This is a genomic window from Acetobacter pasteurianus subsp. pasteurianus LMG 1262 = NBRC 106471 (genome assembly GCF_000285275.1).
In the GTDB taxonomy this organism is placed as follows: Bacteria; Pseudomonadota; Alphaproteobacteria; order Acetobacterales; family Acetobacteraceae; genus Acetobacter; species Acetobacter pasteurianus.
In genome coordinates this window covers 1-57,343 of the sequence record NZ_CADO01000009.1, presented here as the reverse complement: position 1 = coordinate 57,343, position 57,343 = coordinate 1, and the positions used below count along the sequence as shown (strand labels likewise).

Annotated in this window: 53 protein-coding genes, 1 tRNA gene and 1 other RNA gene (1 of these 55 cut by a window edge); 38 read left to right on the top strand and 17 right to left on the bottom strand. The window is 53.4% G+C overall.

The features are described 5' to 3' along the window. The 6 genes from APA10_RS03290 to rimI all read left to right on the top strand — a co-directional run. The coding region annotated (locus tag APA10_RS03290; RefSeq protein WP_035367311.1) for a YncE family protein crosses the window boundary (this coding region is incomplete at its 5' end): on the top strand, positions 1-147 show 147 of its 648 nt. The annotated region extends 501 nt beyond the left edge of the window. A gap of 77 nt (positions 148-224) precedes the next feature. Further along, positions 225-1,460: a DUF2075 domain-containing protein gene (locus tag APA10_RS03285; protein WP_003629456.1), complete on the top strand. Its 1,236-nt coding sequence runs from the start codon at positions 225-227 to the stop codon at positions 1,458-1,460. A gap of 226 nt (positions 1,461-1,686) precedes the next feature. Then, complete coding sequence (locus APA10_RS03280; protein WP_003629453.1) at positions 1,687-2,247, top strand: NifU family protein; 561 nt, start codon at positions 1,687-1,689, stop codon at positions 2,245-2,247. A 110-nt stretch (positions 2,248-2,357) separates the two neighbouring features. Further along, a complete protein-coding gene (locus APA10_RS03275; RefSeq protein WP_050923477.1) occupies positions 2,358-2,942 on the top strand; it encodes a malonic semialdehyde reductase in 585 nt (194 codons plus the stop codon). Continuing rightward, positions 2,939-3,631: a tRNA (adenosine(37)-N6)-threonylcarbamoyltransferase complex dimerization subunit type 1 TsaB gene (gene tsaB, locus APA10_RS03270; RefSeq protein WP_003629450.1), complete on the top strand. Its 693-nt coding sequence runs from the start codon at positions 2,939-2,941 to the stop codon at positions 3,629-3,631. Before APA10_RS03275 ends, tsaB begins: the two co-directional genes overlap by 4 nt. 2 nt (positions 3,632-3,633) lie before the next feature. Further along, positions 3,634-4,086 (top strand): ribosomal protein S18-alanine N-acetyltransferase, encoded by a 453-nt coding sequence (rimI, locus tag APA10_RS03265; RefSeq protein ID WP_174714274.1) that lies wholly within the window; start codon positions 3,634-3,636, stop codon positions 4,084-4,086. Positions 4,087-4,134: 48 nt separating this feature from the next. Here the strand turns inward: rimI and purD are convergent, their stop codons facing one another. Continuing rightward, positions 4,135-5,418 (bottom strand): phosphoribosylamine--glycine ligase, encoded by a 1,284-nt coding sequence (gene purD / locus APA10_RS03260; RefSeq protein WP_003629448.1) that lies wholly within the window; start codon positions 5,416-5,418, stop codon positions 4,135-4,137. A 51-nt stretch (positions 5,419-5,469) separates the two neighbouring features. On the opposite strand from purD, the gene xseA reads away from it, so the two are divergent. The 4 genes from xseA (at position 5,470) to APA10_RS03240 (ending at position 8,713) form a co-directional block, all read left to right on the top strand. Further along, positions 5,470-6,924, top strand: a complete 1,455-nt coding sequence (gene xseA, locus APA10_RS03255) for an exodeoxyribonuclease VII large subunit (protein WP_003629447.1) — start codon at positions 5,470-5,472, stop codon at positions 6,922-6,924. Between the two features lie 98 nt (positions 6,925-7,022). After that, the gene (locus APA10_RS03250) at positions 7,023-7,364 is read left to right on the top strand and encodes a hypothetical protein (RefSeq protein WP_003623232.1); all 342 of its coding nucleotides are present in this window, start codon (positions 7,023-7,025) and stop codon (positions 7,362-7,364) included. 55 nt (positions 7,365-7,419) lie between these two features. Then, positions 7,420-7,506 (top strand) — tRNA-Leu (locus APA10_RS03245). A 31-nt stretch (positions 7,507-7,537) separates the two neighbouring features. Beyond that, positions 7,538-8,713: a phosphoserine transaminase gene (locus tag APA10_RS03240; RefSeq protein WP_003629446.1), complete on the top strand. Its 1,176-nt coding sequence runs from the start codon at positions 7,538-7,540 to the stop codon at positions 8,711-8,713. An 83-nt stretch (positions 8,714-8,796) separates the two neighbouring features. Here the strand turns inward: APA10_RS03240 and APA10_RS03235 are convergent, their stop codons facing one another. From APA10_RS03235 to APA10_RS03215, 5 genes are all read right to left on the bottom strand, one after another. Then, complete coding sequence (locus APA10_RS03235) at positions 8,797-10,188, bottom strand: NAD-dependent succinate-semialdehyde dehydrogenase (protein ID WP_035367310.1); 1,392 nt, start codon at positions 10,186-10,188, stop codon at positions 8,797-8,799. A 39-nt stretch (positions 10,189-10,227) separates the two neighbouring features. Further along, the gene (adhP, locus tag APA10_RS03230; protein WP_003624943.1) at positions 10,228-11,256 is read right to left on the bottom strand and encodes an alcohol dehydrogenase AdhP; all 1,029 of its coding nucleotides are present in this window, start codon (positions 11,254-11,256) and stop codon (positions 10,228-10,230) included. A 75-nt stretch (positions 11,257-11,331) separates the two neighbouring features. Then, positions 11,332-12,747 carry an NAD(P)(+) transhydrogenase (Re/Si-specific) subunit beta gene (locus tag APA10_RS03225; RefSeq protein ID WP_003629445.1) on the bottom strand — a complete coding sequence of 472 codons (1,416 nt, stop codon included), beginning with the start codon at positions 12,745-12,747 and terminating at the stop codon, positions 11,332-11,334. Continuing rightward, positions 12,748-13,074, bottom strand: coding sequence for an NAD(P) transhydrogenase subunit alpha (locus tag APA10_RS03220; protein ID WP_003624941.1), 327 nt, complete (start codon positions 13,072-13,074; stop codon positions 12,748-12,750). Continuing rightward, positions 13,071-14,222 carry an NAD(P) transhydrogenase subunit alpha gene (locus APA10_RS03215; RefSeq protein ID WP_035365806.1) on the bottom strand — a complete coding sequence of 384 codons (1,152 nt, stop codon included), beginning with the start codon at positions 14,220-14,222 and terminating at the stop codon, positions 13,071-13,073. The genes APA10_RS03220 and APA10_RS03215 overlap by 4 nt, the downstream gene beginning before the upstream one ends. A 405-nt stretch (positions 14,223-14,627) precedes the next feature. Between APA10_RS03215 and APA10_RS03210 the strand changes: the two genes are divergently transcribed. From APA10_RS03210 to APA10_RS03175, 7 genes are all read left to right on the top strand, one after another. Beyond that, positions 14,628-15,650, top strand: coding sequence for an aspartate-semialdehyde dehydrogenase (locus tag APA10_RS03210; protein WP_003624937.1), 1,023 nt, complete (start codon positions 14,628-14,630; stop codon positions 15,648-15,650). 136 nt (positions 15,651-15,786) lie between these two features. Then, positions 15,787-16,260, top strand: a complete 474-nt coding sequence (gene sdhC, locus APA10_RS03205; protein ID WP_012812271.1) for a succinate dehydrogenase, cytochrome b556 subunit — start codon at positions 15,787-15,789, stop codon at positions 16,258-16,260. Between the two features lies 1 nt (position 16,261). Then, positions 16,262-16,675, top strand: coding sequence for a succinate dehydrogenase, hydrophobic membrane anchor protein (gene sdhD / locus APA10_RS03200; protein ID WP_003629439.1), 414 nt, complete (start codon positions 16,262-16,264; stop codon positions 16,673-16,675). Positions 16,676-16,792: 117 nt separating this feature from the next. After that, positions 16,793-18,604: a succinate dehydrogenase flavoprotein subunit gene (gene sdhA / locus APA10_RS03195; RefSeq protein ID WP_003629438.1), complete on the top strand. Its 1,812-nt coding sequence runs from the start codon at positions 16,793-16,795 to the stop codon at positions 18,602-18,604. Positions 18,605-18,640: 36 nt separating this feature from the next. After that, positions 18,641-19,423, top strand: a complete 783-nt coding sequence (locus tag APA10_RS03190; RefSeq protein WP_003624930.1) for a succinate dehydrogenase iron-sulfur subunit — start codon at positions 18,641-18,643, stop codon at positions 19,421-19,423. A 177-nt stretch (positions 19,424-19,600) separates the two neighbouring features. Continuing rightward, positions 19,601-20,263: a tyrosine-protein phosphatase gene (locus APA10_RS03180; protein WP_003624925.1), complete on the top strand. Its 663-nt coding sequence runs from the start codon at positions 19,601-19,603 to the stop codon at positions 20,261-20,263. 59 nt (positions 20,264-20,322) lie between these two features. After that, the gene (locus tag APA10_RS03175; protein WP_003629436.1) at positions 20,323-21,216 is read left to right on the top strand and encodes a DMT family transporter; all 894 of its coding nucleotides are present in this window, start codon (positions 20,323-20,325) and stop codon (positions 21,214-21,216) included. Positions 21,217-21,279: 63 nt separating this feature from the next. Here APA10_RS03175 and APA10_RS03170 read toward each other — a convergent pair whose 3' ends face one another. Genes APA10_RS03170 through APA10_RS03160 form a run of 3 tightly spaced genes read right to left on the bottom strand, consistent with a single transcriptional unit; the run spans position 21,280 to position 25,509 of the window. Further along, the gene (locus APA10_RS03170; RefSeq protein ID WP_003629435.1) at positions 21,280-22,503 is read right to left on the bottom strand and encodes a phosphoglycerate kinase; all 1,224 of its coding nucleotides are present in this window, start codon (positions 22,501-22,503) and stop codon (positions 21,280-21,282) included. Then, the gene (gene gap, locus APA10_RS03165; protein ID WP_003629434.1) at positions 22,503-23,525 is read right to left on the bottom strand and encodes a type I glyceraldehyde-3-phosphate dehydrogenase; all 1,023 of its coding nucleotides are present in this window, start codon (positions 23,523-23,525) and stop codon (positions 22,503-22,505) included. Before gap ends, APA10_RS03170 begins: the two co-directional genes overlap by 1 nt. Before the next feature lie 52 nt (positions 23,526-23,577). Then, the gene (locus tag APA10_RS03160) at positions 23,578-25,509 is read right to left on the bottom strand and encodes a transketolase-like TK C-terminal-containing protein (protein WP_003629432.1); all 1,932 of its coding nucleotides are present in this window, start codon (positions 25,507-25,509) and stop codon (positions 23,578-23,580) included. A gap of 157 nt (positions 25,510-25,666) precedes the next feature. On the opposite strand from APA10_RS03160, the gene APA10_RS03155 reads away from it, so the two are divergent. Both APA10_RS03155 and hemA read left to right on the top strand, forming a co-directional pair. Beyond that, positions 25,667-26,143, top strand: a complete 477-nt coding sequence (locus APA10_RS03155) for a hypothetical protein (RefSeq protein ID WP_003629431.1) — start codon at positions 25,667-25,669, stop codon at positions 26,141-26,143. A gap of 60 nt (positions 26,144-26,203) precedes the next feature. Beyond that, entirely contained in the window at positions 26,204-27,511 is a 1,308-nt protein-coding gene (gene hemA / locus APA10_RS03150) for a 5-aminolevulinate synthase (RefSeq protein ID WP_050923475.1), read from the top strand. Positions 27,512-27,558: 47 nt separating this feature from the next. On the opposite strand, the gene APA10_RS03145 is transcribed toward hemA, so the two are convergent. Beyond that, positions 27,559-28,437, bottom strand: a complete 879-nt coding sequence (locus APA10_RS03145) for a DsbA family protein (protein ID WP_003629430.1) — start codon at positions 28,435-28,437, stop codon at positions 27,559-27,561. A 47-nt stretch (positions 28,438-28,484) separates the two neighbouring features. Between APA10_RS03145 and APA10_RS03140 the strand changes: the two genes are divergently transcribed. Both APA10_RS03140 and recA read left to right on the top strand, forming a co-directional pair. Then, complete coding sequence (locus APA10_RS03140) at positions 28,485-29,942, top strand: gamma-glutamyltransferase (protein WP_003629429.1); 1,458 nt, start codon at positions 28,485-28,487, stop codon at positions 29,940-29,942. A gap of 261 nt (positions 29,943-30,203) precedes the next feature. Further along, the gene (gene recA, locus APA10_RS03135; protein WP_276325077.1) at positions 30,204-31,229 is read left to right on the top strand and encodes a recombinase RecA; all 1,026 of its coding nucleotides are present in this window, start codon (positions 30,204-30,206) and stop codon (positions 31,227-31,229) included. 6 nt (positions 31,230-31,235) lie between these two features. On the opposite strand, the gene APA10_RS03130 is transcribed toward recA, so the two are convergent. Then, the gene (locus APA10_RS03130; RefSeq protein ID WP_003629427.1) at positions 31,236-31,748 is read right to left on the bottom strand and encodes a GNAT family N-acetyltransferase; all 513 of its coding nucleotides are present in this window, start codon (positions 31,746-31,748) and stop codon (positions 31,236-31,238) included. A gap of 69 nt (positions 31,749-31,817) precedes the next feature. Between APA10_RS03130 and APA10_RS03125 the strand changes: the two genes are divergently transcribed. The 3 genes from APA10_RS03125 to mdoH all read left to right on the top strand — a co-directional run bounded on the left by APA10_RS03125 (position 31,818) and on the right by mdoH (position 35,929). Continuing rightward, positions 31,818-32,183 carry a winged helix-turn-helix domain-containing protein gene (locus APA10_RS03125; protein ID WP_003624903.1) on the top strand — a complete coding sequence of 122 codons (366 nt, stop codon included), beginning with the start codon at positions 31,818-31,820 and terminating at the stop codon, positions 32,181-32,183. A gap of 66 nt (positions 32,184-32,249) precedes the next feature. Beyond that, on the top strand, positions 32,250-33,794 hold the full coding sequence (locus tag APA10_RS03120; protein WP_003629426.1) for a glucan biosynthesis protein: 1,545 nt from the start codon (positions 32,250-32,252) through the stop codon (positions 33,792-33,794). 2 nt (positions 33,795-33,796) lie between these two features. Further along, positions 33,797-35,929, top strand: coding sequence for a glucans biosynthesis glucosyltransferase MdoH (gene mdoH / locus APA10_RS03115; RefSeq protein WP_174714273.1), 2,133 nt, complete (start codon positions 33,797-33,799; stop codon positions 35,927-35,929). Positions 35,930-35,977: 48 nt separating this feature from the next. Here mdoH and nagA read toward each other — a convergent pair whose 3' ends face one another. The 3 genes from nagA to APA10_RS03100 are packed head-to-tail and all read right to left on the bottom strand — an operon-like array spanning position 35,978 to position 38,934. After that, entirely contained in the window at positions 35,978-37,081 is a 1,104-nt protein-coding gene (gene nagA / locus APA10_RS03110; protein ID WP_003629424.1) for an N-acetylglucosamine-6-phosphate deacetylase, read from the bottom strand. Then, complete coding sequence (gluP, locus tag APA10_RS03105; protein WP_003629423.1) at positions 37,078-38,358, bottom strand: glucose/galactose MFS transporter; 1,281 nt, start codon at positions 38,356-38,358, stop codon at positions 37,078-37,080. Before gluP ends, nagA begins: the two co-directional genes overlap by 4 nt. A gap of 33 nt (positions 38,359-38,391) precedes the next feature. Then, a complete protein-coding gene (locus tag APA10_RS03100) occupies positions 38,392-38,934 on the bottom strand; it encodes a hypothetical protein (protein ID WP_080587111.1) in 543 nt (180 codons plus the stop codon). A gap of 29 nt (positions 38,935-38,963) precedes the next feature. Here APA10_RS03100 and ffs point away from each other — a divergent pair. The 6 genes from ffs to folB all read left to right on the top strand — a co-directional run bounded on the left by ffs (position 38,964) and on the right by folB (position 43,407). After that, an RNA gene (gene ffs, locus APA10_RS14410) (signal recognition particle sRNA small type) lies at positions 38,964-39,061 on the top strand. Between the two features lie 71 nt (positions 39,062-39,132). Beyond that, the gene (locus APA10_RS03095) at positions 39,133-41,130 is read left to right on the top strand and encodes a DNA polymerase III subunit gamma/tau (protein ID WP_035365796.1); all 1,998 of its coding nucleotides are present in this window, start codon (positions 39,133-39,135) and stop codon (positions 41,128-41,130) included. A gap of 99 nt (positions 41,131-41,229) precedes the next feature. After that, a complete protein-coding gene (locus tag APA10_RS03090) occupies positions 41,230-41,553 on the top strand; it encodes a YbaB/EbfC family nucleoid-associated protein (protein ID WP_003624890.1) in 324 nt (107 codons plus the stop codon). Positions 41,554-41,584: 31 nt separating this feature from the next. Next, complete coding sequence (gene recR / locus APA10_RS03085; protein ID WP_003624888.1) at positions 41,585-42,181, top strand: recombination mediator RecR; 597 nt, start codon at positions 41,585-41,587, stop codon at positions 42,179-42,181. 20 nt (positions 42,182-42,201) lie between these two features. After that, complete coding sequence (locus tag APA10_RS03080; protein WP_003629420.1) at positions 42,202-43,002, top strand: SDR family oxidoreductase; 801 nt, start codon at positions 42,202-42,204, stop codon at positions 43,000-43,002. 3 nt (positions 43,003-43,005) lie between these two features. Continuing rightward, on the top strand, positions 43,006-43,407 hold the full coding sequence (gene folB / locus APA10_RS03075; protein WP_003624885.1) for a dihydroneopterin aldolase: 402 nt from the start codon (positions 43,006-43,008) through the stop codon (positions 43,405-43,407). 73 nt (positions 43,408-43,480) lie between these two features. On the opposite strand, the gene APA10_RS03070 is transcribed toward folB, so the two are convergent. Further along, the gene (locus APA10_RS03070; RefSeq protein WP_003629419.1) at positions 43,481-43,816 is read right to left on the bottom strand and encodes a TIGR02300 family protein; all 336 of its coding nucleotides are present in this window, start codon (positions 43,814-43,816) and stop codon (positions 43,481-43,483) included. A 192-nt stretch (positions 43,817-44,008) separates the two neighbouring features. Here APA10_RS03070 and aroA point away from each other — a divergent pair, with 192 nt between their 5' ends. The 4 genes from aroA to APA10_RS03045 all read left to right on the top strand — a co-directional run bounded on the left by aroA (position 44,009) and on the right by APA10_RS03045 (position 49,529). Further along, complete coding sequence (gene aroA / locus APA10_RS03065; protein ID WP_003629416.1) at positions 44,009-45,409, top strand: 3-phosphoshikimate 1-carboxyvinyltransferase; 1,401 nt, start codon at positions 44,009-44,011, stop codon at positions 45,407-45,409. Continuing rightward, positions 45,406-46,059: a (d)CMP kinase gene (locus APA10_RS03060; protein ID WP_035365795.1), complete on the top strand. Its 654-nt coding sequence runs from the start codon at positions 45,406-45,408 to the stop codon at positions 46,057-46,059. The genes aroA and APA10_RS03060 overlap by 4 nt, the downstream gene beginning before the upstream one ends. Before the next feature lie 284 nt (positions 46,060-46,343). Then, positions 46,344-48,062 carry a 30S ribosomal protein S1 gene (gene rpsA / locus APA10_RS03055; RefSeq protein WP_003624876.1) on the top strand — a complete coding sequence of 573 codons (1,719 nt, stop codon included), beginning with the start codon at positions 46,344-46,346 and terminating at the stop codon, positions 48,060-48,062. A 114-nt stretch (positions 48,063-48,176) separates the two neighbouring features. After that, positions 48,177-49,529: an L-dopachrome tautomerase-related protein gene (locus tag APA10_RS03045; RefSeq protein ID WP_174714275.1), complete on the top strand. Its 1,353-nt coding sequence runs from the start codon at positions 48,177-48,179 to the stop codon at positions 49,527-49,529. Positions 49,530-49,547: 18 nt separating this feature from the next. On the opposite strand, the gene rdgB is transcribed toward APA10_RS03045, so the two are convergent. Together rdgB and rph are read right to left on the bottom strand one after the other, a co-directional pair. After that, positions 49,548-50,147, bottom strand: coding sequence for an RdgB/HAM1 family non-canonical purine NTP pyrophosphatase (gene rdgB, locus APA10_RS03040; protein WP_003629410.1), 600 nt, complete (start codon positions 50,145-50,147; stop codon positions 49,548-49,550). Beyond that, positions 50,144-50,878, bottom strand: coding sequence for a ribonuclease PH (gene rph / locus APA10_RS03035; protein WP_003624868.1), 735 nt, complete (start codon positions 50,876-50,878; stop codon positions 50,144-50,146). The genes rdgB and rph overlap by 4 nt, the downstream gene beginning before the upstream one ends. A gap of 99 nt (positions 50,879-50,977) precedes the next feature. On the opposite strand from rph, the gene hrcA reads away from it, so the two are divergent. From hrcA to APA10_RS03015, 4 genes are all read left to right on the top strand, one after another. Next, entirely contained in the window at positions 50,978-52,078 is a 1,101-nt protein-coding gene (hrcA, locus tag APA10_RS03030; protein WP_012812285.1) for a heat-inducible transcriptional repressor HrcA, read from the top strand. A gap of 95 nt (positions 52,079-52,173) precedes the next feature. Next, complete coding sequence (locus APA10_RS03025) at positions 52,174-54,936, top strand: penicillin-binding protein 1A (protein ID WP_003629409.1); 2,763 nt, start codon at positions 52,174-52,176, stop codon at positions 54,934-54,936. A gap of 57 nt (positions 54,937-54,993) precedes the next feature. After that, positions 54,994-56,125, top strand: a protein-coding gene (prfB, locus tag APA10_RS03020; RefSeq protein ID WP_124296306.1) for a peptide chain release factor 2 whose coding sequence is annotated in 2 segments (ribosomal slippage) — positions 54,994-55,062 and positions 55,064-56,125 — 1,131 coding nt in all. Because the reading frame shifts where the segments join, the coding sequence is not laid out codon by codon here. A 342-nt stretch (positions 56,126-56,467) separates the two neighbouring features. Then, positions 56,468-57,217, top strand: coding sequence for an energy transducer TonB (locus APA10_RS03015; RefSeq protein WP_080587110.1), 750 nt, complete (start codon positions 56,468-56,470; stop codon positions 57,215-57,217). Positions 57,218-57,343 lie beyond the last annotated feature (126 nt).

Below are 57,343 nucleotides of genomic sequence, written 5' to 3'. Positions count from 1 at the left end.
TCAGGCCGGTTTGATGATGTTGTTTACAAAATCAATACCGATGATGGTTCCATGATTAAAATTCCGGTTGGTGCGGAACCTCATGGCCTTACCGTATGGCCGCAGCCTGGCCGGTATTGCATCGGGCATACTGGTATCCTGCGTTAAGGATTGAAATCTAAGACTGTTTTTGGAAAAGCCTTTCTTGTTTTCAAGAAAGGCTTTTTTTATGGGGTTAGGAAAACATGATGTCTCATTTTCAGAACGAAAATATTGAAAACAATAATGCAAAAAAGAAACTTTCTCCTTTTCAAAAATTATCTTCTGCACAGAAAGCGCTAAAAAAAGATATTCTTGAGTTTTGCAAGGCCCACCAAAAAAATGAACACGCTATTTTTGTTATTGAAGGTGATGCCGGAACAGGAAAAAGTCTTGTTATAAATTCTATATTTAATGATTTGCAGCGCATGGCCAGAAGCAGCCAGGATGAAGATTGTTTTTCTGGAAAGGAAAACTACCTTATTGTGAATCATCCTGAAATGATGAAGCTGTATACAAATATATCAGAAGACTTTCCGTATATCAGGAAAAAGGATTTTGAGCGTCCAACAACATTTATAAACAAAATGAATAAATTAGGAAAAAAGGCAGATGTTGTGCTGATTGATGAAGCACATCTTCTTTTAACACGTCCTGATAAATACAATAGATTTAACCAAAACAATCACCTTGAAGAGATTATAAAGCTTGCTCGTATTGTTATCCTTGTTTTTGATGAAAAACAGGTTTTAAAGTTCAAAAGTTACTGGAATAAAGATACGCTTTCAGAAATTATAAATGGATTCCCAGTAGAAACATTTTATCTGACAGATCAATTTCGCATGCATGCAAACGCAGATGTTTTGGAATGGATAAAAAATTTCTGCTTAAAAAAGGTGACAACCTTCCCAAAAAAGCAGAATTTTGATTTCAGATGTTTTGATGATGCTCAAGAAATGTACGCGTTAATCAAACAGAAAAATAGCCAGTGCGGGTTGTCACGTATCGTTGCGACTTATGATTATCCTTACAGATTGGATGGCAAAGAGCACTTTATTGATGAAGGACGTTTCCACCTGCGGTGGGATCTGTCAAAGCCAGATGAAAAACTGCCTTGGGCAGAACGACCCGATACGATCAATGAAGTTGGATCTGTTTATACCGTGCAGGGGTTTGATCTGAATTATGTAGGACTCATTCTGGGGCCATCTGTTACGTATGATGCACAAGCAGATTGCTTGCGCCTAGACCCCACACGTTATGAAGATGGTGCCGCTTTTGCTGGTAAGGATGGCTTGGCCCAACCAGAGCAGGTGAAGGAGCAGATCATGCTCAACGCCATCAATGTGCTTATGACAAGGGCTGTCAGAGGTCTGTATCTTTATGCCCATGATCCTGCGTTAAGGAAGAAACTGCTGCAGGAGCAATCATTACGCAATTAAGGCCTGCTTTAAATTGGGTTACTTTCTGCTTCGTAATTGCATGGCAGATTTGCCAAAGAGCAAGGCAAACATTCTGCCATGTAAAATTAAGGAAAGTTGATTATTCAAAGCGAATTCCCCTAAGAAGAACCGTTTTTCTTTGAATACAGGACTTGTTTTGTACGCATTCTAATGCCAACTGAAAGGTAACAAGTTCTCTTTCCTCATTACTCAGGCTCAACTGGTCATGTTTATAGAAACTGAAGGCACACCCAATCCTGCTACGCTCAAATTTCTGCCAGGGCAGACAGTTATGGGGGACGCTGGCACCATTGATTTTATTGATGCCGATGCAGTAGCTGGTCGCTCTTCTTTGGCGGAAGCATTGTTTGCCCTTCCCGGTGTTTCTCGCGTGTTTTTGGGGAACGACTTTGTTTCTGTAACAAAAGCAGATTCTGAAGATTGGGAAGAACTACGGCCTCAAATTCTGTCCACTCTGATGGATCATTTTGTGGCTGGGCATCCTGTCGTGGCAGAAGGCGTAGCTGTTACAGAAGATGCCATTGCTCCCGAAGACGAAGAAATTGTAACGCAGATTAAGGAACTGCTGGATACGCGTGTGCGTCCAGCAGTGGCTGGTGATGGCGGGGATATTGTCTTCCGTGGTTATCGGAATGGCATTGTGCGCTTGACCATGCAGGGTGCGTGTTCAGGGTGCCCATCTTCCCGCGCAACGCTTAAGCATGGTGTAGAAAACATGCTGCGTCATTACGTGCCAGAAGTGGTTTCTGTCGAACAGGTAGACTAAGTGCTGCACCTGTCTGCTTTTGTCGCGCACCAAAGCGTGGCATAGAAAGCAGGCAGGTGTTTTTTACGCCTGCCCTTTCAATGATAGACGCAAGACAGGGCAAGATACATATGCTGGATGAAAACGGGCTGGATCTCCTTTTCAGAAAGGCGCGTACGCCCCTCCGCTGGACAACCCGCACAGTCGAAGAAGATGTGCTGCGTCAGTTGTATGATCTCACAAAAATGGGGCCTACATCCGGCAATTGTAGCCCAGCCCGGTTTGTTTTTATTACCGGTTCAGATGGGCGTGAGCGGTTGCGTCCGGCTTTGTCTGAGGGCAACGTCAATAGGGTAATGGGTGCGGCGGTTATTGCCATTGTTGCGCATGATCCGTTGTTTTTTGAGCAGTTGCCGCGTTTGTGTCCGCAAGAAAACCTGCGTTCATGGTTTGCCTCCGATGTTGGGTTGGCAGAGGAAACCGCCTTTCGGAACGGTACGCTGCAAGGGGCCTATATGATTATGGCAGCTCGTGCCCTGGGGCTTGATGCTTTGTCAATTTCCGGGTTTGATCAGGCTTTGGTGGAAGACGCTTTTCTGGCGGAACAGGGTTGGCGTGCAAACTTTCTGCTGTGCCTGGGGTATGGAGATTTTGAAAATCAGCTCCCACGCGCCCCTCGTTTGGCGTTTGAAGAAGCTTGCTGCGTGGTTTCATGATGGTGCAGCGTATTCTGGTTCTGGATGGTAGCCCAGCAGGGGAGTCTGCTTGCGGAATGGCTGCTTGCGTTCTGGCCGAAGGTGATAAGCTTTCTGTGCTGAATGCCGAGATGGTGGCGGGTAAGCAGGCGGCGGAGGGCATTAACCTTCTTGCCGATACGGTTTTACAAAAAACAGGATGGGGCGCAGAAACTGGCATACAGCCAGATCTTGTTGCCGTGGTTGTTGGGCCGGGGTCTTTTACTGGCCTGCGCGCATCTTGCGCTGTGGCTGCTGGTTTTGCACTGGGGGCTGGCTGCCCATTGGTGGGCGTAACACGCGCTGAAGCTCTGGCACCTGCATTGGATGCAGAATTGCAGCGGCATCCAGAATTAAAAGGATGGCTGGTGGTTACACCGGCCCGTCGTGGCCGGGTGTTTGTTGAAGATGCTCAGCATGTTCGCGCAGTCATGATAGCCCATTGGCAGGCACCAGAAGGCAGTTGGCTGGTGGCAGGTGATGCCTGTGAGGCTCTTTCTTTCCCTCATGCTATTCACAGTTCATTACGCACGCCAATCCCAGAGCAAATTGCAGATGCAGCACTTAAACGCCAAATGGGAAAGATTCCTCCGTTAGATCCTGTTCCGCTGTATGTAGATCCGCCAGAAGCTAAATTGCCGGCAGATGGCTTACGGGCCCAACCAGTTTGACCGTGCATGTGCAGGAGGCAAGCATTGCACATGCCCAGCTATTAGCCAGCATGCATGTGCAATGCTTCAATACAGGTGCTCAGTGGGATCAAACAGCCATAACGGCTTTGCTGTCATCTCCGGGTGTGCATGCAGGTATTGTTATGGAGGAAGACCAACCCGCCGGTTTTATCATGTTACGCACTGTGGTGGATGAAGCAGAAATTTTAACGGTCTGCGTATTGCCAGAGTATAGAAAACGCGGTCTGGCCCAACAGTTGCTGGCATGGGGTGCTCAGGTTGCGCAATATAAGGGAGCGCAAACCCTGTTTTTGGAAGTTTCGGTCAACAATCAATCCGCCAGAACCCTGTATGAAAAACAGGGTTTTGAAAAACTCGGTTTACGTAAAAAGTATTATGAAGATGGCTCAGACGCCTTGGTTTTGGGCCGAGCCTGCCAAACAGCAAGCCCTTAACCAAACAGAAACGGGTCTGTATGGCTAAGGGCTGTTATTTAAAGCTGATTAAAGGGCGCGGTTACCAATATCTGTGCGCCATGTAGCACCATCCCATGAAATGGCTTTAACACCTTCGTAAGCGCGTTCCTGCGCCTGTTTTACGGTGTCTCCCAATGCGCAAACAACCAGTATGCGCCCTCCGGCCACAACAAGCTCTCCTGCCGCATTCAGCTTGGTACCAGCTTGAAAGACCTGCACATCAGGTAGTTTGTTGGCATCTTCAACGCCGGAAATAACGGCACCTTTTTCAGGTGAACCAGGATAGCCACGCGCTGCCATGACAACGCAAACAGATGCTTGATCGGAAAATGTGACAGGTGTGGTATCCAGCCGATCTTCTGCAAGAGCCTTAAGAGCAGGAAGAAGGTCAGAAGTAAGCCGAGGCAACAGTGCTTCGGCTTCCGGGTCACCAAATCTTACGTTGTATTCTATCAGTTGCGGGCCACTATCTGTCAGCATCAGGCCAGCAAAAATAACACCCCGGAAAGGTGTGCCACGGCGCACCATTTCCTTCAGCATGGGGCGAACCAGCAGATCAAGCGCGGCTTCCTGTTCTGCCTGACCAAAACCTTTTGGAGGGGAAACAGCTCCCATTCCGCCGGTATTGGGGCCGGTATCTCCATCTCCAATGCGTTTGTGGTCTTGGGCGGCACCAATCAGCGTTGCTGTTTCACCTGCACAGAATGCAAAAAGCGAGACCTCTTCACCGACAAGGCAATCTTCAATCACCACACAGCGGCCTGCATCACCAAGTGATCCACCAGCCATCATGTCCTGCACAGCGCTTTCTGCTTCGGCCAATGTGGTGGCAACCACAACGCCTTTTCCGGCTGCCAGGCCATCGGCCTTGATAACAATGGGTGCACCTTTTTCACGCACATAGGTCAAGGCGGCGTTTACGTCTGTAAACCGTTCGGCCTGTGCTGTGGGAATGTTGGCGGCGTAACAGATTTCCTTGGTAAAGCTTTTGCTGCCTTCAAGTTGGGCAGCAGCCTGCGTGGGGCCGGCACAGGCCAGCTTGGCGCGGGCACAGGCATCGGCCAGTCCTGCCACCAATGGGGCTTCTGGGCCAGGAATAACCAGATCGACTTTTTGTTCCAGAGCAAACTGCACAAGTGCAGGAACATCTTGCGCACCAATGGGCACATTTACGCCAAGTTCCGCTGTGCCGGGGTTGCCGGGTGCGATAAACAGGGCTGAAAGCTCCGGAGAACGGGCAAGTGTTGCGGCCAGCGCATGCTCCCTGCCGCCAGATCCAACCAGAAGTACCCGCATTGTTTTCTCCTGCATCTTGATGTTCTGCTCTTTTCAGGGCGAGCGTCTGTAGCATAGGTTAGCCGCATGACCGAACAGTTTGACATTCCATCGGCCAGCAACAATGTGCCGGAATTTACCGTTTCAGAAATTTCTGGGGCTATCCGGCGCACGCTGGAGGGCACATTCAGCCGCGTGCGCGTGCGTGGCGAAATTACGGAACTTAAACGCTACCCCTCCGGCCATGTGTATTTTTCGCTCAAGGATGAGCGGGGCAAAATTTCTGGTGTGGTGTGGCGTGGTTCGGTTTCCCGCCTTGGTCTGGCACCGGAAAACGGGGTGGAAATTATCGCCACCGGCAAGATATCGGCATATGGTGAGCGTTCCAGCTATCAGCTTGTTGTAGAGCGGATGGAATATGCGGGCGAAGGCGCTTTGCTGGCCCGTATTGAACGCTTACGCATCAGGCTAGCGGAAGAAGGGCTGTTTGATACAGCCCGCAAAAAAGCCATTCCGCTTTTGCCGCGTGTGATCGGGGTGGTGACATCACCTCAAGGTGCTGTGCTGCATGATATCTGCACAACCTTGCAAAGGCGTTTCCCGCGGCCTGTTATTGTCTGGCCCGTGCCTGTGCAGGGGGAAGGAGCTGCGGCCCGCATTGCTGCGGCGATTGATGGTTTTTCCCAGCTTGATGGCCAAGGCGCAGTGCCCAGGCCAGATGTGCTGATTGTGGCACGTGGTGGTGGATCACTCGAAGACCTGATGGCTTTTAATGATGAAGCCGTGGTACGAGCTGCTGCTGCATGCACAATCCCGCTGATTTCTGCCGTAGGGCACGAAACAGATACAACCCTGATTGATTTTGCATCAGACAGGCGCGCGCCAACACCCACAGCTGCGGCAGAAATGGCCGTGCCAGTGCGCACGGAACTTCTGGCAGATATAGAGCACAGAAACGCCCGTGCATTGGGCGCGCTTTCTCGCCAGATGCAAACCGCGCGCTTAAGGCTGGATCGTGCATCTTCTGCCATGCCGGATCTGCCAAGCCTGTTGCAGACAGCGCGTATGCAGTTGGATGACAGAGGCCGTAGATTAGATGTTGCCCTACCCGTTTTGGTGCAGCGGCGGAAAGCCGATCTGGTTGCTATTGAACGCCATATGCCTGCAGTTGAAACCTTATTGGCAGGGCGGCGCACCCGTTTGGCGGTGCTGGCAAACATGTTGCAGGCCAGCATGGCGCATACTTTCCAAAAGCAGGATGCCCGGTTGGGTCGCCTACGGATATCTCCAGCTCCATTGCAGGCATTGGTGCGGGAAAGACGGACAGCTCTTGCAGGTATTGCCGGGCAGTTGGAAGCTGTTTCTCCCCGCGCTGTGTTGGCCCGTGGATATGCACTTGTTACGGCGGAGGGGCGGCCAGTTACCAGTGTTGAACAATTACGTGATGGCGAACGTGTAGAACTGACATTCGGTGATGGTGCCCGCCCGGCTGTGATTGGCGATGGCACGCGCCAACCCAAGCAAGGCGTGCTGGAACTGTAAAACGCCGAGTTGAGCTGCAACGCCAATCAGGTTTATGATCTGCCAAATATAAACTACGCGGGCGGAGGGGCCCGCGCTGTCAGGAAAGAAGAAAGCGCATGTCCATCCGTTTTTCTGTTGGTGTTGTCAGCCTGTGTCTGGCGGGAGGGCTGCTGGCAGGGTGTGCGCCTCAGCAGGGGCATCGTATTCCCCCGCAAAGCTTTGCTCCGGGCCTGACAACCGAGCCATCTGCAACGAATGATAGCCATTTGACCAATGACCCTTCCGCACCGCTGAACACACCACTGTGCGGAACCGCTGCGCGTGAAAATATGGCGATGGGTGTGCAAAATTACCCGCAGCCGCTTTCTTCTGGCAATTCTTGCGTGCAGAATGCATGCTTTGATACCCAGACAGGCACCTATATTGCCTCTGACGGTACAAAAAGAGTGTGCCGATAAAGCATGCATGCCTCTTTTCCCGGCGGCAATTTGCTGATAGGAAAAGGGCCACGCTGCGAGAGTGACGGAATTGGTAGACGTAGTCGACTCAAAATCGACCGCCCGAAAGGGCTTAGGGGTTCGAGTCCCCTCTCTCGCACCAGATTTCTTCTCCCCCTATTCTGGCCAAGGTTATGACAGCCGCTTCCTTATCCGTTCTTCCTCGTCCGGCCAGCCGTCCCCTTAATCCATGCTTTTCTTCTGGCCCGTGCGCAAAGCGGCCGGGTTGGAATGTATCGGCGCTGGCAAATGCGTTGGTGGGGCGCTCGCATCGCTCAGCAGAAGGGCGTGCACGGCTGAAAGACGTTATTGACCGTTCCTGTGCCATTTTAGGTGTACCAGAAGGTTGGCGTGTAGGTATCGTGCCTGCTTCTGATACCGGTGCGGTGGAAATGGCCTTGTGGTCCATGTTGGGGGAACGCCCGGTAGATGTGCTGGCGTTTGAAAGTTTCTCAGCACTATGGGCGCAGGATATTGTCACCCAGCTTAAACTGGAAAACACACGGGTTCTGAAAGCCGAATACGGCAGCCTGCCAGATATGGCGCAGGTTGATTGGAACCATGATGTGGTGCTGGCATGGAATGGCACCACCTCTGGGGTGCGTATTCCCTCAGCAGATGCCATTCCAGAGCAGCATGAGGGGCTGGTAATCTGTGATGCCACCTCTGCTGCGTTTGCAATGGATCTGCCGTGGGATCGGCTGGATGTGGTGACATGGTCTTGGCAGAAAGCTTTGGGGGGTGAAGCCGCCCACGGCATGATCGCCCTTTCTCCCAAGGCTGTGCAGCGGTTGGAAAGTTTTCAGGCACCACGTCCTCTGCCCAAAATCTTCCGCATGACCAACAAGGGTGCTTTGATTGAAGGTATCTTCCGGGGAGATACCATTAATACGCCTTCCATGCTGTGCGTGGAAGATGCGCTGGATAGCCTGAAATGGGCCGAAGGTGCTGGCGGTTTGGAAGGGTTGAAAGCGCGCAGCCAAGCCAATCTGGCTGAAGTAACCATGTGGGTGGAAAAAACGGACTGGGTAGAGTTTCTGGCTCAGAAGCGTGAAGAACGTTCCTCCACAGCTATTTGTCTGCGTATTGTGGCCCCGTGGTTCTTGGCCCTTGAGCGCGAAGATCAGACCAAAACAGTCAAGAAGATGCTGGCCATTCTGGCAGAAGAAGGCATTGGGTTTGATCTGGCCAGTTACCGTGATGCCCCTGCGGGCCTGCGTATCTGGGGTGGTGCTACGGTAGAAGCAGCAGATGTGCGCGCCTTACTGCCTTGGCTGGATTGGGCTTTTGCGCAGGTCGTACCGCAGTAATTAAAAATTTTTACCGTTACACGGTATAAAAAAGGCGGAGGGAAATTTCCCTCCGCCTTTTTTGTTGGATTGAACCGCGCCTATTAGAACGGTGCGTCAATGTCCACAATGTCGATCAACTTGGTGTTGACGAATTCTTTCAGACCAAGGTCAATCAGTTCACGGCCAAAGCCAGAACGCTTCACACCACCAAACGGCAGGTCAGCTTTCACCATTGTCGGGTGGTTGATGTACACCATGCCGGTGTCCATCTTGCGGGCCAGTTCAGCAGCTTTTTCTTCGTTCTGAGAGAAGATGGAACCACCCAGGCCGTATGGGGAATCATTGGCGATTTCTACAGCATGGTCTGCGTCTTTCGCGCGGAACAGCATGGTAACCGGGCCAAAGAATTCCCAACGGCGTGCCGGGTTGCTTTCATCCAGATCTGTCAGAATAACAGGGCGGAAGAAACAGCCTTTGTTGGGCATTTCCAGCGGAACTTCTTCTGCTTTTGCACCGTGTGCCACAGCTTCAGAAACCTGCTTTTTCAGGTCTTCCACAGCCCCGCGGGAAGAAAGAGGCGGCATGGTGGTGTTGGGGTCCATCGGATCACCCATACGCAGGGCGCTCACGCCTTTGCGGTACAGCTCTACAAACTTGTCGTAAACACCGTCTTCCACAATCATGCGTTGGGCGTTAACGCCCCCCTGCCCGCCGTTCCAGTGGCGGCCAAAAACAGCCCATTTGGCGGCTTTTTCAATGTCTGCATCGTTCAGCACGATCAGCGCATCGGAGCCACCCAGTTCCATGATGCACTTTTTAAGTGCGCCACCGGCTGTAGCAGCAATTTTGGCACCTGCGCCTTCAGAACCCGTAAGGGCAACACCGCGTACGCGTGGGTCCTGAATAACCGTGGCAAGCTGTGAGTGGGACGGGTACAGGTTGATAAAGCCACCTTCTGGCAGCCCGGCGTCCAGCATCAGTTTTTCCATGGCGGCAGCACACTGCGGCACGTTGGAGGCGTGCTTCAGAATAACCGTGTTACCGGCGGAAAGCTGAGGAGAGATAATGCGGGCAACCTGATAGAACGGGAAGTTCCAAGGTTCGATCGCAACAATGATTCCCTGCGGTTCATACACCAGTTTGGCGCGACCTTCCTGCGGGTCTGCTACGGGTAGATCCTGCGGCTGCAGCAGCTTTTCAGCGTTCTTGGCGTAGTATTCGAAAATAGCGGCGGACAGTTCCGTTTCTGCCTGAGCTTCAGCAAAGCGCTTGCCCATTTCAAGGGTCAGCAGCTTGGAATACTCATCCAGATTTTCGCGCAGCAAATCAGCTGCTTTCTGCAGAATGCGTGCACGATCTGCATGGGAGAAGTTTTTCCATTTCTGGAAAGCGGCATCAGCCTTGCCAACCGCTGTTTCAATTTCCGCATCTGTGGCGGTGGGGAATGTCTTCACCTGCTCTTCGGTGAAGGGATTGATTGTTGCATAAGCCATCAGAATAACCCTTCTTTTGTTTCTGAGATTAGGAGTTGCTCAGTTGCGGAAGTCCAGAACCACGCGGCCTTCCACCCGACCGTTCTTGAGCGCATCAAAAATTGCGTTGATGTTATCAATCCGATCCGTTGTGGTGACAGATGTTACCTTCCCTTCCGCAAAGAAGGAAAGAGCTTCAATCATGTCCAGCCGTGTGCCTACTATGGAGCCGCGAATGGTAATGGCATTCATGACCATGTCAAAGATAGAAATTGGGAAATCACCCGGCGGCAGCCCATTTAGCACCAAAGTGCCCCCTGCCCGCACATAACCCATAGCCTGAGAAAATGCTTTGGTGGAAACAGCGGTGATCAATCCACCGTGTACGCCACCAACTTTTTCCTGCATAAATGCTGCCGGATCTGTATTTCTGGCGTTAACAGTGTACGTTGCACCAAGCTTTTTGGCGGTTGCCAGTTTTTCATCATCAATATCTACCGCCACAACATTCAGCCCCATTGCTACGGCGTACTGCACAGCCATCTGGCCTAACCCCCCAACGCCGGAAATGGCAACCCAGTTCCCTGCCCGCGTGTCTGTCATTTTCAGGCCTTTATAAACGGTCAGGCCTGCGCACAGTACAGGAGCAACTTTTACAGGGTCTACGCCTTTGGGAAGATGAGCAATGTAGTTAGGGTCTGCTACCACGTATTCGGCAAAGCAGCCGTTTACGGAATAGCCAGTTTCTTCCTGCTTCGCACAAAGCGTTTCCCACCCAGCCAGACAATGCTCGCAATGGCCACAGGCAGAATAGAGCCAAGGCACGCCAACAACGTCACCTTCCTTTACCCAGTCCACTTCGCTGCCAACCTGCACAACCGTGCCAACGCCTTCGTGGCCGGGGATAAACGGCAGATGTGGTTTTTTGGGCCAATCCCCGCTGGCAGCATGCAAATCTGTATGGCACACGCCGCAGGCAATCATTTTAACCAAAATCTGGGTAGGTTTAATGGTGGGAATGTCCAGCTCTTCAATGGTTAGTGGTTTGCCAAATTCATGAACCACAGCGGCTTTCATTTTTCCGGACATGATATGCTTCCTTTATTTTACAAGCAGATATGGAAAATAAAAAAGGGCGAGGGATAAGCCTCGCCCTTGTCATGCTCAGGAGCCGCCAAGACTTTTGACAGCTTCAACCATTTTGGAAAGCACGGCCTGTGCATCTCCAAATACCATTGTGCAGTTCTTCTGGAAGAAGAGCGGATTCTGCACGCCAGAATATCCAACGCCTGTACCACGTTTAATGACAAAGACCTGATGTGCCTTGTAAGCATTCAAAATAGGCATGCCATAAATGGGAGAGGATTTGTCGGTCAGGGCTTCCGGGTTCACCACATCGTTCGCGCCAATAACCAGCGCAACATCCGTTGTGGCGAAACTATCATTTATGTCATCCATGTCATAAATCATGTCATATGGCACGCCAGCTTCGGCCAGAAGAACGTTCATATGTCCAGGCATACGGCCAGCAACGGGGTGGATGGCAAACTTAACATCTACACCATCGGCAACAAGAATTTTGACAAATTCGTAAAGTTTCTGTTGTGCCTGTGCCACGGCCAGCCCGTAACCGGGAATAATGATCACGCTAGATGCATAACGCATGGTGGTGGCAGCATCTGCTGGATCAACAGAATGCATTTCACCTTGCGGGCCTTTGGCGCTGCTGGTGCTATCACCAAAGTTGCTGAACAACACGTTGGTGAGTGAGCGGTTCATGGCCTTGGCCATCAGCACAGTAAGCAATGTACCGGCAGACCCTACAACCATGCCTGCAATCATCAGGGCGGGGTTGTTCATCACATACCCTTCAAGCCCAACAGCCAACCCGGTAAATGCGTTGTAGAGCGAAATAACGACCGGCATATCGGCACCACCGATAGGCAGTGTCATACACACGCCAAACAGCAGAGCCGCTAGGAAGAACAGATCCCGCGGGAGTTCCCGCATCGGTGTGGCATACTGCATGACCGTAAGTGCGCCCAACACCAGAGCAATAAGAAACACCCCGGCATTGAAAATACGCTGACCACCAAAGCGAACAGGCTTTTTCATCCGTCCGTCCAGCTTGGCCCATGCGATAATGGAACCGGTAAGTGAAATGCACCCGATAAGCGCACCCAAAACGGTAATGGTGAGGTGCAGGGGGGATGTTGGATCATCGCTTAAAAGTTCTACAGCCGCCAAGCATGCAGCAGAACCACCGCCCATACCGTTAAAAATTGCAACCATCTGCGGCATGGCTGTCATTTGCACAGTACGGCCACGCCAACCAGCCCATGCGCAACCCAGAACCAGAGCCAATATAGCCAGGACCAGATTTACCAGAAGGTGCGGTTTTGCGGCTTCCGTCACGTTAAATAAATTTAGAAAAGTTGCTGCAATAACAAAGATCATACCGTAACCGGCTGTAACAATACCAGATACAGCCGTAACGGGGGAGGACATGGCTTTCAGCCCGTAAATAAACAGGCCGGCAGCAATAAGGCCACTCAGGCCCACAATGTATTCAATAAACATTTATTGCTGTTCCTTCTTGGCGGGGGCCGGTTTTTGGCTGGGCCGGAACATGGCAAGCATACGGTCTGTTACCACATAACCACCCATTACGTTGCCTGCGCCTAGAAAAACCCCAATAAAACCAATAATCTGTCCGGAAATGCTGGTTGCATTAAACAACGCATCCAAAGCACCAACAACCACAATACCGTGGATAAAGTTGGAGCCAGACATCAGGGGCGTATGCAGAATGGATGGCACGCGGCTGATCACTACATACCCGGTAAAGGCCGCCAGCATGAAAATGTATAAAGCGATAATAAAGGTCATGGATGTTGCGGTAATCATGATGCTTTCTCCACTGGAGCGCTTTCGATAAACTGTTTGATGGCATCATTGGTTATTGCGCCATCATGCGTAAGGGTGGTGCCTTTAATGACATCATCCGTAAAATCAGGTTTCAGCGCGCCGTCATGCACAACCTGTTCTAAAAGATTGTAAATATTCTTGGCATAAAGCTCACTCGCCTGTGCAGCCAGGCAGGATGGAAGATTAGTTGGCCCTACCAATATTACCGGCCCAACTTTAATAATTTCTCCGGCTTTTGTGCCTTCGCAGTTTCCGCCATTGGGGGCGCCCATATCTACCACAACAGAGCCTTCTTTCATGGCGGCCAACTGGTCTGCATCAATCAGGCGTGGTGCATGTTTGCCGGGAACGGCTGCTGTGGTGATAATCAGATCAGCCTGTGCAATATGTTGGCTGAGTGCAGCACGCACTTTTGTTTTTTCTTCTGGTGTCAGTTCACGGGCGTAGCCGCCAGCGCCTCGGGCATCCACGCCGGTATCTACAAAGCGCGCACCAACGGATTCAGCTTCTTCCTTAGTTTCGGGGCGCACATCATAGCCTTCGCACACAGCGCCAAGCCGATGCGCTGTTGCCAAAGCCTGCAACCCGGCAACACCCAACCCCATTACCAACACACGTGCAGCCCGGAGCGAGCCAACGGCAGTTGTCATCATGGGCAGAATTTTCTGCATATGCACGCAGCCCAGAAGAGGTGCGTAATACCCGGCCAAGGCTGCCTGGCTGGAAAGCGCATCCATGGCCTGTGCCCGGCTGATGCGCGGAATAAGCTCCATGGCAAATGTGGTAATCTTGCCATCGCGCAAAGCCTTGACCAGATCGGGCTGTGTTTTGGCGTAAATGAAAGATACCAGCAGGCTGCCGGGCTTCATTTTTTTTACCGTATCCACGCTGGGTGGCTGCACGGCCAACACAATATCTGCATCTCCCAGAAGTTTCTGCTGATCCGCTTCTGTGGTGACGCCAGCCTGTGTGTATGCTGCATCTGTATAGGTTGCAGCGGCCCCTCCGCCCTGTTCCAGAACCAGTGAGGCTCCAAGTTTGGCAATGCGTTGGGCGACTGATGGAATCATGGCAACCCGTCTTTCATCGGCTGCCGTTTCCTTCAGAATTGCAATTTTAAGTGTCACGGTCTGTTCCAAACTCTGTTGTAAAAGTTGGGCAAAGGTCAGAACAGGTTTTGCATCCTGCCTGAGGCACAAAAGTCATGACACTACGGCGCGCAGGGAGGCTGCAATGATGTGTATCAAAAATATAAGTCATAGTGTTCAAGTAATTTATTGTATTTTTGTTTAGCGCTGGCTTGCCCCTTGTTCCGTATGTCGTGCGCTTAAACGGCTCACCATGGCAGTGGGTTTCTGTTTCGGGTGGGTATCAATGTTTTGGAGTGTACAGAAAAAAGCCGCGGGGCGTGCAATCACTGGGGCAGCTGCCCGTGGCGGGCAATTCCATTTGGTTGCGTAATGGTCTAGGGTCTGCCGCCATCAGGCCATATATATGGCCGACATATATACAAGATCAAAAGCAGGTGGATTATGGGATATCGGGTTGCTGTTGTAGGCGCGACTGGAGCCGTGGGGCGTGAAATCCTCAAAACACTGGCGGAGCGGGAATTTCCGGTTGATGAAATTGTGGCTCTGGCCTCGCCGCGTTCTGCCGGGCGGGAAGTTTCGTTCGGAGATCAGGTTCTGAAAGTGCAGAACCTTGAAACATTTGATTTCACCGGATGGGACGTTGGACTGTTTTCCCCCGGTGGCTCTGTGTCTGCAAAATATGCACCTATTGCTGCCAAGGCAGGTTGCGTGGTGATCGACAACACCTCTCACTTCCGTATGGATCCGGATGTGCCGCTGGTGGTGCCAGAAGTAAACCCGAATGCCCTTAAGCAGATCAAGCGCAACATTATTGCCAACCCCAACTGCTCCACCATTCAGATGGTGGTGGCACTTAAGCCGCTGCATGATCTGTTCACCCTCAAGCGGGTTGTGGTGTCCACCTACCAGGCGGTTTCCGGTGCAGGTAAGGACGGCATGGATGAGCTGTTCGCCCAGACACGCGGCACCTTTGTGAATGATCCACCCAAGATTGAGCAGTTCCAGAAGCAGATCGCCTTCAACTGCATTCCGCAGATCGATGTGTTTATGGATGATGGCGCGACCAAAGAAGAATGGAAGATGCGAGTCGAGACAAAGAAAATTCTCGACCCGGATGTAGACGTGATTGCCACCTGTGTGCGTGTGCCCGTGTTTATTGGTCACTCTGAATCTGTTGTGGCTGAGTTTGAAGAACCCGTTGACATCAAGCGTGCCTACGAAGCCCTGCGTGAAGCAGAAGGCGTTGTGGTGCTGGATAAGCGTGAAGATGGTGGCTACGTGACTCCGATTGACTCGGTGGGTGAAGATGCAACCTACGTTTCACGCCTTCGTGTCGATCCAACAGTTCCCAATGGTCTCGCATTTTGGTGTGTGTCCGATAATCTGCGGAAAGGTGCGGCTTTGAACGCGGTGCAGATTGCCGAAACCATGATTGCTCTCGATCTCCTGCCCAGACACGGTTGAGTGAGAATCCCACCCCTCTCGGCCTCGTGTTGGTCTGTTGAATTGACCGGCCAGAGGGGTGGGGCGTAGGACAAAAACGATGCAAACGCCGGATCCAGCCGGCGCTACGGGATAGAGACGGGGTACGAGGCAGACAATGCAGGATATCCGCAAGGCCCTCTATGTAGGGAGCCGAAGTGACGGCAGACTTATTCAGCGGCCCATGTCGCCGCATTTACAGGTCTACCGTTATCGCCTTTCCATGGTTCTTTCCATTATGAACCGTATTACGGGCGTTATCGCAACAGCAGGTGCAACACTGGGTGTGTTCTGGCTTGGGGCTGCGGCCAAAGGGCCAAAAGCCTTTGCTACAGCGCGTAAGGTTACGGGCAACCCGCTTGGGCAGCTTGTGCTACTTGGTTGGCTGGCATCTGTTATTTACCACACGGTTGGCGGTATTCGCCACCTGATCTGGGATAGCGGTTACCGGTACGACAAAAAGGAAGTTAACAAGGATGGCCCGGTAGCCGTGGGTGTTACCGCTGGTGTCAGCACTGTTCTGGCGGCTGGCCTTCTGGCTGTTTCCATTTGTCGCAAACGCAGCCGCGCCAAAGCAGGAAAGGTGTCCTGACATGAATGCTTCTGCTCCTCATATTGAAGTCATGCGCTCCCAGCTTGGGCGGGCACGCGGGCTTGGGGCCGGGCATTCCGGTGTAGCCCACTGGTGGGCCGAACGTGTAACGGCAGCTTCCCTACTTCCACTTTCAACGTGGTTTGTGGTGCAGATGTTCCGCCTTGGCGGCGCAGATCATACAGAAGTGGTGAAGTGGGGCGGCAAGCCCGTAAACGCGACCATGCTGATCGCCTTGATCATCACCACTTTCTACCATGCTCAGCTTGGGCTGCAGGTCATTGTGGATGATTACGTGCATGGCAAGGCGCATCTGCCTACCCGCTTGCTTGTTAAAATTGGCACCTCTTTGTTGGGGCTGCTGGGCGTAATTGCCGTTATCAAGCTGTTTGTGCGCGGTAGTACTGCCAAATAAGCCGGGCCACCGCCTTATAGAATCAAGAGCCTGTGCCGCCAGCGCCCCAAAGCCTGAAGCGCTGTGGCACGAACCTGAAAAGACTGACAGGCCGAACGCAATGGGAGCGCCGTCACGATGAACGCCAATACCTCTCCGTCACGGGGAGCTTACCGAATTGTTGATCACGCTTATGATGTTGTGGTTGTGGGAGCAGGTGGTTCGGGCCTGCGTGCAACGTTGGGAATGGGCGCCGCAGGGCTAAGCACCGCATGCGTTACCAAGGTTTTCCCAACACGTAGCCATACTGTGGCTGCACAGGGGGGCATCGGGGCTTCTCTGGGTAACATGGCCGAAGATAACTGGCGCTGGCACATGTATGACACCGTAAAGGGGTCTGACTGGCTGGGCGATCAGGACGCCATTGAATTTATGTGCCGTGAGGCCGTGCCTGCTGTGCGCGAACTGGAGCACTTTGGTGTGCCGTTCTCCCGCACGGAAGATGGCAAGATTTATCAGCGCCCCTTCGGTGGGCATATGAGCGATTATGGTAAGGCGCCTGTACCACGCGCCTGTGCTGCGGCTGACCGTACCGGCCATGCCATTTTGCACACGCTGTATCAGCAGTGCCTCAAGCACAATGTTGAATTCTTCGTCGAATATTTTGCCATTGACCTCATCATGGATGAGGAAGGTGAATGCCGTGGCGTGATGGCCTGGTGCCAGGATGATGGCACAATCCACCGTTTCAACGCCAAGATGGTTGTGCTGGCTACCGGCGGTTATGGCCGTGCGTACCAGTCCTGCACCTCTGCCCATACCTGTACGGGTGATGGTAACGGTATGGCCATGCGTGCGGGTATTCCTACGCAGGATATGGAATTTGTGCAGTTCCACCCCACCGGCATCTATCCAGCAGGCTGCCTGCTGACAGAAGGCTGCCGTGGTGAAGGTGGTTATCTGACCAACTCCGAAGGCGAACGCTTTATGGAGCGTTATGCGCCAACGGCCAAGGATCTGGCCTCGCGCGATGTGGTTTCTCGCGCCATGACAATCGAGATCAAGGAAGGCCGTGGTTGTGGTCCGAAAAAAGACCACATCATGATGCACCTTGAGCACCTTGGGTCTGATCTTCTGCACCAGCGTTTGCCGGGTATTATTGAAACGGCACGCATCTTTGCCGGTGTGGACGTGACCAAGGAGCCCGTGCCGGTTCTGCCAACCGTGCATTATAATATGGGTGGTATTCCCACCAATATTCATGGTGAAGTAGTGCGCCCAACTCCGGATAACCCGGATGCAGTTGTGCCGGGCCTGATGGCTGTGGGTGAAGCAGCTTGTGTTTCCGTGCATGGTGCAAACCGTTTGGGCACAAACTCTCTGCTGGATCTTATCGTGTTTGGCCGTGCAGCCTCCCGTCGTGCTGCGGAAGTGGTGAAGCCAACAGACTTTACCCGTCCGCTACCTGCTGGTGCTGGTGAAGCTGCACTGGATCGGCTGGACCGGCTGCGTTACGCCAAGGGTGGCACCAAGGTTTCTGCCCTGCGTGAGCGCTTGCAGCGTGATATGCAAACACATGCCGCTGTGTTCCGTACGCAGGAAAGCCTGCAGGAAGGCGTGGACAAGATTCGCGATATCTGGACCGGCGTGAGCGATATCTCTGTGGCAGATTCCTCCCTGATCTGGAACAGCGATCTGATGGAAGCGCTGGAGTTTGAAAACCTGCTGGCAAACGCCACTGTCACGCTGGAAAGCGGCCTTGCACGGCATGAAAGCCGTGGGGCACACGCGCGGGATGATTATCCTAACCGTGATGACAAGGAATGGCTCAAGCATTCCGTATCGTGGCTGGATGACAAGGGCGGCGTGAAGCTGACCTACCGTCCGGTGCATATGAAGACCCTGACCGATGATGTGCAGGTCTTCCCACCCAAAAAGCGCGTTTACTGAGTTATCGGAACGAACGGGCGATAAAGGGAGGCGAACATGGTTGAACTCAGACTGCCGCGCAACAGCACGATCGGGAAAGGTAAAACCTTTCCCGCACCAGCCGGTGCAAAAAATGTCAGAACATTCCGGATTTATCGTTGGACCCCGGATGATGACAAAAACCCGGTTATTGATAGCTATGAACTTGATCTGGATACTATCGGGCCAATGGTGCTGGATGCCATCATCCATATCAAGAACGAAATAGACCCCACACTGACATTCCGGCGCTCTTGCCGTGAAGGAATTTGTGGGTCCTGCGCCATGAACATTGATGGGGAAAACACGCTTGCGTGCCTGAAACCCATCAAGGACATCAAAGGCGATGTGCGCATCTATCCGCTGCCGCATATGCCAATTGTAAAAGATCTGGTGTCCAATCTGGATGGTGCTTATGCGCAGTTGCGCTCTATCCAGCCTTGGATGCAGGCAGACAGTGCTCCTCCGCCAGATTCCGAACGGAAGCAGAGCATTGAGGAACGTGCCAAGCTGGACGGGATGTGGGAATGCATTCTGTGCTTCTGCTGCACAACATCCTGCCCATCCTATTGGTGGAATGGGGACAAGTATCTAGGCCCAGCCGTTCTTCTGGCAGCGTATCGTTGGATTGCTGATAGCCGCGATGAACATACGGGTGACCGTCTGGATGGGCTGGAAGATACCTTCAAACTGTATGCCTGCCGTACCATCATGAACTGCACCCAGACATGCCCGAAGGGTCTGAACCCGGCCAAGGCCATTGGGCGTATCAAGGAACTGCAACTGGAACGGAAAGTCTGATTTTTCGTCTTTCCAGGCAGTCGATTTACAAAAAACCCGGTATGGCTTTGCCCTGCCGGGTTTTTTGTAACCCAAGCGAAGATACTTCATCTTCCTGCCCTTCTGCATTGACGGCAGCAAAGGAAGGTGGAACATGAAACCTGCTAGAAGACGATCTGTTTGGTAGTGAGGTTTTTCGTGTTTGACGGCCATCTTTCTTCATCATCTGGCCGTGCGCGGGCCTGGACTGACAGCCTGTTTGTAGATCACGCCATTTTCCGCCTGATGTGGACGAATTTTCACGCGGTTATTCCGGGCAAAGTATATCGGTGTAACCACCCCACCCCAGCGCGCTTGAAAAGAGCCATGGAACGGTTGGGCTTGCGTACGCTGGTGAACTTACGTGGGCATAGAAAATGCGGGTCTGATGCCCTCTCTCGCAATGCTGCACGCGGCCTTGGTTTGCACCATGTAGATATGGCGTTTGAAAGCCGTGGTGCGCCCCATAAGGATAGAATTCTGCGTTTTGCGGATATGTACCAGAAGCTGGATTTTCCAATGCTGATGCATTGTAAATCGGGCGCAGATCGCGCCGGTTTGGCGTCTGGCTTGGTGGTGCTGTTTGAAGGTGGATCTGCCCAACAGGCGCTTAAGGAACTGTCTTGGAAATACGGGCATTTCCGGAGTTCTCGCACAGGTATTCTGGATGCATTTTTCCTGCATTATCAGGCGGAGGGAGAAGGTCGCATGCCTTTTCTTGAATGGGTGCGGAATGAATATGATGAGCACGCGCTAAAAGAAGAGTTTGTGGCAAATAAGCTTTCTTCTTTTCTGACAGATCAGGTTTTGCGGCGCGAATAGGTGCGGTAAAAAAGATCACGGTTTCCATGATCCTTTTTAATTGCAGGGCCTGATACTGAATGGTTCCTCATAAACCTGTGCCTGTTCTGGCCGTTGTGGCTGCATTGCTTTCTTGGGCATGTGCATATCCGGTTGTGCGGCTGGCACTTCCTTTTTTTGCACCTGTTCCGTTAGCTGCGGCCCGTTATATGGTGGCTGCGTGCCTTGTTGTGTGCTGGTTGTGTGTAAAGCGCCCAGCATTACCGCGACTAAAAGATATTCCACGATTTTTGGCGTGTGGCGGCATTGGCATTGCGCTTTACAATATTCTTTTCAATACGGGTGAACAGACAGTTTCTGCTGGCGCAGCCAGTCTGTTGTTGAATACAGCCCCTTTTTTAGCCGCTATTGCCGCTGTTCTGTTCTTGAACGAACGACTGACTGTGTGGGGGTGGCTGGGTTCTCTCATCAGCTTTACCGGTGTGGTGATTATTGGGAGCGGCCAACCCGGCGGGTTAGGTTTCGGTTCTGGCACCACGGTTATGCTGGCAGCAGCTTTATGCTCTGCAACATACTATCTGCTCCAACGGCCTTTGGTAACGCGCTACGGAGCGTTGGTGACTACGGCTTATATTTTGCTAATTGGCGCAGGTCTGCTTCTGCCGTGGCTTCCCAGTGCCATAAACACGCATAATGGTTGGCCAGCTTGGGCGTTGGTTGGGGTGTTGGGGGTGTTCCCGTCTATTCTGGGGTATGGCGCCTGGGCGCATGTGGTAGGGCAGGTGGGTGTCGCTCGTTCTTCCGGCTTGTTATATTTGCTTTCTCCCACAACGCTTCTGCTGGCGTTTGTGTTGGTGAGAGAAGTGCCAAATGCGCGCACCCTTATTGGTGGGTGTATTGTTATGGCGGGTGTTGGGTTGATGCAAATGTACGGGCATCCACGCCCGCAGTTGAAAGCTGAAAAGACAGCATAAAAAAAACCACTCCAGACACAAGGTCTGAAGTGGTTTTGCAAGAATAGAACTTTAAAACCGTGCTTAGATTGGCAGGGTTTTTTCCAGTGTTGTGCTGATAGCTGTCAGGCCGGGAAGCACCTTGCCTTCCAGCCATTCCAGAAAAGCCCCGCCTGCGGTGGATACATAAGACATCTTATGCAGCACACCCGCATGCCGCAGGGCGGAAACAGTATCTCCACCACCGGCTACGGTTTTCAGTTTGCCTTCCTGCGTCAGTTGGGCAGCAGCCTGAGCAACAGCATTTGTGCCTTCATCAAACGGAGGCAGTTCAAACACGCCCAAAGGCCCGTTCCAGACCAGCGTTTTCAAACCAGCAAGTTTGCTTTGCAGCAGCTTTACGGTTTCTGGTCCAACGTCTAGTGCCATCCAGCCATCAGGAATGGCCGTTACAGGCACAACCTGTGTGGGTGCTCCTGCAATAAAATCTTCCGAAATCACAACATCTACCGGAAGGATCAGATCGCAGTTTTTGGCTTTGGCCTGTTCCATAATCGTGCGTGCTGTATCCAGCATGTCTTTTTCGATCAGGGATTTGCCAACCTGTAGGCCCTTGGCAGCCAAAAACGTGTTGGCCATGGCGCCACCAATAGCCAGCATGTCCACCTTTGCCAGCATATTTTCAAGCAGCTGAAGTTTGGTGGAAATTTTTGCGCCGCCCACAATAGCCCCAACAGGCCGTTCCGGATTTTCCAGCGCAGCATATAGAGCTTCCAGCTCTGCCTGCATCAATCGGCCACCATAAGATGGCAGATGGGCTGCAACGCCAGCGGTAGAAGCATGTGCACGGTGCGCGGCAGAAAAGGCATCGTTCACATACACATCGCCAAGGCTGGCGAGGGCTGCGGACAAGCCTGCATCGTTCTTTTCTTCACCCGGCTGAAAGCGCGTGTTTTCCAACAGCAGGATGTCTCCATCCTGCATGGAGCGCGCAGCGGCTTCGGCATCCGGGCCAATGCAATCATGCGCAAAGCTGACAGGCCGCCCCAAAGCTGTGGCCAGAGCCGTAGCAATGGGCTGGAGCGACATATCCGGCACCACCTTGCCTTTTGGCCGGTCAAAATGGCTGAGCAGAATAACCCGCCCGCCTTTTTCAGCCAGTTCGCGAATGGTGGGCACAACACGTTCAATACGTGTTTCGTCTGTAACCTTCCCGTCCTTCATGGGCACGTTCAGGTCCACACGCAGCAGAATACGTTTGCCCTTGGGGTCAAGCGTATCCAGCGTGCTGAAAGGAAGTTCTGCCATTACAGGCTTCCGAACAGAGCTGCTGTATCAGACATGCGGTTGGAGAAGCCCCATTCGTTATCGTACCAGGAGCAGACACGAACAAGTTTGCCACCATCTACCAATGCGGTCTGTGTTGCATCGAATGTTGAAGATGCCAGTGCATGGTTGAAATCAGAACTGACGAGCGGTGCATCAGAATACGCCAGAGCGTTTTTCATCTTGCCGGAGTCGACAACGGCTTTGATGGCGTTGTTGACGTCTTCAACTGAAGCCGGTGTGTTTTTAGGCACAAAGTCCAGAGAAACGATGGAAACATTGGCGGTAGGAACACGAATGGCGGTGCCATCCAGCTTGCCTTTAAGCTGTGGCAGAACCAGACCAACAGCGCGGGCTGCACCGGTAGAGGTCGGGATCATGTTCAGGCCAGCTGCGCGGGCGCGGCGCAGATCCTTGTGCAGCGTGTCTACCGTGCGCTGATCACCCGTGTAGGAATGAATGGTGACCATGTAGCCACGTTCAATCCCGAACGCATCTTCCAGCACCTTGGCCATTGGGGCCAGACAGTTGGTGGTGCAGGATGCATTGGAAATCACGGTCATGTCCGGTGTCAGTACATCCTGGTTCACACCGTAAACAATGGTGGCATCCACATCTGTAGCTGGTGCGGAAATAACCACCTTACGTGCGCCAGCTGTAAGCAGCGGCTGTGCTTTTTCCTTGGAGGTAAACAGGCCCGTGCATTCCATGGCCACGTCAACGCCCTGAAAAGGAACCTTGGAGGGATCACGTTCCGCAGAAACGGTAATGGGGTCCCATGTGCGACCGTTGGCGGTGACAATAATTTTGTTGCCATCCACCCGGATATCAGCAGGCAGGCGACCATGCACGCTGTCATAGCTTAACAGATGGGCATTGGCTTCTACGCTGCCCAGATCATTGATAGCTACCGGCACAACATCGGTGCGTCCGCTTTCAATAATGCCGCGCAGCACAAGGCGGCCGATGCGTCCGAAGCCATTGATAGCGATTTTGACTGCCATGGTTTTCTTTCTCCGTTCTGTCGTTCTGTGATCTTGTACGATCTTCTTATTGTTACAACGGCTCCCGCTCTTGCTGGCGGGAGGTAGGTGATGGCGCCTGAAGGAACCTTTCTTCTATGGCGCCGGATGTACGCAAGTGTTTTAAAACCCGCGCACAAATCGCTCCGGCAGTAATGCCAAAACGTTCATACACCGCGTTGGCAGGTGCGGATACGCCAAAATCATCCATACCAACGAAAAATCCTTGGCTGCCTAGCCAGCGTTCCCATCCAAAGCCAGAGGCAGCTTCAATTCCCACACGCAGCACATCTGTGCCCAGAATGGCAGTTTTGTAAGCTTCTGGTTGGTTGGAAAACACTTCCCAACAGGGAATGGAAACAACAGCGGCCTGCACGCCATGTTGCCGCAAGAGCTGCTCCGTCTCCAATGCAATGCTCACTTCTGGGCCAGAAGCCATAAGGGTGACATGCCGCGTAGCACTGCCGTGCAGAATGTATCCTCCGCGTGCGGCAGATCCCTGCATGGGCACAGCATAGGAATGTTCGGGCGGGTTGGGGCAGAGCATGATAACAGCCGGGCCAGATTGCCAGCGGATGGCTGCCTTCCAGCAGGCAAAGGCTTCCTGTGCGTTTGCGGGCCGAAAAACGGCCAGATGCGGCATGGCGCGCAGGCTGGCAAGTTGTTCCACCGGTTGCCAGCTTGCACCATCATGGCTGAGGGCCAGCCCATCATCTGTTAAAAGATAGATAATTTTCTGGCGCATCAGCGCAGCCATACGGAGTGCGGCGCGCATACGGTCCACCGTAATCATACTGGCAATGCCGCAAGGTAAAATGCCGCCATGCAAGGACATGCCATTTAACATTCCGGCCATACCATGTTCCTGAATATTACATGGCCAGTCTGGTTGAATGTGCGCTGCCGCAGAGGTGCGAGGCAATGCAGATGTTGCGGTTAAAACTGTAAGCTCTGGCAAAAGGGCAGAAAGCGTATGCAGGCTGGTTATGGCGGCTTGCTGGGTGGAGGCCTGATGTGTGGGCTGCATGGCGCGGCGGCACAGCCGGCTCCAGTCCTCCATGAGCAAGCTCGGTAAGGTGTTAGCAGTTTCACGCTCAAAAGCTGTGCGCAGGCGATGTCTGGCCAGCCGTTTAAGCCATGAACGGTATGCTGTGGCGCCGCGTCGGGCTGTTGGGCTCCACGGGCCTGTCAGTTCCTCTTCTGGTGATAGGCATGGTTGAGGACGAAAGGTTTGCGGGCTTTCAGGCGGCATGCAGGCAATAAGTGTTGGTTTTTTAGCCCGCAAGGTGGCCGCTAGAGCACCGTTGATGGCGCTTAACTGTGATGCATCTACTTTACGGATGCTCCACCCTGATGCGCTAAAACGCGCCAGAGAGTTTGAGAACTCGGTTCTATCTGCTCCCGGCGTGGGGCTGACGAGAACAGCAAGTTGGGTCAGGCCAAAACGACCGGCAAGCTGCGCGGCTTCCATGGCAACGCCAGTGGCCAAATCTCCATCGCGCGCCAGCACCCATGTCCGGTGGTTGACCAATGAACGCCCATAGCGTTTTGCCAGAAGGTGTTCTGCAAGTGCCATACCAGCCGCAGCTGCGATGCCTTGCCCAGCAGGGCCAGGGGCGGTTTCTACGCCCGGATGCATGCCATATTCCAAAGGGGACTCGGAAAACGCGTAAGTGCCGCTAAGGTGCAGCATGGCCTGCAATAAAGGGTGCAGGGTGGCGGAGGGCACAACAAATCTGTCCCGGTCCGGCCAATCGGGGTGTGCTGGATCAAAACGCAGCACGCGGCACCATAGTGCCGTAACAGGCAGGCAAAGTGTTTGCAGTAGCGCCAGATGCGCAGAATTTCTGGCTTTCCCTAAAAGCAGGCGAGCCGCCGCACATAGGCGCAGCACAACTGTATCCTGCGCAGGCAGGGCTGTCGCAGGGGAGGTAAATGGATGCTCTATGAGTGTGGCCTGTGCCATTGGAAAGAGAGTGTGGAACGAAATTTTGCTGCTGAAAAGGGTAAGAAAAGGCCCAAAGGACTTGCACACGGTGCAGGAGAGCGCGAAAGAAACAGAAATGGCTTTGTAAAGCCATGTTGAATTGCCATTACACGTTCTGGTGGAGAACTGTCCTGTTATGCTGCCCGTTTCCCAAGTGATAGAAAAAGGGTCTTTTCTCCGTGTTGTTGTTGCGGGGTGCGTGCTGGTTGGCATGACAGGCTGCAAGCTGGTTGATCAAAAAACCTTCAACCCGAACGCAGGTGTGGCACCCAAGCCGTATATTCCGCCGCCGCCGCCGGGTCCGCCGCCTGTGCCGCCGTTGATTGAGCTGGCAGCAGGTACCCCTGCATCGCAGTGGGAAGGACCGGTTGATCAGATCACGCGTCTTGCCCTTAGCCGCAAACCTGATGTTCTGTTTGTTGTCAGATGTCTGGTGCCGCCACAGGCCAATGCAGATGCGGAACAATCTTCCCTGATGAACTTGGTGCAGGGTGATGGCCGCGCCGTGTTGCAGGAAATGATTAACGCCGGAGCATCGGAAGCGCAGGTGGAAATGTCCGCTATGCCGGATTCTTCCGTGACGAAACCGGTTGTGCGGGTGTATGTGCGGTAAAGCAGCACTATATACACAAACGTGTGAACACACAGGCCAGACGGCCGATGGGTACGCGCCATGCCCCGACCGTTTCTGACGAGAAGCGAGGAGAAAGTTAGCGTGGGAGCGATAAAAAACGCCCGCCATCCTTTTTATGATCACTGCCATCAGGCGCTGGATCAGATCAAACATCAGGGGCGTTACAGAACCTTTACGCCATTGGCCCGTCAGGCAGAGCGCTTTCCTTTGTATGAAGAGGCCGTGCGTGATCTGCCGCAAGGGCGTGAAGTTATTGTATGGTCAACCAATGACTATCTGGGCATGGGCGTTGTGCCGGAGGTGCAGGACGCTGCTATCGCCGCCATTCGGGAACATGGGGCTGGCGCAGGTGGTACGCGTAATATTGCAGGCACAAGCCCGCTGCATACGCAGTTGGAAGCAGAACTGGCTTCCTTGCACGGTAAGGAAGCTGGGCTACTGTTTATTTCTGGCTATGTTTCCAACCAGGCCAGCCTGCAAACTATTCTGACATCCATGCCAGGTTGGATCTGTTTTTCAGACCGGCTGAATCATGCATCCATGATTGCAGGCATCAAAGGTGCTCGCGGGTCTCAGACAGTCATTTACGAACATAATGACCTGAAAGATCTGGAAGAAAAATTGGCGGCAGCGCCAAAAGATGCTCCCAAGCTGATCGCGTTTGAGAGCGTTTATTCCATGGACGGTGATATTTCCGATATCGCCGGAACCTGTGCGCTTGCCCGTAAATATAATGCGCTGACCTATCTGGATGAAGTACATGCCGTGGGCCTGTACGGTCAGGAAGGCGGCGGTGTTTCCCAGCGCGATGGTGTGGCCGATCAGGTTGATATTATCGAAGGCACACTGGCCAAGGGCTTTGGTGTGCATGGCGGTTACATTACAGCTTCTGCTGAGATTGTAGATTTTCTGCGCTCTACAGCTTCCGGGTTCATCTTCACTACAGCACTGCCGCCACCGGTTGTGGCAGGGGCGCTTGCCAGTGTGCGCAAGGTGCGTGCGGAAAACTGGCGGCGTGAATCTATTTTTGAGCGCGTGAATACGTTCCGCCACCGCCTGCGGGCTGCCGGTGTGCCATTTACCATGACACCCAGCCATATTGTGCCCATTCCCATTGGTGATGCAGAGCGTTGCAAGCGCATCTGCCGCCGCTTGCTGACAGAGTATGGGCACTACGCAACCCCCATCAATTATCCGACTGTGCCGCAGGGCACGGAGCGTCTGCGCCTTACGCCGGGGCCGTTCCACACGGATGAGATGATGGATGACTTGATTAATGCGCTGGGTGTTCTGCTGCGTGAAGAAGGCATTATGCCAGCACGTCAGGCAGCCTGCTCGGCCGCGTAAAAAGCATTTCTGGTGGGTGCGGGTTTTAACGCACCCACCAAACAGGATTAGTGGCTGCTTTTCAGCTTATCCACGGCAGCTTTAAGTTCAGATAAAGAAACAGCACCGGGGATAATGGCCTGATCCCCAATAATGAAGGTAGGCGTTCCTTCCAGATTGATGGAGCGGGCCAGAGCAACATTTTTTGCCAGCGCTGTGGTGACGGCCGAACTTTTCATGTCCTTCACCAGCTTATCCGTATCCAGCCCGGCTTGCCGTGCTGCATTCCGGATTCGATCCATCCCAGGGGCAGAAGAATCCGTCATCAGGATTTTTTGGAACGGAATGTATTTGCCCTGCAAGCCAGCAGCCATAATGGCCTGTGCATCCAGCGTGCTGTTTGGCCCAAGAACAGGAATAACTTTTTCCACCAGTCTTAGGTCTGGTTCTGCGGCAACAAGTGCATCCAGATCATCCAGCACCTTACGGCAGTAAGGGCAGCGTGGGTCATAAAACTCCACTACATTCAGGGTACCCTGCGGGTTCCCCAACACCACATCAGTAGAGCTGCCACCAAAAAGCGGTTTGTTATGGCGAACCAGGTCGAGCGCAGAGGCACTTGTCTGCGCTGCGGCCTGATTTTGCAGGGAGGCAATCGCATCCGACAGAATGGAGGGGTCGGTTTTCAGGGCGTTGCGCATGATGTTGACGATTTCGGCGCGCTGGGCAGGTGTAAAGCTGCTATCTGCTGCACGTACCGGCGCGGAGTCCGCACAAAACAGAGCGGCAGCCAGTGCCCCAGCGCCCGCTGTAAGGCGGAAGAAAGATTTCAGATTCTGCATGGTGTCCTTGTCCATAAACTGGAATGGTATGGCACGTGCGGTCATTACGGCAAGGTTGGGCTGTTGCTGCCCGCCGTAAAGCAGGTTAATCCAGAGAGATACCATCCAGACGACTGCCCGCCGGACGGGCCCAGTAGTGGAGAAAGCAAGGCGTGGCCGCCCGTTCTATTATTCCCCGTTTTACGCGGTTTAAAACCGTGCTTTCTGGTTCTCGCAAGCGTGCGGGGGCTTTGGCTCTTGCTCTTACCTCTGTTCTGCCAGCCTGTAGTTCTGGCAGCCATATCGCACAGCCGGTGGAAACCGGGTTTGTGGGAGAAGTTGTGGCGGATGAACCGCAGGCCGTTTTGGTGGGGCGCGATGTTCTGGCCAAAGGGGGCAATGCAGCCGATGCTGCGGCAGCCCTTGGGCTCGCTCTTTCTGTTACGCTGCCTTCCCGCGCATCTTTGGGTGGCGGTGGTGCCTGTCTGGCATGGAAGCCGGGTGATAGTGCTGGGCAAGCTTTTGTGTTTCTGCCCAGAGCCGGGTTGAATGATGCCGGGGCAGATCGCCCCGCTTCTGTGCCCATGCTGGCCCGTGGCCTGTATTTGATGCAGCTGCGTTATGGCAGTGTGGATTTTGCTGATCTGCTGTTGCCGGCCCGTAATCTGGCTTCCCGCGGGGTGCCGGTAGGCGGATTGTTGGCCTCTGACCTTGCTGCTGTTCAGGCACCCTTGCTGGCAGATGAAAGAACCCGTGCCATTTTTGGTAATGCCAACGGTAACGTGCTGGTGGCGGATGACGTGATGGTGCAAACACGTTTGGCAGGTGCGCTGGAGCGGATGCGCATTGCTGGTGTGGGTGATCTTTATGCTGGAGCCTTGGGCCAGACATTTGCCGATGCCGCGCGTGTTGCAGGTGCCGGGCTAACAACGCTGGATTTGCGCGCGGCTGTTCCCGTGGCGGCCCAGCCGCTTACAGCACGCGTTGATGGTGTTGATATCAGCTTTCTGCCACCGCCTGCAGATGGCGGGTTTGGTATGGCTGCTGCATACCTCTCCAATGTGGGGCAGAATGGCGGTCGTGTAAGGGCCGAAACGGCAGTATCTGGTTGGCGTGCCCGACAAGGTGCAAAAGGGGCGGCCACCAGTATTGCAGATGCACAGGCTCTTCTGAACTCTGGCCATATTCCTGCTGGCTCTGTTCTGCCAGCCTTGCCTGCTTCTACATCTTTTGTGGTGACGGATAGGCAGGGGGAATCTGTTGGCTGTGCATTCACCATGAACAATCTGTTTGGTACCGGGCGTATTGCTGGTTCCACAGGCATTATGCTGGGGGCTTCTCCGGTGCGGAAACCCCTGCCGCTTCTGCCTGTTGCCATTGCGCACCGCGGTAATAACCAGTTTCAGGCTGCGGCTACCGCATCTGGGCAGAATGTAGCGGCAGATACGGCAGCCGTTGCGTTGCAGGCTGCAATAGTGGGTAGTCGGCCACAGGTTACCAACGGTGTAGGCCGTGCCAATTTTGTGTCCTGCCCAGCCGGCTTGCCGGGCGATGGCAGCAAATGCTTTGGTTGGACAGACCCCAGAGGGTTCGGGCTAGCTCTTTCTTCCGATCATGGGAAAAAGAGCTGATAATTTTCAGAATCTTAAAAGATGGCAGCTTAATCTCACGCTGCCATCTTGAAAAGTTGCCAATTTGTTCTTAATAGAACAGTGAGAGATGGCAACAGTAGCAAAAAGTTTTCATAAAGCGGTTACCCGGTACATTCGTTGCTGCCGCAGGGGCTTTATGGCAGGAATTAAACGCATAATCTTTCGTGCATGGTGCGTTATGCACATTCAAGGGCCTTACATACATCTGGCAGTCCGGCCCACAGGAAGGGAATGGTAAAAATGGATAAGGCAAAGGCTCTCGAAGGCGCGCTGGGGCAGATTGAACGTGCTTTTGGCAAGGGTTCTGTCATGCGCTTGGGGCAGCGGCCCAAAGTAGAGGCAGATGTTATTCCTACAGGTTCCCTTGGGCTGGATATTGCGCTCGGAATTGGTGGGTTGCCCCGTGGGCGTGTGGTGGAAATTTACGGGCCAGAAAGTTCTGGTAAAACCACGCTTGCGCTCCATGCTATTGCAGAAGCGCAAAAACGTGACGGCACATGTGCTTTTATTGATGCCGAACATGCGCTGGACCCCAGTTATGCCAAAAAGCTGGGTGTGGACGTAGATAACCTGCTGATCAGCCAGCCAGATACGGGTGAACAGGCGCTGGAAATTGCAGATACACTTGTGCGATCCGGCGCGATTGATGTTCTGGTGGTGGATAGTGTTGCCGCATTGGTGCCACGTGCAGAACTGGAAGGGGATATGGGCGATAGCCATGTTGGTCTTCATGCACGTTTGATGAGCCAGGCGCTGCGTAAGCTTACAGGCACGGTGGCACGCTCCAATACTCTGATGATCTTTCTGAACCAGATCCGCCTGAAAATTGGTGTAATGTTTGGGAACCCGGAAACAACCACGGGTGGTAACGCCCTGAAGTTCTATTCTTCCGTGCGTATGGATATTCGCCGTATCGGGTCCATTAAGGACAAGGATGAGGTTACTGGTAACCAGACGCGCGTAAAGGTTGTTAAAAACAAAATGGCGCCGCCTTTCCGTCAGGTAGAGTTTGATATCATGTACGGTGAAGGTATCAGCAAGGTGGGTGAGCTGATTGACCTTGGCGTAAAAGCTGGTGTTGTCGAAAAATCCGGGGCTTGGTTTTCATACGATAGTCAGCGCATTGGGCAGGGGCGTGAAAACGCCAAACAGTTCCTGCGTGATCATCCAGAAATGGCCGCAGATATCGAACGCCGTGTGCGTGAACACGCCGGTGTTGTTGCCGAGGCCATGATGGTGGCACCAGAACACCAAGAAGGTGACTGAACTTCTTTAATTTATAGCGCGGTAAAGCAGGCGGGCTTGTGCATCATAAGATGCCAGCACCGCCTGTTCTGCTTTATTGGTGGGCGCATCCGTAAAACCTGCTTTTTGCCAAAAGCCAATGGCGTGGCAGGTAGATGTTAAGAGAAGAGTGTGCAGATTATGCCTGCGGGCTGTTTGCTCTGCCAATACTAAAGCCTGTTGTGCAAAACCTTGCCCTCTTACTGTGGGGGACAGGGCAAGATCATGAATATACCAACTGTCTGCCTGATTAGGCAGAGTATGCAGCAAAGTATTTAATGGCGGGGAAACAAGGCCTTGCCATGGGTGGCTTATCAGATAGCCAAGCACTTCTTTATCTCGTACAAGAGAAAAGCAGCCACTGGGTGCAAGTTTCAGGCGTTCTTCAAAAACAGCCAGATCTTCCATGTAATCAGGATGAACACGGGCAGCTAATGTCATAACACCGGTAAGATCATCTGGTGTCATGGCACGCCAAGTGGTATCTGCGCTGGGAGTCATATAGAATTTCCGTTTTTTCCTTATACAGTTATTCAACTCAAAGGCTGATAACTGGAAAAGTGGGTAGGCATGACGGCACGAGTAAGACTGACATTGCGGCTAGATGCAGATGGTAAGCCTGCGTTGGGGCACGGCAAGATACATCTTCTGGAAAAGTTGGAAGAAACGGGTTCCATTTCAGCGGCAGGGCGTGCCATGGGCATGTCTTATCGTCGTACATGGCTGTTGGTAGATAATCTGAACCAGCTTTTTAAGGAACCTCTGGTTATCACACGTCCCGGTGGGGGCGGTGGGGCTTTCCTTACGCCCACAGGTAAAGCGGTTGTCACCCTGTATCGTCAGATTGAAGATAAGGCTGCTCAGGCAGCCAGTTCCGATATGGCGGAACTGGAAAGTTTATTGTCTGTGTGCCCACAAAAAACCTCACCAGAATGAGATGGGTCTCTTCAGAGCAATGAAAAAACCATCCCATAAAATTTAGCAAAAGAACGGGAGACAGACGTGTCAGCAAATGTGCAGCGACGTGATGTAATCAAGGCAGGGGCGGGTGCTACTCTGGCTTCGCTGGTAGGGGGTGCCATTGGGCGGGCGCACGCCGAAGGGCTGGTAAGTGCCACAGGCGCATTTGATGATAACACAGTTGCGCAGATTGCTCGCAGGCTGGCAAACGGGGCTTACAAGGCGCCAGACCAGACGTTACCAAAGGCACTTTCCAACCTGAATTTTGATCAGTTCCGGAGCATTGCCTATCGCCCGGACCGTGCCTTGTGGGCTGGTGATAATCTGGGTTTTGATGTGGAATTTTATCCGCGTGGTTTTTTATACAAGCCGCGGATCGAAATTTACGAAGTGCAAAACGGGCAGGCTGCGGCTGTCCCTTACTCTCCAGACTTGTTTACATATGCAGATTCTTCTTTGCGGGTAGATGATAATCTGGGTTTTGCTGGTTTGCGCCTGCGTGCTCCAATTAACACCCCCGGAGTGATGGAAGAGTTCTGTGTTTTTCTGGGGGCATCGTATTTCCGTGCAGTCGGTAAAGACCAGATTTACGGGCTTTCTGCACGCGGTTTTGCCGATGGTACGGGGGACCCTAAAGGTGAGGAATTTGCGCTTTTCCGTGCTTTCTGGTTGGAAAAACCTCAGCCTGGCGTGCAGTCTGTTGTCATTCATGCGCTGTTAGATAGCCCATCTCTTACAGGGGCTTTTCGTTTTACTATCCGCCCAGGTGAGAGCACGGTGTTTGATGTGCAATCCACATTATTCCCACGCACTAAAATAGAACAATCTGGCATCGCGCCACTGACGGGCATGTTCTATTTTGACGGGAACGATCGCAATCACATTGATGACTGGCGCCCTGCTGCGCATGATAGCGAAGCCCTGCAAATGTGGACAGGTGCAGACCAACAGCTTTATCGGCCATTGCGTAATCCGCTTGATCTCCAGTTTTCAACATTCTCCGATACCTCTCCGCGCGGTTTCGGGTTAATGCAGCGCAGGCGCTCTTTTCATGATTATGAAGATCTGGCCTTGCATTATGAAAAGCGTCCTTCCCTATGGATTGAGCCTATTGGAGATTGGGGTTCGGGTTGGGTAGATCTGGTGGAAATTCCCACGCCTAATGAAGTGAACGATAATATTGTTGCCTTCTGGCGGCCTAAGGAACCCCTGCAGGCAGGCAAGGAATACAGCTTTACCTATCGCATGTACTGGGGGTGGGATGCTCCTTTCCCCACTCCACTGGCGCGTATTGGAGCCACACGTGTTGGCGCTGTGGTGGATGATAAAACTGCCCGCTTCTTTGCTATAGATTTTGTGGGAGCACCTTTCGAGCACCTGCCAAAGGACATGCATTTTCACGTTTCTCCCCAAGCATCTGCGGGCACAATTCGTAATGTTGTTGTAGAGCCAAATCCGGAAATCAACGGGTGGCGCACAACATTTGAGTTTGTGCCGGGTGATGCCAAGGTGGCAGATCTAAGCTGCGCGTTGGAAACGGATGCCGGGCCAGTATCCGAACAGTGGTTGTACCGATGGACGCCGTAAACATGCCGGATTCTACACAAATGTTTCGTGCTCTCCCTTCAGAATCTCCGTTGGATATGCCGGTGCAGGATTTTCATGCTGCACCCAATATGGCATGGCGTGGCCGCACGCCTATTACCTCTCCGCGGAATATTGTGTTGCGTCGACTGGCTGTTATTGGCTCAGCCTTGCTGCTAACGGCCTATGGGGCATGGCGCACACATAAAGTGATGGATGAGGCAGGTGTTTCCACCTTGGGTGTGATCATGCTGCTGCTGTTTATTGCTTTGTTTATGTGGATTGCACTGGCATTCACATCTTCGGTTGCCGGGTTCTGTTCTCTGGTTGCGCATGGAGGGCTTGGACTGGGGATTAGCAAGTCTGGCCCTTTGCCTCAGCTTGCGCGGCGCAACGCCGTTTTGCTGCCCACGTATAATGAGCCTCCTCGTCGCGTTATGGCGGGGCTGAAAGCCATTTACGATAGTTTGCAGGAAACGGGAGAACTGGCTGCGTTCGATTTCTTTATTTTATCGGACACTACAAACCCGGATGTGTGGGTAGAGGAAGAAGCTGCATTTCTGGCGCTGCGTGAAGAAACTGGCGGATATGATCATATCTTTTACCGCCGCCGTCATAACAATGTGGAGCGTAAGGCAGGTAACCTAGGGGAATGGGTACGCCGCTTTGGCGGAGCGTATGACCACATGGTTACGTTGGATGCAGACTCCGTTATGTCTGGCGCTACGTTGGTGCGTATGGCCGCAGCAATGGAACGTAATCCCGGTGTAGGGCTGATACAGACACTTCCGGTTATTACTGGCGGCACAACACTGTTTGCACGTTTGCAGCAGTTTGCAGGCCGTGTGTATGGGCCAGTTATTGCATACGGTATTGCATGGTGGCATGGCTCAGAAGGAAATTACTGGGGCCATAATGCCATTATCCGCACACGCGCTTTTGCAGAGCAAGCGGGTATGCCGCATGTGCCGGGAAAGCCACCTTTTGGTGGGCATATTCTAAGCCATGACTTTGTAGAAGCTGCCCTGATGCGCCGTGGGGGCTGGGCCATTCATATGGTACCAGCGCTTGATGGTTCTTATGAGGAAAGCCCTCCATCTCTTACCGATGTTGCCATTCGTGATAGGCGTTGGTGCCAAGGCAATTTGCAGCACGTCAAGGTTCTGCCAACAAAGGGGCTGCATTGGGTTAGCCGGATGCACATGATTGTTGGCATCGGGGCTTATGTAACATCCCCCTTGTGGCTGGTATTTTTGCTAACAGGTATTCTCATTTCCTTGCAGGCTCATTTTGAGCGGCCTGAATATTTTGGTGAAACAAAGCTTCTTTATCCACACTGGCCACATGTTGACCCAGTGCAGGCGAAGTACGTGTTTATTGGCACCATGATTGTGCTGTTGGCACCAAAACTTCTCGCTTATATCGCGCTCTTGCTGGATAGAGAAAATTGCAAAGGGTGTGGTGGTGCCATACGTGCGGCAGGTTCCATATTGGTGGAAACGCTGATTGGTGGCTTGATTGCTCCAATAGCCATGCTGATTCAAACGCTCGGCGTATTTTCTATTCTCACAGGCCATGATTCCGGTTGGAATGCACAGCGGCGAGATGACGGCGGCGTACCGTTTATGGATATTGTGCGCCAATATGGGCGTTTTACCATTTTTGGTTTGTTGTTGGGTGCTGGAGCATGGGTTGTTTCTCCATCACTGTTTTTCTGGATGACACCTGTTTTGTTGGGTCTGGTTTTTTCCATTCCTCTGGTAGCGTTTACCAGCAGCCGTAATGTGGGCTTGGATTTTCGTAAAGCTGGCCTACTTCTGGTGCCAGAAGAAACCAACATGCCGGATGTTCTCAAAAAGGTAGAGCAAGACCGCGAAAGTGATGAGGCACCAGATCTTCCGGAAGATGCTTTGCGCGCTTTGCGGGCAGATGTAGGGCTGGCGCAGGCACATATGGCTATGCTGCCACCAGAACGCAAAGCTGGCGATCCTATTAATGCAGATCAGTTGGTGGGTTTGGTGAAGCTTTCAGAATCTCACACGGTTTCTGAAGTTGAACACAAGCTTACAGTCAAAGAAAAAGCTGCGGTGCTTGGCACGCGCAAAGGCGTGGAAAGCGTTCTGCAGCTTTCAGAGTAAATCTGACGTATTATGACGGGAAGCAAACAAAAACTCTTCCCGTCATTTTTAATGAATACGCTGGCCGCCTACCCATACTTCCTGCACGTGCAGGTTAGAATCCATCACAACAAAATCAGCACGTTTTCCGGTTTCCAGTGTACCGCGGTCATGCAGCCCCAGATAGTTTGCCGGATTGCGCGTTAAAAGCGCTACAGCTTCGTGCAGCGGTGTTCCGGTATTTATGGCATTACGCAGGGCGACATCCAGTGTCAGCACACTTCCTGCAAGGCTGCCATTTGGTAAGCGTGCCGTACCATTTTCTACAATCACGTCCTGCCCACCAAGCTGGCTTGGGCCATCTGGCAAGCCAGCAGCACGCATGGCATCGGTTACAAAAACAAGCCGCTCCGGCATAACGCGTTGCGCCAATTGGAATGTTGCTGGATGAATATGGTGTGTATCAAAAATCATCTCGGCATAGGCGTCACTGCACATCAAGGCTGTAACAGGGCCAGGGCGTCGGCTTTCAATAGGGGGCATAGCGTTAAAAAGATGCGTGCCGCCAGCCACACCACCAGCTTTGCAAATATGGCAAATAGCCTGATGGGCTTGTTCATAACTGGCAACGGTGTGGCCAAGGCTTACGCACACACCAGCTTTGGCAAAACTTTCCATGGCGGTTTGTGCGTGGGGTAGCTCTGGTGCCAATGTCACTACACGCACGCAGTTTGTGGCGAGGACTTCTGAAACTTTATCTGGGGTTGGTGGGATATTAAAAGGGGGCTGGGCACCAAGTTTATGGGGGCTCACAAAAGGCCCTTCCAGATGTGCGCCGTGTATCATGGGGCCATCGGGAATTTGTTGCCCGGTAACTTCAGCAATAGCCTGCAATGTGTTGATAACATCCGGCCAAGGGCTGGTGATTGTTGTGGGTAGTAATGTGGTTGTGCCATGCCGGGCATGAAACCTGCTGAGTGTATGAATGGCTTCTACACCATCCATAGTATCTGCCCCATCGCCACCGTGTATATGTCCGTCAATAAATCCCGGAAGAATATAGCGGTCCATTTCATGTTTGGTGGGCGCAATGTTCTGGATTGTGGTTTCGAAATTTATCTTTCCACTTACAACTGTATTGGAAAGTACAAGGTTTCCGGAAAGTTCTGTCATGTCATTTGGCCGTTAGAAGTTTGTGGTGTAGTTTTTTTTGAAAAACACAAAATAAATAAAGAAATTACAAAATAGCATATGCAGGACAGTGTAGAAAATGCTGCCTGAAACCCTATAATGGGTTTTAGCCACACAAAGCATTGCGGCAAAATGCCGCCTCCACAATATGCCATAACCAGCAATGCAGATACAAAAGAGGTTTTATTTTGAGTGGAATTCAAAACAGTTGGGAAAAGAGATGGAAATATCATGGAGTTTGAAAATCCAAGAAGTGCAATGCATGCAACGGATAGGTAGCCATGCGTCATGTATGCCAAAAGGCTTAGGGCAGAACCTGTAAAACAGGAAAGCATAAGGGCGCGCTCTTGGGATAAAACGCGGGGTACACATATCAACCCCGCCAGATATCCACAAAGCATACAAACAAGGGTAGCTGATGTAAAAAAGCTGGAGATATTTAATGGAATATGGAACCCAGATGCATAAGTGCCAATTGCGTCTCCTGCCAGAACTTCTACGCCAACGTAAAGAAACATGGCCATAACACCAAACCACAGGGTTGGGTTGAATTTCATTGGGGCGTTAATTTCTTTGTTGTTTGAAAATGGTGTTTTTATATCAGGCAAACTTGAAAATTTTATATACAAAGTGGTTAAAGCTAAAAGTGCAGCCATTCCTATATATGGCCAGTAAATTGTGGAAATGAATTGTTTTTGCAAAAGAGAATTTCTTTGCACCAAAGGCAAATCTCCAATATGCGGCATGGCAAATGCCGCCAAAGCAACAGGCGCTAAAATTCCTCCAACTTTGTTGCAAATGCCCATAATTGCAATGCGTTGTGCAGCGCGGTCTACGGGGCCTAAAAAACTTATGTAAGGGTTTACGGCAACCTGTAGAAGCGCCAACCCACTTCCCAGAATTAAAAATCCGCATAATGTGCCGGGGTAGGAGGGCACTTTCATAAATTGGCCTGTAACAATCATGCCTGCTGTCATAATGCTTAGGGCATATATCAGGCTTTGCCGCAGGCCTTGTTTTGTTACAATTCTGCCAGCCGGGATGGCGAATAAAAAGTAGGAAATATAAAAAACAAAAGGAACTAAAAATGCACTGATATCATCGAGAGAAAATGCAATTTTCACAAAGGATATCAGGGGGCCGTTCAACCAGGTTACAAAGCCGATTATAAAAAATAATATTGCAACCAGAACAAGAGGTGGCCAGCCATAAGGGCCCGCCGGGCAGGAAATGGCACGCCAGAAGGTGCGATTGTGCATGCCGGGCCAAGCCTTTCTGGATTTAAAGAAAAATCAGTTTGCTGAATCCGGCAGACTGTCAATTTTCTCACAGGTATGTGCCAACTCAGCAGATGGGTTGGGTGCTTCGCACAAGCGCTGCACATCTGGGGCGCACATTTCTATGGAATTTTCAAAATCAGATTCCAGCACATCTTCCGCAATAGCTAGATCCTGATCATGGGATCGAGCTTCTTCGGCTTTGAGCATATCCTGTGTTTTGTGCAGTTCTTTCAGGGCATCAATACAGGCCGGGCTGGCTGCTTCTGGTTTAAAATGTAGAACGGCCAGCTCTTTTTGCAGTTGCGCATTGGGCACGTTTGTACGGGGCGGCGGATCATCATCTGCGCGCGCTACTGCTGATGCAGCAAGAGAGCCCATAAAAAAGAGGGATGCCAAAGCAAATGGCCGAAAAAGCGGAGTGGAAGGGCGGAATAAAAACACGCGCAAAACTCTCTTAATACACAGGTCTGTGCTTCTGGGGTGTGCTGTTTTTAGCCTGTTCATGGCCAGAAGGTAAAGCAACGGGCTTTGGTGGCTACTACACAGGGTTGGCATACGCACCCATTTAGTGTTATGTAAAAAGCGGAAAGTCGGCAGTGGACGGATACCTTGCCAACCCGGTCAGATCCGGAAGGAAGCAGCCATGGTAAGTTTCGTCCGGGTCATTGTTCGGCTTTCCACCCGTTATTTTCCGCCAATGCGGCACGTGTTTCGCATATAAAACAAGGCGTGAACTTTTTCTTCGGGCAAGGCATGAGCGACAACACAGACGCGCAGCTTCCTCAGGATGAGGGACTCCCTAATCCTGAAATGGAAGGCCCCGGTCTGTTTGGTGATGAGCCAGCCCAACAGGCACCAGAACAGCTCCCCGCAACGCAGCAGGATCAGGCCGCATCGCCATACAGGGTGCTGGCCCGTAAATATCGCCCTACCACATTTGATGACCTGATTGGCCAGGAAGCAATGGTGCGCACGCTGCGTAATGCGTTTGCACTGGGGCGGGTGGCGCATGCGTTTATGCTTACAGGTGTGCGTGGTGTGGGCAAAACCACGACGGCCCGTATTATTGCGCGTGCCCTTAACTGTATTGGGCCAGATGGCAAAGGTGGCCCAACGGCAGATCCATGCGGTGTGTGTGCAAACTGCGTAGCCATCCTGAATGACCGGCACCCGGACGTGCTGGAAATGGATGCTGCCTCCCGCACGGGCGTGGATGATGTGCGCGAGATAATAGAGGCCACGCGTTTCCGCCCCATGCAGGGGCGCATGAAGGTTTTTATTATTGACGAAGTGCATATGCTTTCTCGCAATGCCTTCAATGCGCTGCTCAAAACGCTGGAAGAGCCGCCAGCACAAGTTACGTTTATTTTTGCCACCACAGAACTGCGGAAAGTGCCGGTAACGGTGCTTTCACGCTGCCAGCGGTTTGATTTGCGTCGTGTTCCGCAATCTGAACTGGTGGGGCTGTTTTCCTGCATTGCAGAAAAAGAACATGTGCGCCTGTCATCAGATGCACTGGCACTGGTGGCGCGGGCGGCTGATGGCTCGGTGCGTGATGGGCTTTCCTTGTTGGATCAGGCCATAGCGCAGGGCACGGGGCAGACTGATGCAGATGGCGTTATTGGCGCCACGGTTATCAGTGACATGCTGGGTTTGGCGGATCGGGAAGTGGTGTTCGATCTGCTGGAAGCCGTGCTGACTGGTAAGCCAGAGCAGGCTTTGGCGCTGCTGGATGCAGCATACGCACGTGGCGCAGATCCCGGCCTTGTGTTGGGGGATATGCTGGAACTGGTGCACACGGTTTCCCGCTTGCGCGCTGTGCCCAGCCTGCGCGATTCGGCAGATATGCCGGAAGCCGAGCGTGTGCGCGGCACGCATATGGCGGATACCTTTACAGTGCCGGTGCTTATGCGGGCGTGGCAGATGCTGGTAAAGGGGATGCAGGAAGTAGAAGCTGCATCTGATAGACGTGCTGCCGCAGATATGGTGCTTATTCGCCTATGCTACGTGGCGGATATGCCATCTCCAGAAGATTTAATAAAACGTCTTTCTGGGGCGGAAGGTTCTGCAGGGCAGGGAGGAACTGCGCCAAGTGTGGGTGCAAGTTCTGGAGCGCCTTCTGCTGGGACAACTTCTGCTGTGCTAGCCTCATCTGTTTCTGCAGGGCATCAGCCACCGCCGTTGCGTATGGTTAGTGGTGGGCAAAGTGTTTCTGCTGCCGTGCCAGTAGCGGCCCCGGTGCCTATGCCATCTGTTGAGCCGCAAGCTCTACCTCATCCGCGCACATGGCGAGAAGCCGTGGCTTTGGTGAAGGATCAGAAAGAAGCCATTCTGCATGGGCAGCTTCGGCATGCAGCGCATCTGGTGTCCTTTGCGCCCGGGCATATTGTGTTGCGGTTTGAGCAGCACGTGCCCGCTGGTGCCGCGCAAGAGCTTCGCAAAGTGTTGGACCGCGCCACGGGTATGTCTTGGCGGGTCGGCCTTTCGGAAGAAGAAGGCGAGCCTACGCTGGATGCGCAAGGCGCTGAGATCATCCAGTTTCGGCGTAAGGAAGCTGAAGCGCATCCGCTGGTAAAAGCCATTCTCAAGTTTTTCCCGGATGCGGAATTGGGCGAAGTGCGTGATCACGGTTTGGATGATTACGGCCTACCGCCAGAAGAACCTGTGCCCGAGCTGCTTTTTGCACCGCTGGATGCAGAGTTTCTGGATGATGATGAACGGCCCTATGATCCGGGCATGTCTCCAGACTGACTCCGGTGAGCAGGTAATGCACGCCCCTCAGGCTGTGTGGTGTGACATATAGCAACAGGCTGCCAGCAACAGGGCAGTTTGAGAATAAAGGGATAGTTGATGAAAAATCTTGCCTCATTGATGAAGCAGGCCACGCAGATGCAGTCCAAAATGGAAGCAATGCAGAGCACGCTGGAAGCCATGAACATTGAAGGTTCAGCTGGCGCAGGCATGGTGCAGGTTGTGCTGAGTGGTAAAGGGGACATGCGCTCCATTAAAATTGATCCCAAACTGGCAGATCCGGAAGAAATGGAAATGCTGCAGGATCTGATCGTGGCTGCCTGTGCAGATGCCCGCAAAAAGCTGGATGAAAAAGCCGCAGAAGAAATGCAGAAAGTGACCGGTGGCCTCAACCTGCCGCCCGGCATGAAACTGCCGTTCTGATACAGCGGAGCGAGTAACAGAATTGTCCGGTATGGGTGGGCAGGAAATAGAGCAGCTTATCCGGCTTTTGGGCCGGTTGCCGGGGTTTGGCCCGCGTTCTGCGCGCAGGGTTGCGCTGTATTTGCTGAAAGAACCGCAAACCCGGCTTGCGCCTCTGGCGCACGCAATGGAGCGGGCAGGCAATGCCATAAAAACCTGCTCATCCTGCGGTAATCTGGATACGATAGATCCATGCCATATCTGCTCTGATCCTTTGCGAGATCAGGGTTTGATCTGTGTTGTGGAAACGGTGGGTGATCTGTGGGCGCTGGAGCGTGCTGGTGTGCACCGGGGTGTGTATCAGGTTTTAGGCGGCACACTCTCTCCGTTGGCGGGTATTGGGCCGGAAGATCTGGACGTAGCCCCGCTGTTTGAAAAGCTGAACAAAGGCACAGTGCGCGAAATTATTCTGGCATTAGGCGCAACGGTAGAAGGGGCCACCACCATGCATTGGCTTATGGATCAGCTTGCGCCTTATGGTGGTGTAACCGTCAGCCGTGTTGCGCAAGGCGTGCCCATGGGTGGGGCGCTGGATGTGCTGGATGATGGCACTCTGGCCGCAGCACTGGGCGCACGGCGCCCTGCATGACGATAAAGGAGGCTGATACGATGCCACTGGATGGTTTTCCCATTTCTGCGGCCATTCCCCGTCGTGCGTTGGTAACGGGCGGAGGGGCGCGGCTTGGGCGTGCCATAGCTTTGGGGCTGGCACAGGCTGGCTTTGATGTGGCAATTCACTATCGCTCAGGCCAGGAAGATGCGCAGGAAACGGCAGCCGCTATTAACGCGTGTGGGCAGAAAAGCTGCCTGTTGCAAGCAGATTTGGCGCGCGAGGAAGGGGTGGAACCTCTGGTCGAACAGGCGTCAGTTGCCTTGGGTGGGCCGCTAGGTGTGCTGGTCAACAATGCCTCTACGTTCGAGCGGGATGAATGGCACAATGCCACGCGTGAAAGCTGGATGGCGCACCTAAAACCCAACCTGCGTGCCCCATTTGTGCTGATGCAGCATTTTGCCAAGGCGCTGCCAGAAACGGCGCAAGGCATGATATTGAATATGCTGGATGAGCGCGTGTGGTCTCTTACGCCGCATTTTGTCAGCTATACGGTGTCTAAAAGCGCTTTGTGGACGTTAACACAAACAATGGCGCTGGCTCTGGCCCCTAAGGGCATACGTGTGAATGCCATAGGCCCCGGGCCAGCACTGCCAAGTACGCGGCAGACAGAAGAACAGTTTGCCCGGCAATGTGCCTCTGTGCCTTTGGGGCATGGCACATCGCCGCAAGAAGTTGCGCGCGCCGCACTGGCGCTGTTGGCTTTACCCTCTGTAACAGGGCAGATGCTGGCGCTGGATGGTGGGCAGCATTTACAATGGTCTCCGGCGTTGTCTGCCGGTGCTGTATTGGAAGAATAGAAAATGGCTGTTTTTGCTCCATGGGCGGATCAGCCGCCTTTGCGCCGCCTGTTTATCCGCAACATGATTCTGGATGCCAATATCGGTGTTTTTCCGCACGAACAGGGGGTATCGCAGCGTATTCGTGTATCCGTTTCATTCGGGGTGGATGATCGCACAGATCTGGAAATCGGTGCGGATGATCTAAGCCGCACAGTTTCCTACGAGCAGGTGGTCGTGCTGGTGCGTCAGATTGTGGCGGAGGGGCATGTCAGGCTGGTAGAAACGCTGGCAGAACGTATTGCGGCCGGTGTGCTGGCAGATAACCGTGTGAAGGTGGTGCGGGTACGGATTGAAAAGCTGGATGTTTTTGAAGAAATCGAAGCCGTTGGCGTGGAAATAGAAAGACGTTCAACACCTGCGTAAAAATTTGATGAGATCTTCATAAAAAAGCCCGCCAAAAGGCGGGCTTTTTCTTTGCCGTGTTTATGGCAGCAGATCAGGAATCGTGTTCGTCCGAATCGGTGTTGACATCAATATCGGAGCTGATGTCATCATCATCATCGTCATCCAGATCGGCGGTATCTTCCAGCACGTCATCGGCATCTGTATCCGCATCTGTATCCAGATCGATATCATCTTCACTGGGTTTCTTGGCGGGGGCCGCTGTTGCCGGGGTGTTGGACAGGGTATCAGAATTCCGGCGCAAACGGGGCACCAGTGGGGGCTGTTCCGTGCCACATTTGGGGCATACGGCAGGAGTGCGGTTTAGATCATAAAAATGGGCACCGCAGGAGACGCAGACGCGTTTGGTGCCGAGATCGGGCTGAGACATCTTGCTACCTGTCGATCCTGAGCAGTCAGATTGGGGGGCACAGATGCCCCGGAAAGAAGGCCGATACCTTCCCGCAACGCGAGGTGGAATCGAACCAGACTATAAGGCGACGCCAAATGCCATTGTGTTTTGTGTCCTGTCAAACCCGACTTGCAGAACAAATGCATTTTCTGGCAGCAGAAAGCAGTTTTTATGGTTTCTGGCGGATTGACTTGCCGCCCCACACGCCGGAATGAACAAGGTATGACACAGCAGACCACATCTTCCACCCGCCCGTTACGGGTTTCTCGCGCTCAAGCTCCTCTTTCCGGCTCCATCCGGGTGCCGGGAGATAAGTCTATCAGCCATCGTGCCCTCATGTTTGCATCCCTTGCCAAGGGAACCACGCATATTTCTGGCCTGTTGGAAGGTGAGGATGTGTTGTGCACGGCCGCAGCCATGCGTGCTTTGGGGGCAGATGCCGTGCAGGAAGGGCCGGGCCAGTGGCGTGTAAGCGGGCCAGGTGTTGGCCAGTTGAAAGAGCCCGATAACGTGCTGGATATGGGCAATTCTGGCACGGCCGCCCGCTTGCTTTCCGGCATTTTGGCCAGCCACGGCATGACATCCGTAATGACAGGGGATGCCAGCCTTCGCCGCAGGCCCATGAAGCGCGTTATGGACCCGCTGGCCGGAACAGGTGCCACATTCCTTGCGCGTGAGGGCGGCCGTTTACCCATGGCCATTCGTGGTCTGGCAGACCCCAAGCCGCTGGATTATCGCCTTCCCGTTGCTTCTGCGCAGGTTAAGTCTGCCGTATTGCTGGCCGGGTTGAATGCGGTAGGTGAAACACGCGTAGAAGAGCCAGTTGCCACGCGTGACCATACTGAAAACATGCTGCGCCATTTTGGGGCAGACGTTTCCGTAGAAAAAACGCCTGATGGTGGCCGGATTATTCGTTTGCAGGGGCGGCCCAACCTTGTGGCGCGTGATGTTGCCGTGCCGGGTGATCCCTCATCCGCTGCTTTTCCGCTTGTTGCGGCGCTGCTGGTGGCTGGGTCGGACATCACCATTTTTGGGGTGGGGCTCAATCCATTGCGTACCGGATTGTTTACCACATTGCAGGAAATGGGCGCCCAGCTTGAAATTTTGAATGCACGCACAGAAGGCGGAGAACCCGTAGGGGATTTGCGTGTGCGTGCCTCCGCCCTCAAAGGTGTGGAAGTGCCACCAGAACGTGCACCTTCCATGATTGATGAATATCCGGTGCTGGCCGTTGCCGCGGCTTATGCATCAGGCGTTTCGCGCTTTTGCGGAGTTGAAGAACTGCGGGTGAAAGAGAGCGATCGGTTGGCCGCAACCGTAGCGCTGCTGGAAAACAATGGTGTCCGCACCGCTGTGGAAGGAAACGACATGGTTGTGTACGGCACGGCTGGTCATATCCCCGGCGGCGGGAAGGTTGAAACCCACATGGATCACCGTCTGGCCATGAGCGCTTCTGTTATGGGGCTTGTGGCTGAAAAGCCTGTGGAAATTGATGATACCTCTTTTATCGAAACCAGCTTTCCACAGTATCTAGATCTGATGAACAGCATTGGCGCGGGGTTTGTAGCATGACACGAGGCGGCCCAGTTATCGCAGTGGATGGCCCTGCCGCCGCAGGTAAAGGCACATTGGCGCGCAGGTTGGCAGAAGCTTTGCATCTGCCGTATCTGGATACAGGTTTGCTCTACCGTGCAGTTGGGCGCTTGGCCTTGGATGCGGGGCAGGATCCGGCTTCTCCCGCGCAGGAATTTGCCTCACAGTTGTTGCCAGCCGATTTGGAAAGACCAGATTTACGCACACCCCTAGTGGCGCAGGCTGCCAGTAAAGTGGCGGCACAGCCAGAAGTGCGCGCGGCTTTGGTGGAAACACAGCGCCGGTTTGCGCAGGCAAAAGGGGCCGTGCTGGATGGGCGCGATATTGGTACTGCCATTTTTCCGGATGCAGACGTAAAGTTGTTTATTACAGCATCCCCCAGCACACGGGCTTTACGCCGCTTTTTGCAACTTGGTGGTGACCGGAATGCTCCTGATGCCCCAACGCGTATAGCAGGACTGGAAGATTCCCTCCGTGCGCGGGATGAGGCAGATGCCGGGCGTGCATCCGCCCCCATGCTTGTAGCGGATGACGCATATGTGATCGAAACAGATGCGCTTGAAGCAGATGCCGTTTTGGCAAAAGCATTGCAGATTGTAAGAGAACGACTCGCTGGAATCTCAGAATAAAAATTCTGCGGAATTGTGTTAGACTGGTAACGTAATGCCGTTTTTCTGGCAGTTTTCAGGCTGTGCACAGGTGGTTTGTATTGACAAGCGGCCTGTACACAGTGTCTGTGCATGATCAAACACTGCGTACCTTGCAGGTTTGTTTTTATTTTGATTTGAGGCTTGGCAAAAAGGCTACAGGGGATGGCCCCTATAGACATGCCAGGTAAGCCGTGCCGCATGATGCGGGGCGCAGGAATAGCTTGCTTGCCCATTGCAGGCAGGCCCAAGGTTAACAGTTACACATGGCTTCAGCCACAACCCAAACTGCGGATCACTTCCGCGGTGAAGATTTTGCCTCCCTTCTGGACGAAACCCTTGGCCGTGATACGGGCTTTGATGGCTCCGTTGTTCGTGGCCGCGTTGTTCGTCTGACCGATGATTACGCTATTGTTGATGTCGGCCTGAAAAGCGAAGGCCGCGTTGCTCTGCGTGAATTTGCACCTCAGGGTGTAAAGCCGGAAGTTAAGCCTGGCGATATCGTTGAACTGTATGTTGAACGATATGAAGATCGCGATGGCAGCATTGTCCTTTCCCGTGAAAAAGCACGTCGTGAAGAAGCTTGGACAAGCCTGGAAAAGGCTTTCGAAGCCAATCACCGCGTCAACGGCACTATTTATGGCCGTGTGAAGGGTGGCTTCACGGTTGATCTGGGTGGCGCCATGGCGTTCCTGCCCGGCAGCCAGGTAGATATCCGCCCCGTGCGTGATGTCAGCCCGCTGATGGGTGTGCCTCAGCCGTTCCAGATTCTGAAAATGGATCGCGCTCGTGGCAATATTGTTGTGTCCCGCCGTGCCGTTCTGGAAGAAACGCGTGCTGAACAGCGCAGCGAACTGATCCAGGGCCTGACGGAAGGCATGATTCTGGATGGCGTGGTCAAGAACATCACCGATTACGGTGCGTTCGTTGATCTGGGCGGCGTTGACGGCCTGCTGCATGTGACCGACATTGCATGGAAGCGCATCAACCATCCGTCCGAAGCTCTGCAGATCGGCCAGCCGGTGCGCGTGCAGGTTATCCGCTTCAACCCGGAAACACAGCGTATCTCCCTTGGCATGAAGCAGCTTGAAGCTGATCCGTGGGAAAATGTTGCCCTGAAGTACCCGCCGGGTGCACGCTTCACGGGCCGTGTGACCAACATCACCGATTACGGCGCATTTGTTGAGCTGGAACCGGGCGTTGAAGGTCTGGTGCACGTGTCCGAAATGTCCTGGACGAAAAAGAACGTCCATCCGGGCAAGATCGTCGCAACTTCTCAGGAAGTGGACGTGATGGTTCTGGATGTGGACAGCGCCAAGCGCCGCATTTCTCTGGGCCTCAAGCAGGTTCAGCGCAACCCGTGGGAGCAGTTTGCGGAAGAGCACAAAGTTGGCTCCACCGTAGAAGGCGAAATCCGCAACATCACCGAGTTCGGCCTGTTCATCGGTCTGTCTGCAGACATCGACGGCATGGTTCACATGTCCGACCTGTCTTGGGACGAACCGGGCGAAGAAGCCATGAAGCACTACGAAAAGGGCCAGGTTGTCAAAGCCAAGGTTCTGGATGTGGATGTGGAAAAAGAACGTATCTCTCTGGGCATCAAGCAGCTTCAGGAAGATCCGGCAGCCGATGCGCTTGCCAGCGTTCAGAAGGGCTCCATCGTAACCTGCACCGTGACCGCTGTTCAGACGAACGGTATCGAAGTGAAGGTTGATGATGTTCTGACCGGCTTCATCCGTCGCGCTGAACTGGCCCGTGATAAGGCAGAACAGCGTCCGGAACGCTTTGCAGTTGGCGAACGCGTGGATGCGAAGATCATCTCTGTTGATCGTGCAGCCCGCAAGCTGGCTCTGACCATCAAGGGCCGTGAAGTGGAAGAAGACAAGCAGGCCATCAACGAATACGGCTCTGCTGATAGCGGCGCTTCCCTGGGTGATATCCTGGGTGCAGCTATCCGTCGTCGTAACACAGACGGCGAAGACTAATTGTTCAGCCATAAAGGAGCGGTCTGACTGCTCCTTTATGTTTTTTGAGCATTACGTTTTAAGAAAATGGCGTCGGTTTCCGGCGCCATTTTTTTTGTGTTGCGCTGTGTTGTGATGGAAGGGCTGGGCAGAAAACGCCCGGATACCTGCCAATCTGTGGCACACTGTGTTTCAGATTCACCAAAGAACTGGAGACACAACGGAATGGTGCGCCGGAACATAATGCTGAATCAGAAACCACTTAGCCCTGCAATCAGACCAAAGTTGGCGCGTCGGCATCTGCTTGTGGCTGGTGGTGCGAGCTTAGGTCTGGTGCTCACCAAATCTGTACGTGCTGCACCAAGCGCTATTGTGCAAACCGGGGTGCATGGAGATCAGGGGTACGAATCTGCCGGATCATTCGAGATTGTGGCAGAGTTTTATGGACCGGGGCCATCGGGCATTGTGGTGACGGATAATGGCCGTGTTTTTGTAGGCTTTCCGCGGCATGCCATTAACCATAAAGGGGCTACGCTGGCGGAGTTGGTGAATGGCCATCTTGTCCCTTGGCCAAGTGCCGCGTTGAGCATGCCATCAAATGCCCCTCCGGCAGACCGCCTCCTTTCCATTCACGGTATGACACAGGACACGCGCGGTTTTATCTGGGCGATTGATGATGGCAAATTGGCCGGATTACCTTTGCAGCCGGGTGCCGCAAAAATTGTCTGCTTTGATCCTGCTGCCAATAAGTTGGTGCGTTCTATTGTTCTAAAAGCTCCAGCTTTGTTGCCTGACAGCCATATGAATGATTTGCGGGTGGACCTTACACATGGGGCGGAAGGAACCGTGTATGTGACCGATAGCTCCTTCGGCCACAGTCCGGCTTTGGTGGTGGTAGATATCGCCACAGGTCAGCAACGGCGTGTGTTGGGGAAACATCCCTCCATACAACCAGAAGCAGGTTTTATGGCCGTGGTGGAAGGGATACCGCTTAAATATGATCCCGCGCAAAAACCCAAATTTGTTACCGGCGGGGTGGACGGCATTACCTTAAGCCCAGATTCCAGCCGCGTTTTTTATTCACCTCTTACCAGTCGCCGCTTGTACAGCCTGCCCACAGCTTTGCTGTCAGATATGTCTGCAACAGAAAGTGCGTTGGCGGCTGCCGTAAAGGATGAGGGGGAAAAAGGTGTGGCGGATGGTCTGGCAACAGATGCTCAAGGGCGCATTTACACCACCAATTTTGAGCATGATGCCATTTTCCGCCGCAATACAGATGGTTCCATGGAACTCATGGTGCATGACCCGCGGATTCTTTCACCAGACGGTATTTTTTGCACGCAAACCCATGTGTATTGCACGTTGGGGCAGTGGAACAGGCTCGCTGGTTTTCATGATGGTAAAGATGAACGCCAACCACCCTATTTGCTGATTCGCTTCCCCATTCAGGGGCCACCTGTCAGCTCCGCAGAACCGGCAGGTGGCTAGTTTGTAGGTAGTTAGGCGTTAGCTCAGGCACGCGCTTTTAAAGGTGTCAAAGGCACGGGCGCGGTGGCTGATGGCATTTTTTTCCGCATCAGCCATTTCAGCAAATGTGCGGGTTTCGCCTTCAGGGGCAAAAATCGGATCATATCCGTGCCCCTGCGTGCCACGAGGGGGCCAGACAATCTGCCCATCTATGCGGCCTTCAAAGCTTTCCGTGCGGCCATCAGGCAAAGCCAGACACAGTACGCAAATAAACCATGCGTTGCGTTCGCCTTGCCCAATTTCTTTTTCAATACGCGCCATGGCACCGGCAAAATCTTTGTTCGGGTCAGCCCAGCGCGCAGAATAAATGCCGGGTGCGCCATCCAGTGCGGCCACGCATAGCCCAGAATCATCGGCCAGTGCGGGCAGGTTGGCGGCTTTGGCGGCAGCTAATGCCTTAATGGCGGCATTGCCTGCAAAGGTGGTGGCCGTTTCTTCTGGCTCTGGCAGGTTTAGCTCACCAGCAGAAACAACCTTGATGCCAAAATCAGCCAGTAGCGTGGCAAATTCTGCCAGCTTGCCAGCATTGTGCGTGGCAAGCACAAGGGTGCTGCCACGTTCCAGTTTTATGGAGTTCATGCGCGCTTTTTTTCCGCAGCTTCCACGGCAGCCATCTGGGCTTCAAACAGCTCGGTTACACCCTTGCGTGCCAGTGCGAACAGGTTGTCAAACGCATCTTCCGTAAACGGTGCGCTTTCTGCAGTGCCCTGAATTTCCACAATGCGACGGTCTGCTGTCAGCACAAAGTTGGTGTCGGCAGAAGCAGAGCTATCTTCTACGTAATCCAGATCCAGCACAGCGCCTTCAGTTGTCAGCCCGCAGGAAACAGCAGCAACCTGCCCACGCAGCGGCAGCCGTGGCAGCACATTGGTGGCAACCAGTTTGCCAAGTGCCAGACGCAACGCCACCCATGCGCCCGTAATGGAAGCGCAGCGCGTGCCGCCATCAGCATTCAGCACGTCACAATCCAGCGTAATGCTCATTTCACCCAGAGCGTCCAGATCTGTGACGGCGCGGAGGGAACGGCCAATAAGGCGCTGGATTTCCTGCGTGCGGCCAGATTGCTTGCCCTTTGCAGCTTCACGGTTGCCGCGTGTGTGGGTGGCGCGGGGCAGCATGCCGTATTCTGCAGTAACCCAGCCTGTACCTTTACCACGCAAAAAAGGCGGCACGCGGTTTTCTATGCTGGCAGTGCACAGTACTTCCGTACCACCAACGCGAATAAGGGCAGAGCCTTCAGCGTGGTGGGCAAAGCCTGTTTCAATGGTAATGGGGCGCATCTGGTCTGGCTGGCGGCCTGAAGGGCGCATGGAGAGCTCCTTGGTAAAATAAGATGTCTGGCGCGTATGGTGCGCTTTTGTCGGCAGTAAAACTGCACGAATAGGGTATATAAAGGCTATCCGGGATTTATGGATATGCGAAGGAGCCCTTGTGTCATGAAGCGTGGTTTGCTGCCAGTAAAAGCTGCTCTGCCTCCGGGGCTGAATGCGCGGTCTGCGGCTATTCTGCGTGAAGTGGTGGAAGAATATGTAGCGAGTGGGGAACCTGTTGGCTCCCGCACTGTGTCTCACAGGCTTGGGCTGCCGCTTTCTCCGGCCACAATACGCAATATCATGGCATCCCTTACAGAAGCAGGTTTGCTGTTTTCTCCCCATACATCTGCTGGGCGGTTGCCTACAGAAAAAGGGTTGCGGCTGTTTGTAGATGGCCTGTTGCAGTTTGGCGCGCTCTCGGAAGAAGACCAGCGGGTCATCGGTCAATCGCTGGAGGCCAAAGGGCGCTCACTGCAAGATACGCTTACAGAGGCATCTTCACTTTTGGCGGGTATGTCCGATGCGGCCGGGCTGGTTGTAGCCCCCAAAGGGGATGGTGGCATCAAACATATTGAGTTTGTGGCGTTAGGCAGCAATCGCGCACTGGTTATTCTGGTGGGCGCAGACGGGCATGTTGAAAACCGTGTTATTGAAACACCGCCGGGCATGCCGCCTTCTGCTTTGGTGGAGGCGGCAAACTATCTGAACGCACGGGCCATGGGGGCTTCTTTGCCAGATTTACGCACGCGCGTGAGTTCTGAAATGACGGAAGACCGAAGTATTCTGAATGGTCTCACGGCGGAAGTGGTGGAAAGTGGCCTTGCCATTTGGGATGGTGGCGGAGACGGATTGGGGGGTACCCTGATTGTGCGCGGGCAATCCCGTTTATTGGCTGATGTAGATGGGCAGGACAGGTTACTGGCCATTCAAACGCTGTTTGACCGCCTGGAAGCGCAGGAAACCATGTTGCGTTTGCTGGAGTTGGTGGAAAACTCAGAAGGCGTGCGCATTTTTATCGGTGCAGAAAGCGGATTGTTTGGGGCCACGGGTATGTCTGTTGTTATGGCACCGGCCCGTAATGAGGCGAACCGGATAGTAGGGGCTATTGGCGTTATTGGCCCCACCCGTATCAATTACGGGCGTATTGTACCGGTGGTGGATTATACAGCCCGCCTGCTGGGTGACATGTTGGGTTAGCACTGTTTGTAGATGTGGTCGGAATTCGGCCATGATTTTTATTACAATGCGCAAACAGGGCAGACGATTATGTGTGAGAATGGTAAAGGGCCTGTATGACAAGCGCTCCGTCTTCTGGTGATCCGGGTTCATCTTCCAGCCATTCTCAGGGCAGGTCTCCGCAAAATCGCAGGCCCGATCTGCGCCGCTCGCGTTTTCGCCAATGGCGGAAGGTGCTTGGTGCAACGGCTGCGTTGGCGTTGGTTGGCACCACGGGTGCTGTAGTTCTGTTGTGGTCCCAATACGAAGGGATTGTGGCGGATCTGCCTACGGTAGAGGGCTTGCGCTCCTACCAGCCGCCAGTCATGAGCCGCCTTTATGCTGGAGATGATCAGCTTATTGCCGAACTGGCGAATGAGCGGCGTATTTTTGTGCCCATCAGTGCTGTGCCCGATAAGGTTAAAAATGCCTTTGTTGCGGCAGAAGACCAGAAGTTCTGGACGCATAAAGGGGTGGACCCCGTTGCCATTGCGCGCGCTGGCCTTACGGATTTAACGCGCGGCAAAGGCAAGCGGCCTATTGGGGCGTCCACCATCACGCAGCAGGTGGCGCGTATCATGCTGCTGGGCAGCAACGCGGTGTCTTTCCGGCGTAAGGCTAAGGAAGCCTTTTTGGCCATGCGGGTGGAGCAGGTTCTGCCCAAAGACAAGATTCTGGAAATCTATCTGAACGAAATTTATCTGGGCAGTGGCGCATATGGTATTGCCGCAGCATCTCAGACCTATTTCAACAAGCCGCTTGATCAGCTGGATGATGCAGAAGCCGCGTTTTTGGCGGCGCTGCCTAAATCTCCCACCAATTATAACCCCGTACGCTTCCCTGATGCAGCCAGAGGGCGCCGAAACTGGGTGTTGGAGCGTATGGCCGATATTGGGGCTATTACGCATGATGCCGCGCGCGTAGCAGAAGCCCAGCCGCTGACTACCCGCAGCTTCACGCGCCCCGGCCCAGCACCGGGGGCCGAATGGTTTGCAGAAGAAGTGCGTCGCGAGCTGATGGAGCGTTACGGCCAAGACGTGACCATGCAGGGCGGGCTGGATGTTCATACCAGTTTGGATCTGCTGCTTCAGCGCAATGCACAGGATATTCTGCGCCAGGGTCTGATGGCGTATGATCGCGCACATCGTGGCTGGCGTGGGCCGGTGCATCATCTCTCCGATATCGGGTCATCCACCTCCACAGCAGAATGGGTAAAGGGCTTACAGGGCGTTCCTGTGCCTGCGGGTATGCTTGACCAATGGCGTTTGGCTGTTGTGCTGGATGCAAAGGGGCAGGTGGGCTGGCTTGAAGGCAGCGTTGTGCGGCGGAACAACGCATCCCAAAGCGGAGGCGAGCCCCGTACAGGTGTGGTGCAGGCCAAGGATATGGCATGGGCACGACGCTTTAAGCCATTGCGCGTCGGCGATGTGGTGATGGTGCAACCGCAGGCCGAAGGGGGCCATGTTGCCCTTATGCAGGTGCCTGTGGTGGAAGGCGCTATTGTAACCATGAATGCACGCACGGGTCGGGTTCTGGCTCTTGTGGGCGGATGGTCTTTTCAGGCTTCGCAGTTTGATCGCGCAACACAGGCGCTGCGTCAGCCGGGGTCTTCCTTCAAGCCATTTGTTTATCTGGATGCCATGGAACAGGGGATTTCCCCTTCCCAGAAGTTTGATGACTCCCCCGTTTCTTACGGAGCATGGCACCCCAATAACTATGAAAAAGATTTTTGGGGCCCCACCACTCTGCATGATGCTCTGCGTGAATCGCGCAATCTGGTTACCATTCGCTTGGCGGCCCATCTGGGCATGAAAACCGTAGCGGATATGGCAACCAACCTTGGGTTGGTGGATTCCATGCCGCACGTACTCCCGGCAGCACTGGGGGCAGTGGAAACCACAGTGTTGAAGGAAGCGGGGGCCTATGCCTCGCTCGCGGCAGGTGGGCGTAAGGTAACGCCAACACTGGTGGACGATGTGCAGGACCGTGAAGGCCACGTTATCTGGCGGCCGGAGGGTCTGGCGTTGACCACAGCTTCCGCGCAGCTAAATGCGGGAGGTAATGGCGGGCAGACGGCAGACCAGCCCGCGGCGGATGCTGTGTTCCCGGATGCACCATCGGATCAGAAATCTGGGGATGCAGGAAAAGCTGCGTCTGCCGCTGCACCTATAGAGCAGCCTATTGTCATGCCGGGACAAAATGATCTGCCTGCCTTGCATGATAGCCGGCAGCAGGTGGCATCTGCCCAAAGTGCGTTCCAGATTACCACCATGTTGCAGGATGTTATCCGGCGCGGCACGGGCATGCGGGCTGGAACGGGCATAGATGTGCCTATCGCGGGTAAAACCGGCACCAGCCAGAACTTTAATGATGCATGGTTTGCTGGATACACCCCGGATATCGTAACCGTTGTGTGGATCGGGTTTGATACACCTCAGTCCCTCGGTAAAAACGAAACTGGTGGTGCTATTGCTGGCCCCTTGTGGAACAAGGTGATGAAAACCGCCTTGGATGGGTATCCACGGCAGGATTTTGTGCCACCCGCAGGCATTACACTCGTGCAGTATGATACGGGCAGAGGCGTGGCCATAGATGCCTTTAAGGAAGGGCAGGTGCCAGGGTTGAGCGCAAACCTTTCAAGCAACGTCAACCCGCAGGAACTCACAGCCGCAGATACAGGTGCTGAAAACATGCCTGATTCTGAAAGTGATATGGCTGCTGAAGGTTCTGGAGGCGGCCAATCAGGAGAACACGCTCCTTCCGGCAATGGTGGTTCGTCAGGTTCTGCGGCGCCTTCTGCACCAGCCGGGGGTGACATTGGTATGGGTGGCCTTTATTGAGGGCCAACACCACATTGTCTTTTTTGACATGATAGAAAAATATGGAGAATCGGCCTGATGTCTGCCGAGACTGAAGCCCTTAACGACCAGATCAAGCAGTCAGTGGCACTGCTGAGGAGGCATCTTTAACTGGGATGTCGCCCAGGAAAGACTCGCTGAACTGAATAATCGGGCAGAAGACCCCGATCTGTGGAATGATTCAGACGCTGCGCAAAAAATGATGCGTGAGCGCACCCTTCTGGCCAATCAGATTGAAGGTGTGGAAGCGCTTGAAACCAACGTGCGTGACACCAGTGAACTGATTGAGCTAGCTGAAGCCGAAGGGGATGCAGATTTGGTGGCCGAAGGTATGGCCACCCTGCGTGATCTAGCGGAAGAAGCCAAACGGCGGGAAACAGAAAGCCTGCTTTCTGGGGAAGCAGACAGCAATGACTGCTATCTGGAAGTGAATGCAGGTGCCGGAGGTACGGAAGCGCAGGATTGGACAGAAATGCTGCTGCGTATGTACACCCGCTGGGCAGAGGCGCATGGCTACAAGGTTACACTGATGGAAAGCTCGGAAGGGGAACAGGCGGGCCTGAAATCTGCCACCATTCTCGTTTCCGGCCCTAATGCCTATGGCTGGCTGAAAACAGAAGCAGGTGTACATCGTCTGGTGCGTATTTCACCGTTTGATGCCGCAGCACGCCGCCAGACATCCTTTGCGTCTGTTTGGGTGTATCCCGTTATTGATGATTCCATTGAAATCGAGATCAATGACGCAGACCTGAAAGTAGATACCTTTAGGGCATCTGGTGCTGGTGGGCAGCACGTTAACAAAACGGATTCCGCTATCCGTATCACGCATATGCCCACAGGCATTGTTGTGGCCTGCCAGACAGACCGTTCCCAGCACCGCAACCGTGCAACGGCCATGCAGATGCTGCGTGCGCGTTTGTATGAAGCAGAGTTGCAGAAGCGCGAAGCCGAGGCCGCAGCAGCAGAAGCTGCCAAAACGGATATCGGCTGGGGGCATCAGATCCGCTCTTACGTGCTTGCACCTTACCAGATGGTAAAGGATTTGCGCACAGGGGTAGAAACCGGCAACCCGGATGCGGTGTTGGATGGTGATCTGGATGCTTTTATGGCAGCCGCACTTGCCATGCGGGTAGGAGCAACGCGATCAGAGGCCAGTGCTTCAGCCCAGTAAGGGTTTATTGCTTAATCGAAACAAAAATACAGGAAAGCAGGCTCCATTTTGGGCCTGCTTTTTTGTTAGGAAAAGAGCCAAGGGGGAACAGGAAAAACACTGGTGAAGCTGAGAAAACTCAGCATGAGAGCGATTTTGTTCCTGCGCCAGAACAGATTGTCTTTATGAAAGAAAATGTGAAATTAGCAGAACATTCTTGACAGAAAGCCTATCTAATTGCCCAATCGAAAGTCGGGAAAGGTTACCTGTATGGCAGAACAGCAATCTGTTATTGTCATACCAAGGTAAACAGGCTCCGGTAACGCCCTGTGTATCAAGGGTAAGATAATAGCATCTGTCGCGATGCAGGGTGACAAAGGAGGACGTGCAAATATGAATGACTACGAGCAACAGCTGGGCTCGGTGAAATATACGTTCCGGGTAGGGGCTGTTGTCAGTGTTGTTGCCCTGTTGGTGGTTGTCGCGCTGCATCTTATGGGCGTGCTGGGGCTGATGTACGGTATGGGAACCACGGCAAGTGTTCCTGTTACACATCCGCCTATCAAAACAGTTATGTTGCCACCCCCGCCGCCTCCGCCACCCCCGCCTCCGCCACCACCCCCACCTCCGGTTATGGCTGTGCCGCCGCCGCCATATATTCCACCGCCGAAAATCAAGGTGCCACCGCCGCCCAAGCCGCCCATCAAGCACGTGGCCAAGGCGCCGCCCAAACACCCGGCGCCCCCACAGACCAAAACGGCTGCTGCGCCTCCAGCAACATCTGCACCCAGTAGTGCAGCCGCTGCAGGAGATGGCACAACAGATGCACCAGATACGTCTGCTGGTTCTGCGCCCTTAAACAATGTGCAGCCGGTCTATCCGCCAGAAATGGAGGAAGACAACATTGAAGGCCGTGTGACGTTGATTTGTGATGTGGAAGCTTCTGGCATGACCAGCAACTGCCATGTGCAGTCGGTCTCTGGCGGTCAGGCCTTTGCTCAGTCAGCGTTGGATTACGTGCACAAGGCCCGCTATCGCCCGGCCACACGTAATGGCGCACCGGTGAAGGAACTGCACAAGGTCTATGTCATCCGCTTCAGGCTGGATGACTAAAACGGGGTCAGTTTTTCATACTGGCCAGTAATACAAATACGGATTGCCCGATCTGTTCACATGACAGGGAAGCGGATCGGGCCCTGATGATGAGGATTATGAGGAAGATGACCAGACTGCCCCGTT

Coding starts and splice junctions, on each gene's coding strand:
- rph (WP_003624868.1), bottom strand. CDS start 50,878: ATGCGCCCTTCAGGCCGCCAGCCAGACCAGATGCGCCCCATTACCATT.
- APA10_RS03155 (WP_003629431.1), top strand. CDS start 25,667: ATGCTGCCCGTTTCCCAAGTGATAGAAAAAGGGTCTTTTCTCCGTGTT.
- APA10_RS03210 (WP_003624937.1), top strand. CDS start 14,628: ATGGGATATCGGGTTGCTGTTGTAGGCGCGACTGGAGCCGTGGGGCGT.
- hrcA (WP_012812285.1), top strand. CDS start 50,978: ATGGATATGCGAAGGAGCCCTTGTGTCATGAAGCGTGGTTTGCTGCCA.
- recA (WP_276325077.1), top strand. CDS start 30,204: ATGGATAAGGCAAAGGCTCTCGAAGGCGCGCTGGGGCAGATTGAACGT.
- sdhA (WP_003629438.1), top strand. CDS start 16,793: ATGAACGCCAATACCTCTCCGTCACGGGGAGCTTACCGAATTGTTGAT.
- purD (WP_003629448.1), bottom strand. CDS start 5,418: ATGCAGGAGAAAACAATGCGGGTACTTCTGGTTGGATCTGGCGGCAGG.
- recR (WP_003624888.1), top strand. CDS start 41,585: ATGGGTGGGCAGGAAATAGAGCAGCTTATCCGGCTTTTGGGCCGGTTG.
- APA10_RS03090 (WP_003624890.1), top strand. CDS start 41,230: ATGAAAAATCTTGCCTCATTGATGAAGCAGGCCACGCAGATGCAGTCC.
- aroA (WP_003629416.1), top strand. CDS start 44,009: ATGGTTTCTGGCGGATTGACTTGCCGCCCCACACGCCGGAATGAACAA.
- rdgB (WP_003629410.1), bottom strand. CDS start 50,147: ATGAACTCCATAAAACTGGAACGTGGCAGCACCCTTGTGCTTGCCACG.
- APA10_RS03080 (WP_003629420.1), top strand. CDS start 42,202: ATGCCACTGGATGGTTTTCCCATTTCTGCGGCCATTCCCCGTCGTGCG.
- APA10_RS03025 (WP_003629409.1), top strand. CDS start 52,174: ATGACAAGCGCTCCGTCTTCTGGTGATCCGGGTTCATCTTCCAGCCAT.
- APA10_RS03145 (WP_003629430.1), bottom strand. CDS start 28,437: ATGGTATCTCTCTGGATTAACCTGCTTTACGGCGGGCAGCAACAGCCC.
- rpsA (WP_003624876.1), top strand. CDS start 46,344: ATGGCTTCAGCCACAACCCAAACTGCGGATCACTTCCGCGGTGAAGAT.
- gluP (WP_003629423.1), bottom strand. CDS start 38,358: ATGCACAATCGCACCTTCTGGCGTGCCATTTCCTGCCCGGCGGGCCCT.
- APA10_RS03130 (WP_003629427.1), bottom strand. CDS start 31,748: ATGACTCCCAGCGCAGATACCACTTGGCGTGCCATGACACCAGATGAT.
- xseA (WP_003629447.1), top strand. CDS start 5,470: ATGACCGAACAGTTTGACATTCCATCGGCCAGCAACAATGTGCCGGAA.
- adhP (WP_003624943.1), bottom strand. CDS start 11,256: ATGTCCGGAAAAATGAAAGCCGCTGTGGTTCATGAATTTGGCAAACCA.
- APA10_RS03125 (WP_003624903.1), top strand. CDS start 31,818: ATGACGGCACGAGTAAGACTGACATTGCGGCTAGATGCAGATGGTAAG.
- APA10_RS03240 (WP_003629446.1), top strand. CDS start 7,538: ATGACAGCCGCTTCCTTATCCGTTCTTCCTCGTCCGGCCAGCCGTCCC.
- APA10_RS03100 (WP_080587111.1), bottom strand. CDS start 38,934: ATGCCAACCCTGTGTAGTAGCCACCAAAGCCCGTTGCTTTACCTTCTG.
- APA10_RS03225 (WP_003629445.1), bottom strand. CDS start 12,747: ATGTTTATTGAATACATTGTGGGCCTGAGTGGCCTTATTGCTGCCGGC.
- APA10_RS03015 (WP_080587110.1), top strand. CDS start 56,468: ATGCAGGGTGACAAAGGAGGACGTGCAAATATGAATGACTACGAGCAA.
- gap (WP_003629434.1), bottom strand. CDS start 23,525: ATGGCAGTCAAAATCGCTATCAATGGCTTCGGACGCATCGGCCGCCTT.
- APA10_RS03175 (WP_003629436.1), top strand. CDS start 20,323: ATGGTTCCTCATAAACCTGTGCCTGTTCTGGCCGTTGTGGCTGCATTG.
- APA10_RS03170 (WP_003629435.1), bottom strand. CDS start 22,503: ATGGCAGAACTTCCTTTCAGCACGCTGGATACGCTTGACCCCAAGGGC.
- sdhC (WP_012812271.1), top strand. CDS start 15,787: ATGCAGGATATCCGCAAGGCCCTCTATGTAGGGAGCCGAAGTGACGGC.
- APA10_RS03280 (WP_003629453.1), top strand. CDS start 1,687: ATGTTTATAGAAACTGAAGGCACACCCAATCCTGCTACGCTCAAATTT.
- APA10_RS03045 (WP_174714275.1), top strand. CDS start 48,177: ATGGAAGGGCTGGGCAGAAAACGCCCGGATACCTGCCAATCTGTGGCA.
- folB (WP_003624885.1), top strand. CDS start 43,006: ATGGCTGTTTTTGCTCCATGGGCGGATCAGCCGCCTTTGCGCCGCCTG.
- hemA (WP_050923475.1), top strand. CDS start 26,204: ATGCCCCGACCGTTTCTGACGAGAAGCGAGGAGAAAGTTAGCGTGGGA.
- sdhD (WP_003629439.1), top strand. CDS start 16,262: ATGAATGCTTCTGCTCCTCATATTGAAGTCATGCGCTCCCAGCTTGGG.
- APA10_RS03220 (WP_003624941.1), bottom strand. CDS start 13,074: ATGATTACCGCAACATCCATGACCTTTATTATCGCTTTATACATTTTC.
- APA10_RS03190 (WP_003624930.1), top strand. CDS start 18,641: ATGGTTGAACTCAGACTGCCGCGCAACAGCACGATCGGGAAAGGTAAA.
- nagA (WP_003629424.1), bottom strand. CDS start 37,081: ATGACAGAACTTTCCGGAAACCTTGTACTTTCCAATACAGTTGTAAGT.
- APA10_RS03275 (WP_050923477.1), top strand. CDS start 2,358: ATGCTGGATGAAAACGGGCTGGATCTCCTTTTCAGAAAGGCGCGTACG.
- mdoH (WP_174714273.1), top strand. CDS start 33,797: ATGCCGGATTCTACACAAATGTTTCGTGCTCTCCCTTCAGAATCTCCG.
- APA10_RS03235 (WP_035367310.1), bottom strand. CDS start 10,188: ATGGCTTATGCAACAATCAATCCCTTCACCGAAGAGCAGGTGAAGACA.
- APA10_RS03060 (WP_035365795.1), top strand. CDS start 45,406: ATGACACGAGGCGGCCCAGTTATCGCAGTGGATGGCCCTGCCGCCGCA.
- APA10_RS03250 (WP_003623232.1), top strand. CDS start 7,023: ATGTCCATCCGTTTTTCTGTTGGTGTTGTCAGCCTGTGTCTGGCGGGA.
- APA10_RS03095 (WP_035365796.1), top strand. CDS start 39,133: ATGAGCGACAACACAGACGCGCAGCTTCCTCAGGATGAGGGACTCCCT.
- APA10_RS03160 (WP_003629432.1), bottom strand. CDS start 25,509: ATGGCACAGGCCACACTCATAGAGCATCCATTTACCTCCCCTGCGACA.
- tsaB (WP_003629450.1), top strand. CDS start 2,939: ATGATGGTGCAGCGTATTCTGGTTCTGGATGGTAGCCCAGCAGGGGAG.
- APA10_RS03285 (WP_003629456.1), top strand. CDS start 225: ATGATGTCTCATTTTCAGAACGAAAATATTGAAAACAATAATGCAAAA.
- APA10_RS03070 (WP_003629419.1), bottom strand. CDS start 43,816: ATGTCTCAGCCCGATCTCGGCACCAAACGCGTCTGCGTCTCCTGCGGT.